The following is a 57,671-nucleotide window of genomic DNA, read 5'->3' as shown; positions in this document are numbered from 1 at the left end:
GATCCTTTATCATATATTTAAAAGATTTACCTAAGGGTAAATTTTTTTATTTAAACAATATATGAATAATTGCTCAATCATTGTTGACAAAAATCGAATTTAATTGTATACTATATATGAACAATTATTCAATTAATCATATATTAAATTATAACTAGGGAGGATTATTATGCCAGAAAAAGCAGAAAATAAGAAAAAGAAATTTGAACTAGAAGGTTTGACCTGTACTAATTGTGCAGGTAAGATTGAGAAAGAAGTTAATAATTTAGAGGATATAGAAAAGGTGAGTTTGAATTTTGCTACCAGCACGATTACTGTTGAAGGAGAGGGTGCTGATAATTCATTTGAAAATGAATTGCAAGAAATTGCAGATAGAATAGAACCTGGCTTAACTGTTAAGGAGTCTAGAAATAGACGAAAAAGAGCTAATCAAAAGTCTGATCACAACCATGTCCATGAACATAATCACGAGGAAGGTCGTGTAAATGATCACGAAGAGAGTCACGACCATGGGGTTGACGATGAAAATTCTTATCTTAAAAAACGATTCTGGCCGGGAACAATAATTTTTGCTCTGGCAATAATACTATTCGAACTACCATTTTTGGAAGTAGAATTGGGAAGTTTATCAATATATCTGGAATGGCTACTTTTTGGTTCCAGTTACCTGCTTATCGGTGGACCAGTATTAATGGCAGCTTTCAAAAATATAAAGCGAGGCCAGGTCTTTGATGAGAACTTCTTAATGAGTATAGCAACAATTGGAGCTTTTTCTATTCAGGAGTTTCCTGAAGGTGTAGCAGTAATGCTTTTCTACATGGTTGGTGAGATTTTTCAGGAAAGAGCAGTTGACCGTTCCAGACGCTCAATTAAAAAATTAATGGATATAAGACCTGATTATGCTAATTTAAAACTTGAAGATACAACAAAAGAGGTTGACCCTGAAGATGTTCAAATAGGTGATATAATAATTATAAAACCTGGTGAAAAAGTACCACTTGATGGAGAAGTGCTTGAAGGAAGTTCTATGGTGGATACTTCAGCACTTACCGGGGAATCTGTTCCGCGTAAAGTTGAAACTGGTGATGAAATTTTGAGTGGAACAATTAACAAAGATGGTTTATTAACAGTAGAAGTGACAAAAGAATATGGTCAGTCAACAGTATCTAAGATTTTGGAACTTGTGGAAAATGCCAGTGAAAAAAAAGCACCAACTGAGAAGTTTATTACTAAATTTGCCCGTTATTATACACCGGTTGTAGTCTATTCGGCTCTGGCTATTGCGGTCTTACCGCCACTATTTTTACAGGGAGCAGCCTTTGCAGACTGGTTTTATCGAGCTCTTATCTTTTTAGTTATTTCCTGTCCCTGTGCACTTGTAGTATCCATTCCGTTAGGATTTTTTGGAGGAATAGGTCGAGCATCGCGACAGGGCGTTCTGGTTAAAGGTGGTAATTATCTGGAAGCACTGAACAATGTTAGTCAAATAGTATTTGATAAAACTGGAACTTTAACTAAAGGAGAATTTGCTGTTAGTAAGGTGGAATCATATAATGGCTTTAATAATGAGCAGATTTTAACTATGGCTGCTTATGCTGAAAGTCATTCCACCCACCCGATAGCAAAGTCCATTGTCGAAGCGTTTGACCAGAAAATTGATAATCAAAGAATAAAAGATTATCAGGAAATTTCTGGACACGGGATTAAAGCTGTGGTTGATGACAAAGAAATTCTGGCAGGTAATATCAAATTAATGAATAAAAATAACATTGAATATCAGGAAGTTGATGCAGATGGAACAATTGTTTATCTAGCGATTGAAAATAAATACGCAGGTTATATAACAATTACGGATGAATTAAAAGAGGATTCGATAAAGGCAATTAAGGGTTTAAAAGAATTAGGTATTAAGCAGTTAACTATGTTAACTGGTGATCGGGAGGCAGTTGCCGGGAGAGTAGCCCAGCGGCTTGGCTTAGATAATTATTATTCTGAACTTCTACCGGATCAGAAGGTAGATGAAATTGAAGAATTACTTGGCAGACAGAAAGAAAATGATAAACTTATCTTTGTAGGAGATGGAATCAATGATGCACCTGTTCTGGCTCGCTCTGATATAGGTGTTGCTATGGGAGGACTTGGTTCAGATGCAGCTATTGAGGCGGCAGATGTTGTCTTAATGACAGATGAGCCTTCAAAATTAATTACTGCTATTAATACTGCCCGGAGAACAAGAAAAATTGTCTGGCAGAACATTATTCTGGCCTTAGGTGTAAAAGGTATAGTACTTATAATGGGTGCTGTGGGTTTAGCAACCATGTGGGGAGCAGTCTTTGCCGATGTAGGTGTGGCATTAATTGCTGTCTTTAATGCTATGAGAATTAGCCGTAATGTTTAATTAAGCAAGTAAAAAATCCCTCTGAAGCTTAAAAATAATTTCATCAGAAATATGTTTGGATAAAATCTTCAGGGGGAAATCATTTATAAGGCTGTGGGGGGATTATAATGAAATATTATGATATCTTTTCTTATCTATATGATCTACTAGCACCTGACTGGTATTATCACAAGCCGCGAAAATTTGCTATTGAAAAACTGGATTTTAAAAAAAACAGTAATATAATAGTTTTACCCTGTGGAACTGGACAAAGTTTTAAATATCTTAAAAATCAGTTGAAAAGTAATGGTTTAATAATTGGTATTGATTATTCTGAAGGAATGTTGACAAAAGCCAGAAAAAAAATTAGAAAAAAAGGTTGGGATAATATAATAACTTTACATGAAGATGCTGCTAGATTTAATAAATCTGATATTGCATCTATTTCAGAAGAAGAATTAAATATTGATGCTATCTATCTCGAATTGGGTTTATCAGCTATGCCTGAATGGCAAAAAGTTATTGATAAAAGTCTTTCGCTTGTAAGGGTTGGCGGTAAAATTGTTATTATGGATTGGTATATGGAAGAACCCAATTTATGGGGCCGTTTTATAGACTTAATTGGTAATGCTGATGTTACTAGACCAACCTGGGAGTATTTAAAAAGCAGAAAAGAAGTGAAAGATTTTAATTTAAATCACAGTTTTAAAAATGGCGGTGTCTTTGTTGCTTCAGGATATAAAGTTTAACCCCAATAATTGCTGCTGTATAATTTAGATTAAAGTAAATGCCTTCTATTAGAAATTAATCTATGTTAAAATAAATATAAGGTGCTAGTTTTGATTTGGGGGAGATGATTTAATGGCAAAAGACAAAAATTTTTGTGATATGTGTGAAGTGTTTGACCCGGATGAGCAGGTTGTAAATTTAATGAAAGACCGTAAACTTCAAAAAAATATTGTTTATCAGCTTTCAGAACTATTTAAGACCATAGGAGATCCAACACGGATAAATATTTTATATGCTTTAAAAGATAGGGAGTTATGTGTTTGTGATTTGTCTGAAATACTGGAAATGAGTTCTTCTGCAATATCTCATCAATTAAGAGTTCTTAGGAACAATAACCTAGTTAAATATCGAAAGGAAGGTAGGTCTGTTTATTACTCTCTGGATGATAATCATGTTTTATGTTTGTTTGGACAGGGTTTGAATCACGTTTTAGAGGATTAATATTTTTATCTTTAGATGTAGTTTATAAAAATTAAACTTACTGGATTTTTCAGAAACAATGCATTTTATTATTGAACTATAAATTTGGGTGCGATTATTCACCCTCAGAGAAACCTTCATTTTGTTCAGTTATTGATGGAGCTTTTCTGGGGGTTTTTGTATAATATTTTTTTCAGGAGTATCTAATAATTAGATATTATTTCGAGTTTTATGTAATATAATAAATTTAGGCTCAATTAGTAAGTTGTAATATCAGGGAGGTGCTGAAAATGAAAGCTAAGAAAAAAGTAGCTAAGAAAAAACCTGTGAAGAAAGAAATTGAAAAGAAAGAAGAAAAGAAATAATTTCTTTCAATCAGTCAAAGTTAAATTGTTTATATTTTCCCCTGTAGACTAATAGTTACAGGGTATTTTTTGTTGAGCTATTTGATTGGTGCAGTTGATAAGTGTTAAAAACCTCCGCACATATCTATAAGTGCGGATAACTTTAACGGATTGAACAGTTTACATGTTTAGCTTAACTATAAATTATTATAATGTAAGGTGTACTCGATATGAGTACACCTTGTTTAACATCGTAAAATTTAATATAGGTTTAGTCTGAAAAACTATTAAGAGAATCACTTTAAGACTATTTTTTTACCTATAACCTAAAATTTTCAACGAATATGATATTTTTTATATCGATTTTGTTGAAAATATTGATTTTTATCACTAATAGTTGTATAATTTAATCAATGGAGGTGATCAAATGAAGGAGCGAATGCTGCGTCTGCAGCAGGTACAACTGAATAACTTTAAGAATGTTAGGCAGGGGCTGATTGATTTTAACAGCTATAAAAGTGACGACCTTTTTTCCAAAACATCAGATGTGCTGGGAATATACGGCCAGAATGGTTCTGGAAAAACTGCTTTTATTGAGGCTTTATGGATACTGAAACTGGTATTGCTTGGAGAATCTCTGCCTGGAGATATTAAAGATTATATATACCAGGGTGAGAAAGAAGCTGCTATTAATTCTGTTTTTTCTATGTCTTTGGGAGAAGATAAATATCAACTCTTTTATGAAATGGTAATTGAAAGAAGAGAGAATGCTGCTCCAGTTATTATCAAGGAAGATCTATCATATAAGAAACTTGAAGAAGATGGCTGGACATATAAGAGGGGGATAATAACTCACAACCTTGATGAGAAGGAGCAGTTGTTAAGTCCCCAAAAGAATTACAATTTGCTTACAAAGAACAATAAAGATGCTAAAGTGGATCTTAAAGTGGCTAAGGAGCTTGCGAAAAAGGAACAAACATCCTTTATTTTTTCTAGTGAGATGGATCATATTTATAAGGGTAATAAAGCCTTTAACGAATATGCTGATATTATAATGGAGATTAAACAGTATGCTCGTATGAACCTGTTTGTGATCAGAAATTCTCGTTCAGGTATGATCAATGCAAATCTAATTATACCTTTCTGTTTTCAGCTTAGTGATTCAGAGAGAATAGAAGGTGGAGATCTGGCAATAGCTCTGTCTGAGCCGACAACAGTTCCTGAGCGGGTCCTCTCTACTGTTAAAAATGTTATCGAGAACTTAAACATCGTCTTAAAAGAGATAATTCCAGAGCTAACAATTAAAATTAAAGAGTATGGAGAAGAATTGGATGAGAATGGTGATCCAGTTATTAAAATAGAGCTGCTGGCAGAAAGAGGAGAGATTAAGATTCCTCTGAGATATGAATCAGATGGAATTAAAAAGATTATATCTATCTTGAGTGCAATGATTGCTATGTATAATAAGCCCGGTATTTGTCTGGCTGTTGATGAGCTTGATACTGGTATATTTGAATATCTTTTAGGTGAAATTCTGGAGATCATTCAGGATAGAGCTAAGGGACAGTTGGTCTTTACTTCTCATAACCTAAGACCGCTGGAGAAACTTAATAAAGAGTCACTGATTTTTACAACAACTAATCCCGAGAATCGATACATTAGATTTACCAATGTTAAGGAAACAAATAATTTAAGAAGCTTTTATTATCGTGGAATTAAGTTAGGTGGACAGGACGAGGAAGTTTATGAGAGAACAAATGAATACAAAATAGCCAGAGCTTTTAGGGCTGCTGGTAGAGTTGATGCTGATGACTAGAAAATTAATTCTATTCTTAGTAGAAGGTATAACGGAGGAAATATCTTTTGGTCTTATTTTTTCTGAGATATTTGAGGATAAAGAGATTGAATTTCAAATTGCTCGTGGAGATATAACTACCAGGAATGGAGTTAATTCTCGTAATGTGATAGAAGTAATCAATGAAGAAGTATTATCTTTTTTGGACAAAGAACATTATAATAAAGGGGATATTTTAGAAATTATTCATTTGCTGGACACTGACGGAGCATATATCAGTGAAGATTTGATCGAAAAGCATGATAGGGATAAGATTTACTATTATGGTGATAAGTTATGTACCAGACATCCTGAAAACACAAAGAAAAGAAATAATAAAAAAAGCAGCATCATGGATAGACTGAGTAGGCATTCTAAAATAAATGGTATTCCATATAATGCTTACTACCTATCCTGTAATTTAGAGCATGTACTTCACAATGATGCAAATGTTGATGATAATCAAAAAGTAGATAAAGCTGAAGAATTTAGTGATAGCTATTTTGAAAGGGAATTAGAGTTTTTAGATTTTATTAGAACTGAGAGTTTTGCTGTTGAAGGTTCATATAAGGAAAGTTGGGAGTTTTTTAAGCAGGGAAGTAACTCCTTAAATAGATATAGTAATTTACACTTTGTTTTTGAAGATCTTTAGCATTTCAAAACTGTTTTTTTCCTATTAGCAACTTCAAAAATTACACAAAATTTCTAGAGGGACCACGTCTTAATTATGAATTTCAAATCGACGTTCGACGCCCCACCCCCTAGAGCATAACTTAATACTTAAAGACACTGAGCTGTCTGGATAGTCTCTTAACTGAGGCTGTTCAGGCAGCTCTTTTTTTTATGCCTAAATTTAAGGAGGTGAAAAGCAGCAGGGTGGGGAGAAGAACGTATTAACTACAGAAAGGGAGATGAATCAGATGGCTTCTAAGACACTTGTTATCCTACTGCTTGGTGCTTTAGCCTGGCAGAGTTTGTTCAGTGGAGATATTCTGCTGGCTTTGTTCTTTATTCTTTTTGATCTTTTTCTAATATCTGAGTAACTGCTGTTTAAGTTGAAAGTAAAAACAAAACTAAAATACGGAGGTAATAACTATGTTTAAAAATGATAACAATGTTGAGACTGTTCTAAGATTGAGAGAGATGCTTGTGAGAGCAATGATGGCGGAAAACGATGTAATGCAGGAGCTGATCCTAAATAAGCTGAAAGAGCTTGGCCTAAAACGTAAAGGCGAGCTCAAATATGCTGAGGAAGTAATTGGATCTGATAAAGCTGACAATGCTTTCAAGAAGGTAGCTCAGATTACTGAGAATGGCGCTAAAAAGGCAGCGAGCCTGGCAACTGCTGGAACTAGGAATGTTGCTAGAGTAACCGGTGTGGCAGCTTCAAAGGTCGATAGAGCTGCCTTGAAGACGATAGAGAAGTCAGTCATCGCTGCCAATTTTACCAGGCTTAAAACAGAGAGTGTTTTCTCAGGACTTAAAGATGCGTTCATGGAAGGTTGGAATAATGCTTAACATTAATCTAAAGGGGCTGTCAGTGAGAGCTGATGGTCTCTTTTTTTATTTGGAGGTGAAAATTATGCAGATAAATGGTGTACCGAGTGATGAGTGGAGGATAAAAAGAGCTTTAGGACCCTATGCTGAGCCAATGGATGAGGATGAGCTGGAAAGAGCAACAAGACTGCTGAGGAAAAAGAAGAAAAGTGCTGCAACTTTAAGCAGTGATGATCAGGAATTTAAGATGCCCTTTTAAATGAATACTAAAAACATAAAGGAGATGAGAGTAATGGTAAATATTCAGAAGTTTAGTCTAAGGATTGTTAAGGAATCAGGTGGAAGGTATGACATTGATAAGTATGTGAGGAACCCATTTCAGGCAAGAGATCTCTTTGTTGAAGTGGTTGAACTGGACAGGAGAGCAGAGGAAGTCTTTGCTATCGCTACCCTTGACGTTAAGAACAAAGTAACGGGGGTATTTGAGGTTTCTACAGGTACATTGACCTCAAGTCTAGTTACTCCTAGAGAGGTCTTTAAACGGGCAATACTGCAGAATGCAGCGGGAATAGTTTTGGCTCACAATCATCCTTCTGGGGTGGCGGATGCAAGCAGTGATGATATCTCAATTACTAAAAAGCTGCAGAAGGCCGGTAAGATAATGGGGATCAATGTAGTTGATCACATAATCATCGGCAGCAGAGATAACTTTATCAGTATGCAGGAAGAGAATCTGATGAAAGATTGAATCAGCAAAAGTTAATAATAGTTAATCAACCTGGCCGGCGCCGGGCTTTTTTTATGTCTAAAACCAGAGAAAGGAGGTGATTAAGATGTATGTAAAGCACTGTCCTGTGTGTAAGAAGAAGTCTTACAGCTCTTGTAAAAAGAGTGAATGGAATTGTCCCTACTGTGACCATGATCTAAGTGATGAAGAAGCTCAAAGACCAAAAGAAGACTAAATATAATGGGAGGCCTGGATTAAATCTGGGTCTCCTTAAATTAAGAGGAGGAATAAAAATGAGTGCAAAGAGTAAAGTTGTTGATATTAACAGAAAGAAAAAAGAACTGATTACTTTTACTGAAGAGGAGTTAGAAACCCTGAGACGAACTGTTGCCGGAGATGCAAGCAGTGATGAATTTAAAATGTTCATCTATCTAGCTAAAAACTATGGACTTGATCCTTTCAATAAGGAAATATTTTTCTGGAAGAAAGATGGTAAGCCAACAATTATGACTTCCAGGGATGGTTATCTAAAGATAGCTGATAGGCATCCCCAGTATGATGGGCTGGTTTCAGATGTAGTTAGAGAAAATGATAAGTTTAGACGAAAAGAAACTGGAATTAATCATCAATATGGGACCAACCGCCGACAGATTGTCGGTAGTTACGCTTTAGTTTATAGAAAGGACAGAAGCTATCCCGTTTATGTCTTTGCTCCCTTTGAAGAATACAGGTCAGATACTAAGATCTGGAAGCAGTATCCTTCAGCTATGATTCTTAAAGTAGCTGAATCAATGGCTTTAAAGCGAGCTTTCAGTGTCTCTGGTCTTGTTTCCAGAGAAGAAATGGCTGTACAGCAGCAGAGTGATTATAACTTTGATGAGATTCCATTTAGCCAGGTACAGGGCAAGAAAAATAAAGGTAAGACTCAGAAAGATGAAACTTTAAAAAACGATCAAGTTAACTCTCTAACTGAAAGAGAACTTGCTATTAAAGAGATAGTTGGTGATGATCCTAAGCTGAAAGAGGATCTCTATAATTACCTTAGACATGTAAAAAGAGAAAAAGGTATAGACGGCAGCAAAAAGATATCGATCAACAGCTTGAGTAAAGATCAGTTTGAGCAGTTGAAGTCCATCTTAAATACATTTAGCAGGTTAAGTGCTCAGGAAAGGAAGGAGATTTCATGAATAAACTAACCGCAGCTTCTGTATTGATGGCAGTAATGTTTCTGACAGCTGCAATTTTAGCTCAGACAGGTTCAGATGATATTATTGATAGTTACAGCTGGAATGAGGTTTATGTGGTAAAGCGAGGTGATACCCTTTGGGAGATAGCAGAAGAGATTAACTCTGACCTTGACCCGCGGCTGATGGTAGCAGCCATTAAAAAGGTCAATGAGATTGAGACAATGATCAGAGTTAATCAGAAGATTGTGATTCCAGAAAAGTAGACTGAGAAAGGGTTAAAGCTTTCAGAAATCTTTTCTGGTTTAAAACTATGATTTAATAATATCACTGGAGCGACTAATCTTCAAAAATAATTCTGCAGTCTTCATTGTGAATAAAGATAAATCATGATGGAGGCTGCTTATATTCTAATCTAGCCTATATCCCTTTAAATGCTTGTTTTGAAGGTGTTTATCTGTTAATATACAAACAGTCAGATAAGGCAAAAATAAGCGTATATGGCTCTCTGAGACCTTTTAAGAGTGGCTATTCCAGTGTGTAATGCATGTGTAAGATAATTTAAATATAGTTGGTTATATCGCTCTTTTTCTACAAAATACGACAATAATAACTGCTTCAGCAATAAAGGAAAATTAAATAATTTCTTGAAGTATAAATAGTAATAGGTAAAATATTTTCTTGCTGGTGACAATACGGAGTCAGAGTAGTGAGCTACAATAAATTAAAGGGGATGAAAAATAATGAGAAGAAAACTTGGATTAAGTCTTGCTTTAATATTTGTGTTGGTTTTTACTATTTCAATTCAGGCTGCTGGACCAGAAGATCTATTTCTTGATTCTGAAGCTGCTCAAGAAGTTATAAAGGAGCATGCAACAGAAGACTGGGAAGATGATTTTGAAATGGTTAAATACCAGATTGATAACCAGACTGCAGCCTATAACTGGCTTATAAAAGTAGAGGATCATATTGACTTATTGAAACTGGCTAAAGAAAAATGGGATACCGATTATGAAATGATTAAGTACGAATACGAAAATCAGGTAGCTGCCTATAACTGGGTTCAATCTCAAGACGAACATCCAGAAATTATGGCTGCTGCCAAAGAAAAATGGGGCCTTGACTATGAAATGGTCAAGTATGAATATGAAAACCAGGTAGAAGCTTATGAAAGCATTAATTAAACTTTATAATATATTAATAAATGAGAACTTAACTATTCTAGGAGGAATTGTAAATGTCGAAGTTAACATTAGAAGAATTAGAATCACATCTCTGGGAATCAGCCAATATACTAAGAGGCAGTATTGATTCTGCAGATTATAAGAACTACATATTTGGACTATTATTTCTAAAAAGAATGAATGATGTATTTATGGAGAACAGAGAGCACATAATTGAAGAATACGGTGAAGAAGTAGTAGATGATCCAGACTTTTACACTGAGTCAAAGGTGTTTATTCCTGAAAGAGCTCGCTGGTCTGCAATTAAAGAACAGACTGAAGATATTGGAGCAGCTATCAATAAAGCCTTTGTAGTTTTAGAACAGGAAAACTCTGTTTTAGAAGGAGTTCTGACAACTGTTGATTTTAATGATAAGGATAGACTACCTGACAGTGTGTTAGAAAAGTTAATCCAGCATTATACTGATTTAAAATTGGGAAATGAGGACTTAGAGGATGCTGATCTTCTGGGTAGAGCTTATGAGTACTTAATCAGACAGTTTGCTGATGATGCCGGTAAAAAAGGTGGAGAGTTTTATACCCCTCGTGAGGTGGTTCAGCTTTTAGTAAGAATTTTAGATCCTCAGTCTGGAGATCGAGTCTATGACCCGGCCTGCGGCTCTGGTGGGATGCTTATTTATTCTGCTGAACATATTAGAAAAGAAGATCAGGATAGAATGGAGAACATTTCTCTTTTTGGTCAGGAAAGAAACTTAAATACCTGGTCTATTGCTAAGATGAATATGTTTTTACATGATCTTTATGATGCTCAGATTAAAAGAGGAGATACTTTTACAGAGCCACTGTTTTTAGAAGATGGTGGTAAGCTGCAGCAGTTTGATAGAGTAATAGCAAATCCAATGTGGAATCAGAGCTATGCTAAGGGTGATATTAAAGAGTCTCAGGCATATAATAGATTTAACTATGGTTTCCCACCTAAAAACTCTGCTGACTGGGCCTGGGTTCAGCATATGTTAGCAAGTGCTAATCGTGATGGCAAGGTTGGGGTAGTTTTAGATAATGGTGTGCTTTTCCGAAGCCGTTCTGAGGGTAAGATCAGAAAGAAAATCTTAAAAGAAGATTTAATTGAAGCTGTAATTGCGCTGCCATCTAATTTATTCTATAACACTTCTTCACCTGGTTGTATTTTAATGCTGAATAAGAATAAGCCTGCTGAGAGAAAAGACAAGGTTATTTTTATCTATGGTGAGGAAGATTATGAAGAAGGAAGCAACCAGAACTTCTTAAGAGAAAAAGACTTAGAAAAGATATTAAATGCCTATCACAACTTTGAAGATATAGAGAAATACTGTAGAGTTGCCGATATGGAAGAAATAAAGAGAAATGATTTTAACCTAAATGTACCTCGTTATGTTGACACCACAGAAGAGGAAGAACCGGTCGATGTAGCAGAAGTTTTAACTGAGCTTGATAAGCTGGAAAAAGAAAGAGATGAGATAGAATCAGAGATGATGGGCTATCTTAAGGAGCTTGGTTATAATGGTTAAAGAAGTTTATGTTAATGCCCAAAAGAAGAAAATTCCAGAAAATTGGTCTATTAAAACTATTGGAGATGTTTGTGAATATATGGCTGGATCAACATTTCCCAAAAATGAACAAGGAAATGAAAAAGGAGATATTCCCTTTTATAAAGTAAGTGATATGAATAAATTTAGAAAATATATGGGGGAAGCAAATAATTACATTTCTGAAAAAACAGCAAATGATTTAAATGTAAAAACATGTCCTTCAGGCACTGTAATCTTTCCCAAACTTGGTCAAGCCTTATTAACAAACAAGAGGCGTGTGTTAAGTAGAAATTCTGCTTTTGATAATAATGTAGCAGGTTTAATGGCTAATGAAGTAGATGCAGATTTTTTGTATTATTTTCTTCTATCTTTAAAGTTTGATGCTTTAAGTAATCCAGGCACTGTACCCTCTTTAACAAAAAAAGCAATTAATTCTATTGATGTAATTTACCCTTCTCTATCTGAACAAAAAACAATAGCGTCAATTCTTTCATCAGTAGATAAATCAATAGAAAATGCTGTTGAAGTTATAAAGGAAACAAAAGTATTGAAAAAAGGATTAATGCAGGAGCTGCTTACTAAGGGAATAGGAAATAGAGAGTTTAAGGAAGTAAGATTGGGAGTTAAAAAAATCAAAATTCCTATAAGTTGGAAGGTGAAAAAGTTAAAAGAGATTACAAAAAAGATAAGTGTAGGAATAGCAACAGGTGCTACTGACCATTATAGAGATAAAGGTGTTCCGTTAATTAGAAATACAAATATAAAAAAAGGTTATCTAGATGATACAGAATTGAAATATATTTCTCCTGATTTTGATAATAAAAATAAAAACAAAAGAATAAGATATAATGATGTGATAATTGTTAGAACTGGATATGCAGGTTTAGCATGCAAAGTTCCTGAGAAATATGATGGAGTGCAAACTTTTACAACTTTAATAGTAAGACCACTTCAAGCAGTTTTAGATTCAGATTATTTAGTTAAGAATATTAATTCTTATTTAGGGACAAGTCAAGTAGAAAGAATACAGGTTGGTGGAGGAAGAAGCAACCTTAATGTTGGGAATTTAAAAGATTATTATTTACCTGTTCCGCCTTTAGAAGAACAAAAGCAAATAGCATCAATCCTATCATCAGTTGATTCTAAGATTAAAAAGGAAGAAGAATACAAAGCAAAACTGGAGCGACTAAAAAAAGGTCTGATGCAGAAACTATTAACAGGAGAGATTAGAGTAAATACAGATATGGAGGTTTAGAAAATGACTGGAAATTGGGATGAGTATAATCAATCAGAAAAACCTGCTTTAGATTTGTTTAAAACTTTAGGCTATAAAGTCTATGATCAACTGGATAAAGATTTTGTGAAACTGCCTGTAAGAGAATCAGAACACCAAGTGATTTTAATTGAGGAGCTTAAGAGTGCACTCAAAAGAATCAATCCCTGGATCAATGAGAATAACTTGAATAAGGCAGTTAATGAGATCAGGCCCGCTCGCCTAAAAGCTAATTCTTTAATGGCAGCCAATGAGATGATCTATGATAAGCTAATTAATCACATAAGTTTGCAGCAGGATATAGGTCATGGCAAGAAAAACCAGACTGTTAAGTACATAGATTATGAGAATCTAGATAATAATTCTTTTATAGCAATCAACCAATTTCGAGTCAAAGGAAAAGATCCGATTAAACCTGACATAACTCTGTTTGTTAATGGTTTACCTCTGGCTGTAATAGAATGCAAAAATAATACTACCTGTAATGAACCAGAAGAAGAGGCAATAAATCAGCTGAGAAGATATCAAAATATAAGAAGTGATGATACTGAGGAAGGTGCAGAAGAACTATTTTACCCCAATCAACTGCTTGTTGCAGCCTGGGGTGATTCAGCATCTTCTGCTACAGTAGGAGCTCCAGCACAGGCATTTAAAGGCTGGAAGGATCCTTATCCTTATAATAAAGACTCTTTAAAAGAGTTGTTAGGTAAAGAGCCGACAGGACAGGATATACTTCTTTTCTCCCTTTTTAAGAAGAATAGGTTTTTAGATATTATCAGGAACTTTACTGTTTTTGAAGATAAGGGTAATGCTAAAGTTAAAATGGCCTGCCGCTATCAGCAGTACAGAGCTGTACAAAAAGCAGTGGAAAGAATAAAAAATGCTGAGAGTTTAGAGGACAGAAACGGAACTGTCTGGCATACTCAGGGCTCAGGTAAATCTTTAACCATGCTCTTTTTAGCTCTTAAGCTGAGAAGGATGAAAGAGATTGGTAACCCTACAATGTTGATTGTAACAGATAGGGTAGACCTTGATGAACAGATCAGTGGTACTTTCAAAAAATGTGGCTTTCCTAATCCAGAAAGAGCAGCCAGTGTAAAAGACTTAAAAGATCTTTTGTCATCAGAAGCAGGCAGAACTATTATGACTACTATCCATAAGTTTCAGGAATATGAAAACGAAAAATATCCTGTTTTAACTGAAAGAGAGAATGTATTTGTAATGGCTGATGAAGCCCACAGAACTCAGTTTAAAGATTTAGCCTCTAATATGAGGAGAGCTCTGCCAAATGCAGCTTATATAGGTTTTACTGGGACACCAATTGACAAAGAATCAAGAAGCACCTTAAGAACCTTCGGTGATTATATTGACACCTACACGATAGAAGAATCAGTTGCCGACAATGCTACTCTGCCAATTAAATACGAGAGTAGGCTGACTGAGTTACATGTAGAAGATAGAACTTTAGATGATGTCTTTGATCAAACCTTCCACAGATATTCAGATGAAGAGAAACAGAAGATAAAAGAAAAATACGCTACTGAAAATGATATAGCTGAAGCAAGTTCCAGAATTAAAACTATTGCTCTGGATATTATTAAACATTATACGGAAAAGATTGCCCCTTTTAAGGCTCAAATTGTGGCCGTAAGCAGACAGGCAGCAGTTAGGTATAAAGAGGCGATTGATGAGTTAGATGGTCCAGAAGCAGCTGTATTAATCTCTGGTGACCACAATGACGAGAGTTTACTTAAAAAATACAGTGTTGATAATGATCAGAAATCTAGAATAGTTGAAAGGTTTAAGAATCCTCTCTCTTCACTTAAAATAATCATCGTTTGTGATATGCTCCTAACTGGTTTTGATGCTCCAGTTGAGCAGGTTATGTATTTGGATAAGTCTCTGAAAGAACATAACTTGCTGCAGGCTATAGCCCGAGTTAACAGAGTTTATCCTGAGAAGAATTATGGTCTGGTAGTAGATTATTATGGAGTCTTTGATAACCTTAAAAAGGCACTGGCTATCTTTAATCCTTCTGATGTGGAAAATGCTGTAACTCCAATTGAAGATGAGAAGCCAAGACTGGAAGCTAATCATAGAGAGGTAATGAAATATTTTAGAAATACAGATATGAGTGACCTGGAAGCCTGTATTGAGCTCTTTGAAGACGAAGAGAAGAGAAATGACTTCAAAAATGACTTTAAGGACTTTGCTAAGAGTATGGATATCATTATGCCGCACCCAATAGCTGATCCTTACAGGAGTGATTTATATAAGCTAAGCAAAATCCATACAGCCGTTAGAAATAGGTATCGTGATGATAGTATTGATATCAAAGGTGTGGGAGAAAAGGTTAAAAAACTAATTGATGATCATATCAGAGCAAGCAGTGTCAGAGTCCTACATGAGCCAGTATCTATCCTTGATGAGAAAAAGTTTGAAGAAACTCTAGATGACTTAAAATCTGATAAGGCTAAAGCCAGTGAGATGGAGCATGCGATAAAGAAAGAAATCAACGTACAGATGGAAGAAAATCCTGTCTATTATAAAAAACTAAGTGAGCGACTGGAAGAAATTATCGAAAAGCGTAAAAACAATCAGATGAGTCTTTTAGAGCAGATTGGTGAGATGAAGGATATTATTAATGATATGAGAACAGTTCAGTCGAAAGCAGAAAAACTGGGGTTAAACAAGAAAGAGTTTGCCCTCTATGAACTTCTTTTAAATGAGAGAGATAAAGAAGAAAAGGGCAAAGTTGCAGAAGAGCCTGGTGAATATACAGCAGGTGAAGGGAGCAATGAGCCTTATGTAAACAAAACTGTCAAAGAAGTTACTCAGAATATCTTTAATGATTTAAGTGAGTACACTAAGATTGATCTCTGGCGGCAAAAGACTGAAGTTCTTCAGAAGATGCGAAAAACAACTAAGGTCCACTTGATCAAATATGATGAGTTTAAGCAGAAATATGAGAGTTTAACCAACAAGATAATTAAGCTCTCTCAGAACATATTTATGTTTTAATCGGAGGTAAGAATGCAGCAGATCAAACTGGGAAATAAACTAATAAATTATGAAATAATACGCACTAGACGCAAAACTATGGGGATCATTGTTGATCATGAGAGGAATTTAATAGTTAGATCTCCAAAAAATACAGCAGAAACTAAAATAGAAGAGGTACTAAAGAAAAAAACTAACTGGATTCTTTCCAAATTAAAGGAAATGGATAAGATTAAGCCGGCACCAAAAGAAAAAGAATTTATGACCGGGGAGAAACTTCCTTATTTAGGTCGAAGATATAGGCTGGAAGTTAATCCAGCAGAAATTTCAATAGTAGAAGTAAAGCTCTACCAGGGTAAGTTTATTATTGACTACCCAGTGGATATTGAAGATAAAGAAGAACAACGAAGAGAAAAAATTAGAGTTGCTTTAATTGACTGGTATCGTGAACATGCTAAAGAAAAGATTAATGAGAGAGTGGATAAGTATAAGATTAAGCTTGATGTTGAACCAAATAATGTAGTTGTAAAAAAACAGAAGAAACGTTGGGGCAGCTGCAGCAACAAAAATAACCTTAACTTTAACTGGAAGATCATCATGGCACCAATGTCTATTGTGGATTATTTGGTGGTACATGAGCTTACGCACCTGATACATGACAATCATTCTAGAGATTTCTGGGCAACAGTAGCTGCTGTTATACCTGATATTAAAGAGAAAAAAGAGTGGCTTAAAGTGAACGGTAAGAGGCTAGACTTTTAAAATAAAGTTTTTGTTATAACAGAATAGAATTGATATAATAGTATTAGTAGGTAGTTTACTCTAGCAGAGGAAGGAGTTAAAATATGGATAACAAAGATCTCAAGAAAAAATTAAAAGATTTAAAGCCGATTTTAGAAAAGAATTATAAGGTTAAAAGCATCGGTCTTTTCGGATCATTTGCAAGAAATGAAGCTAATGAAAATAGCGATGTAGATATTCTCGTCCAATTTTCTGAAGATATAGGCTGGGAATTTATAGATTTAAAGCGATTTTTGGAAGAAAGTTTAGAGCGAGACGTTGATTTAGTAACTGTAGAAGCTTTAAAATCAGAATTAAAAGAAGAGATATTAAGAGATGTGATATACCAATGAGAAGAGACCTATTATTTTTAAAAGATATCATTAAGGCAATGAATAAAATATTTAGTTATACTGAAAAGATGACAAAAGAAGATTTTAAAAAAGATGATAAGACTATTGATGCAGTTTTGAGAAATATAGAGATTATAGGGGAAGCAGCTAATAAATTATCCGAAAAAATATATGAAGAAAACAAAAATGTTCCCTGGGGACGGATGATTGGTTTAAGAAACATTGTTATTCATGAGTATTTTGGTGTTGATTTGAATATTATCTGGCAGATTGTTACAGTTAATTTACCAGAAACCAAACCGAAAATTGAGGAAATATTAAAAAAAATGTCATAACTTAATTTTTTAGGAGGTAGGGGGTAAACAAATTAAGATTTTAAATTGGAATTGTAATATGGCTTTTAGAAAGAAAAAAGAGCATGTTTTAGAGTTAGATCCTGATTTATTAATAATTCAAGAGTGTGAAAACCCAGCTAAACAGGGTACCTGGCAGGAATTTTCTAACTATATTTGGGTCGGAGATAACAACAATAAAGGGATAGGAGTATTTTCTAGAAATGATTTTAATGTAAAGTTAATAGAAGAAGTAAAGAAGGATATCAGTAGATATGTATTACCCGTTAAAGTTACAAGTAATGGACAGGAAATAATCGTATTAGCAGTATGGACAATGAATGATACTCTAGACAGGAAAAAACGCTATATTGCTCAGGTTTATACAGCATTAAAATATTATAATAATCTTTTAATGAACACACTATTGTATTAGGTGATTTTAATTGGAATCATATATGGGATATCTCACCAGATGGGCCCCTTTACGGAAATTTAGCAGATACTAGAAGAATTCTAAATAATAATAAAATATTTAGCCTCTATCATAAATTAAAAAAGGAAAAATTAGGAAAAGAACTAGCTTCAACTTTTTATATGTATAAAAAAAGAGACAGGGGATATCATATTGATTACATCTTTGCCCATAAAGATATGATAAATGATATTTTAGACTTTTGGGTTGGGGAATATGAAAAATGGATTGAGTATAGTGATCACATGCCTTTGTTTTTTGAAACTTCAAATTAATCAATTCACCACAATAGTTAATAAGGTGAGTTGACATTTGTGGTCTTTATTGCTGTTATAGCAACCTTAGCGGCGGTGAAGGCCCAATATTTTGCTTATGAACTCACTTCAATAGATGTCTATTCTGTGTTAAATGAGCTTTTATGTATCTTAAACAAATTAGAAAGGGGATTAAACTAATGAAAAAAGTTGAGCCGATCAGAGACAAGGAATTGATTGAGGAGATTAAACGCTTATTGTTGATGGATAATTACAGGAATTATCTACTTTTTGTGCTCGGAATTAATACTGGCCTTAGAATTGGAGACATGCTGCAACTAAAAGTTTCTGATGTAAGGAATAAGACACATATCCAGATCAAAGAACAGAAGACTCAAAAGTCAAAGAAGTTCTTTATTAATGGTGTTTTGCGAGATGCTTTAGATCAATACATTAAAAACATGGCTGATCATGAGTACCTCTTTCAGAGTAGGAACGGGACCAACAAACCGATAACTAGAAGTCAGGCATATAGAGTGCTAAGTTCTGTAGGTAAAGAAGTTGGTCTGGAATCCATTGGCTGCCATTCTACCCGTAAAACCTTCGGTTACCACCATTATCAGCAGTACAAAGATGTAGCAATGCTGCAGAAACTTTTTAACCATTCTGCTCCGAGTATTACTCTAGATTATATAGGGGTAAATCAGGATTTGATGGATGAATCAATGAAAGACTTCGAACTGTAAGTTAGAAAAGCGATAGTGCTCTAAGCTCTTATGTAGAAAGGGCTGAGGAGGGTTGAGAATAGCAGTTTGGAGCCTTGTGTTTATGCTGGGTATTCTTTATGTAGAACGGTTAGAAACAGCTTTAAATAGCCTTTGTGTGCTCCCAGTAGTATATTGGTTGTTAAGCTTTTTTTCTACTGCAGATATGTGCTATAATAGAGTTAGTAATACGCATCTGAGTATAATAAGTCCAGTAGGAGGATAATGACATGCCTAGAAAAATGGAGATAGAATATCCTGACACTTTGCCTGATTTACTTCAAGAAAGTCCTGAAGAATTTGAACGAGAAGCTAAATTGGCAATGGCGGTCAAACTATTTGAACTTAAACGAATATCTTCGGGTATGGCTGCAGAAATGGTTGGGATGGATCGAGCCGCATTTCTGTTAGAGTTGCACAGATATGGTGTAGAAATGATAAACATGGATCCAGAAGAATTAGCTTCTGATGTTGAGAATGCCTAAAACTCATTAATTCCTTCATTACTGGCAAATTTCTTGAAGGAGGTGATTATAGTGGGGAAGAAGGAAAAGAAATCTGATTGTCGTTTCATCTTAAAAAAGAAGAAAAAAATTAGTGAAATGAAACAAGTTAGTATTTATGTAACTCAGGATCAAGATGATAAAGCTAATGAACTAAGTGAGAGATCTGGTCAAAGTAAATCATACATTTATAGAGAAGCATTTTATGAATATTATGATCGTGTTGAAGTAAGAGATTAATTTTTTAAGATACATCATCTTATGGTATAAGTTTGGGTAGCATATCGATTACAATATTATCGATTCCTATAAAGATAATAAGATGAATCAGCATGATGATAAGATTTATAAATTATATTTGAGACAAAATATTAAAATTAGGAGCTGATAACCGTGACAAAGCAATTTGAAGTCGGCGCAAGTTACCAGGCAAAGAATTATAGAGACAGTGGCTATAACTTTCCTAAAGGAGAGTATCACCTTAAAATTATCCAGGAAGGATTTCCTGAAAAGCCAGTTAATGATGAAGAAGAACTAGTCATTGCTGAAGAACAGTGGCTGGAAGGCTTAGAGGGAACTGATTAATACAAGACTGATCTGGAAGGTAATTGGTACTATTTTGAGTTTCCTTTAAATGATGAGGGTGTAGAATGCATGTGGATACCTGAATCAGTGGTATTTGATGTATTTGAATAAAAGTTAAGTATAGCAAGAAATGGACCTTTTCTTTCTCTGGGCGGCTGGACCACTTTTATATAAGTTTTAGACATAGATCTCCCTGTGATTATGACCTGGCATTTAAAGTCCTGCGGCGCGCATCCAGGTGTTATCTAATAGGGAGTAAGAGTAAAATATTTAGTTGTCAATGTTCAAGCAGGAGAGACCCTATGCTGCAACAGTAGCCGGCATATATTCCTGATCATTGTAGAAAAGTTCATGCTTGGCCTGATAGTATATATCTTTGGTTATAATGTCACTATTAAGTTTCTCTGCTATTTCTAGAATCTTATCCAGTAACTGGCCTGCTCTTTGTTCTATCATTGAGTAGAGATTAGAATCTTCCATAACTCTTCTTTTTATGTTGGAGCAGAATCTTCCATAACTCTTCTTTTTATGTTGGAGCAGAATCTTCCATAACTCTTCTTTTTATGTTGGAGCTTTTTGAATACTCTCCCTTACCTTCGATTAACCCACTTTCCCAGTCTACCCCAACAGAATTACTAAACACATATTGGTCCACCTGTCGTTGTAATTCAGGAGTAATTACCTCCAGTGGCTGTTTTAGTAAGTCATTACTTCTCAAAAGTATTTTTCTATTTTTAGTTCTAGAATCTTTTCTAGTTTCACTAATTTCTTCGCAGAGATAATTTGACAACTTAGTCGCTTTTGCCTTTAAATTATCTTTTTTACTGATGTGTAGGCCAGGTCTACTAATCGAATTAAGAGAGCTAATATGAGCTATTCCGTGACCCCACTTATCCTGAAGTTTAGATTGCTCCAGGTACTTTAGATTAGACAGCATGTGAAAGTGTGGTCTACCATTTTCCTGGAATTCTAACACTGCTATGTATTTGAAGTCACCTTCATAGGCTTCTGATAAATTCTTCAGATTCTCAATGAATTTACTGAAAGCAGAGTAGGCATTTTCAATATTATGCGGAGACTTACCAGACAGAAGAGAGTTGATTCTTGAAGCTAGTTTTCTTTTAATAGCTTGATTATGAGTACTGATACTTTTAAATGTTCTTTCTTCCTTTTCAAAAGACTCTTCTATTTTGGCGATCATAGATGAAGCCTGTTCGATTAAGATGTTTATAATTTTTTTACGTAGCTTCTTTTCTTCCTCACTGTTATTTAAGTATCTTCTATCTTTCTCCTTTTTATATTTCAGGTTGGTCTTACCTTTAAGAAGCTGCAATTCACTTTCACTCAACTGATCAGCAAGGTAGAGTTCATTTTTATCTTTATCGCTTCTTTTTGAAGAAAATAGGCTGTAGAAGTCTACATCTCCCATAGTTACTGTGGTAAAAGTATTCATGTCTTCAATATTAGCAATGGTCAATTTCCAGGTCTTCTTTTTCAGTTGATTGATATTAGAAGCTATTCTTTCTTCTGGAGATGGAGTATAGGTGCTTTTACTTCTTGATGATGTGTTATCATTTATCCTGGGCTTCCATTTGTTTTCCTTTTCTCCGCCCCTGTATATTTCATCTTTATAACTTATTTCATCGAGAATATTACCGTATAGATCTAGCTTTCTCGAGTACCATACTCCTTTAATATCCCTTTCGATAGAGTTTAATGTTGCTACATTTCTGCCTTCCGCCTTATCCTCATTCTTTTTCATGGTAGTTCTGAGATTTTGAGCTGTCACTGTCATTGTTATTACCTCCGTTATTGCTTTCCTGTTTCTTTCTGCTCTGGAATATATCTTCTTTAAGCAAACTAAGTATTTGAATGTTACTGAGTTTAGATTTCTTTAACTTTAAGATTTCGTCTACTTTCACTGTTTTAGAAGCCTCCTTAATCCGATCACAGGATTTCGTAAGTACTTAAGTAGTTATTTAAAAGAACTTAATAGCAGGTCTTTTTTTATGGCTGAAGGCAGAGAACCTTGCTTGGGATCCTCTACCTTCATCCCCCCATTTTAAAAAGTGCTTCTATATATATAATACCGATTAAAAGGCCGTTTTTGACAGTGAAATTCAAATTTTGATAATAAAATTACTCAAGCTCACTAAAAGAGCATATGTTCATTTAGAATGAAAGTTAAAATATTAGTAAACAAAAAAAGACCCAGGCCCGTTAAGACCTGGATCTGTTGGAGGATTTTCAGATTACTACTTCGCTATTTAGAATGTGATAATTTCGGGGGAGAGGAGACTCTTCTTTCTCCCCCTACTATTATAATTAAACGATTACCTGTTCTTCCAAATCTAGATCTTCTTCAGATCCGTAAAACCAAGCAAGGAACTCTGCTCTTGAGACTGTCCATTTACCTCCCATCTTTCTTGCAGGAATTTCTCCTGCTTCCAGCATCATATAAATTTTAGAATCAGATAGAGGCAAAAGCTCTTTTAAGTCGCTTACACCTAAAGAAAAAGGTATCTGCTCAAAGTCAAAGTCGATTTGTTCTTTTACGGCATTCTTAAAATAAATTATCAGATCTGTTTTAGTATCTTTCATCTTAAATCCTCCTAAAATATTAGTGTGTGCAAATATTGAACAACAATCAATTGCTGTTTATTTGCTTTATTACAACAATATTATAGCATGAAGCCTTCTTTTTGTAAAGTATAATCCTAAAATAATTAAAAAAGTGTTTGTAATAATCCTAAAAATATGTTACAATCTATTTGGAGGTGAGAGAAAGTGAAAAAAGATAAAGTGAAATTAATGAATTTAGTAAGTAGAGCAATTGGTGATAAATCAGTCACGAAGTTTGCTAAAGAAGCAGACATACACAGATCTTATTTATCTAAACTCAAAAACGGGTCGCTTGAGTTTGATCCAAAGCCAGATATTTTAGAAAAAATAGCCGAGAATAATGATAAAGTTCGTTATATTGAATTAATGGTAGCCGCAGGTTATCTGGATGAGAAGTATCTTTTAGTTATGGATAATGATGACGAGGAGCAAGATGAGGAAAAAAAAGACACTCAAGGAGCAAAAGGGTTACTTTCAACTTATCTTGAGCAGGTAGAAAAGAAGAACCCTAGAGAAATGGTTACAAGTTACAATTATAATAATGAAGCTTTTTGGGATGAGAAGCAAGAATGTGTTAAAGAAGACTATTTCACTTTTCCAGAAGGCTATGTTACAGATTCCTCTTATGCTTTAAAGATGACAAACAATAAATTTAAGGATTGGGGAATTATAAGAGATGATTACATTCTAATTAGACCCATAAATGATGAGCCTGAGAATGGCTCTACAATATTAGTGATTATCAGAAAAGGTGGTGATTGCAACAGAACAATTAAAAGATACTACATTATTAATAAAGATAAGGTGAGATTAGAACCAGATGTTGAGAACTATGGCGAAATTGATAAATCAGAAATTGAGGTTAAAGGATTAGTAATATACGCAGCAAGACAATATATCAAATAATAGGAGGAATATTTATGTCTAGCATTAAGAAATTGAAATCTGGAAATTGGCAATCACAAGTATATCTGGGGAAGGATCCAGAAACAGGAAAGGCAATAAGAGAATATAAGACATTTACCCGTAAGAGAGATGCAAAAAAATGGGCTAGAAAAATGGAATTGCAGGCTGATCAGGGAATCGTAGTACAGACAAACATGACAGTAAAGGATTTGTTACTGAAGTGGTTTGAGGAGTATGCAGTGGTTCAGACAGAAAAGACTACTCATGATAGATATGAGATCATACTCAAAACTCACTTAATTCCCGCCCTGGGACATATTAATTTAAAAGAACTGAGTCCGGCTCACATTCGAGTATATTTGCAGAAGAAGCGGAAAGACGGGAGAAAAGACGGCAAAGAAGGTGGGTTATCAGAAGCAACACTATTAAAGCACTATAAGAAGCTGAAGCAAGCTTTAAGCTTTGCGGTTAGAAATAGATACATTGCAGCTAACCCTGCTGATCCTGTTGAATCACCAAAAATTGATCGGAGAAGGAATAATACCATTGTTACTTTAACGAAAGAAGAAATAAGTAAACTGTTAGATGTTGCTAAAGAGGATGATCCGCTATTACATGACTTTATCTATCTTGCAGTCCATACAGGGATGAGAAAAAGTGAGCTTTTAGGCCTGGAATGGGATAATGTTGACTTTGAGAATAAGAAGATTCGGGTGAGACAGGCTCTGGTAGGTGAAAAGGGTAATGGCTCTGTTCTAAGAGAAAGTACTAAAACGGCTAATAGTAACAGGAATATCGATATTACTGACGAAATAGTAGAAGTACTGAAGAAAAGAAAAGAGAAACAAAAGGAGTTCAAAGAATTCCTGGGAGATAATTATCACGATGAGTATAATCTGGTGTTCTGTAAAGAAGATGGTGAAAAATATTATCCAGACAGATATAATGTTAGATATGCTGAATTAAGAGATAAAGCTGGATTAGATAAAGAAAAAACACTCCATACACTTCGCCATACACATGCTTCGATTCTGCTGCAGCTAAATGAACATCCTAAGATTGTTCAGGAGAGATTGGGTCATGCCTCAATCACTCAAACAATGGATACTTATTCTCATTTAATTCCGACTTTACAGGCTGAAGCTGCTGAAAAAGCTTCTAAATTTCTGGATGCTTGATTGCGGTGGATAGAAAGTACTGCGGTGAAATCACGGTGGGAAGCTTAATGAGAATAGATACTGAAAAAGAAAAACTGCTATAATCGCTGTTATAGCAGGAATGATATATGGTGCCCCCGGTAGGAGTCGAACCTACGCTCAAGGCTTCGGAGGCCTTTGCTCTATCCACTGAGCTACGGGGGCATTACCTAAATTATTTTAACAGACAGACTACTTAATGTCAATAAGCTGCAAATTTTTATTGGAAAAAGAAATTATTTAACAGTATTAAATTCCTTTAGATGCTATAATTTTATATATAAAAAATAAAGGGGAATAAAATATGAATTATATTTGTGATTTTAATGAGTGACCATCACCATCAACATGATCATTCAGCAGTGGGAAATATTAAATTTGCCTTTTTCTTAAATTTAAGCTTTTCAATAATTGAAATCATTGGTGGTCTTTTAACTAACAGTATGGCAATTTTATCTGATGCCCTACATGATCTTGGTGATTCCATTTCTCTGGCAGTTTCCTGGTATCTTGAGAACTTTTCGCAGCAGGGAGCAGACGAAGATTTTAGTTATGGATATGCTCGTTTTTCACTTCTGGGAGCATTAATTAACAGTCTGGTTTTAATTCTGGGTTCATTTTTTATTCTTTCAGAGGTAATACCAAGACTTTTTAATCCTCAGACAGTTCATCCAGAAGGGATGTTGTTTCTAGCAATCATTGGGATAACAGTTAATGGAATTTCAGTTTTAAAACTAAGAGGGGGCAGTTCCTTAAATAAAGAAGTGGTAAGCTGGCATTTGATGGAAGACCTGCTGGGATGGACAGCAGTTTTAATTGTTAGTATAATTTTGATTTTTAAAAGTATACCAATTTTAGACCCGCTCCTATCTTTATTAATCAATATCTACATTTTATATAATGTTATCTCCAAACTGAAAAGAGTTTTAAATATTTTTCTGCAGGGGGTTCCAGGTGGAATTGATATAAAAAAACTGCAGCAGAAGCTTGTTGAGCAAACTGAGGCGCTTGCTGTTCACCATACTCATGTCTGGACACTGGAGGGAGAAAAGAACTTTCTCAGCACACATCTTATTATTCCGGATCAATTTTCAAAAGAAGATATAATAAAGCTTAAATCTCAGGTTAAAAATTTGATGGCTGCTGAAAAAATTGATCATGTAACAGTAGAAATTGAATATAAGAATGAGAATTGTGAGGATAAAAATTGTGATGCTTAAGCTGTCCAAATTCTTGACACAAATCTTTTAATGTGGTAAAGTAATTAAAAATAGAATATTGTCTTATCAAGAGTGGTGGAGGGATCTGGCCCTGCGAAACCCGGCAACCAGCAGTTATACTGCCCGGTGCTAAATCCAGCAGGTTCAGCCTGAAAGATAAGTAGTTGTGAAACCCACTTCTACTTAGGAAGTGGATTTTTTCTTTTAATGTTATTTTTTAAACATTAAGTTTCAACAAATTTTAATATTAGAGCAGAGAGTAATTAGAGCAGAGACAATAAGTAAATAATTTTAAAAGCAGCAGAGCAGCTTAAGGAGGATAAGATTAGCAATGAAGATTAAAAATATTTTTGACGAAAAAGAAGTGGTGTTTTCTCTGGAGGTATTTCCACCGCGACCGGATGTGCCGATTGAAAATATCTATCAAACTTTAGAAGAACTAAAAGATATTGATCCTGATTATATAAGTGTAACTTATGGTGCTGGGGGAGGAGTCCGCAAAAATAGAACCTGTGAACTTTCTTCGATTATCAAAGAAAAATACGATGTAGAAGCGCTGGCCCACTTAACCTGTATCAATTCTGATCAGGATACTCTAAATAAAATACTGGCCAGGCTGGAGGCGAAAGATATTAACAATATTCTAGCACTGAGGGGAGATAAACCTGTAGATGGTGAGCCACTCGGAGACTATGATTATGCCTATCAGCTGGTTGAGCATATCAAAAAGCATAATGATTTTGGAGTTGCAGCTGCCTGTTATCCAGAAGGCCATTTAGAAACAGAGAGTCTGGACCAGGATATTGAATATTTAAAACAGAAGGTTGAATATGGAGTCGATTATTTAATTTCACAGATGTTTTTTGACAATTCTCTTTTCTATAAATTTCGCAATAAGGTAGAAAAAAAGGGGATTGAGGTACCGATTGAAGCTGGAATCATGCCGGTTATTAATAAAAAACAAGTAGGAAGAATTATTGAGTTATCAGATGCCTATTTTCCACAAAAATTTAAGAAGATTTTAGATAAATATGAAGATAATCCGGAAGCTTTAAGAGATGCTGGAATTGCTTATGCAGTCGAGCAGATAGTAGATTTAATTTCCAGTGAAGTAGATGGAATTCATCTTTATACAATGAACAATCCTTATGTGGCCCGCAGAATTAAAGAGGCTGTTGGTTCTTTGATTACCCATATAAACGGCAAAAAGGTTGATTAAAATGGAATTTGAAATTGACAGAAATGAAGTTTTAAGATATTTACAGACTGCAAAAGACTTAGAAGATGAGAATATAAACCGTCTTCTTGACGAATCAATTGCAGAAATAAAGAAGCTGATCAATTTCCGCTATCTTTATCAAAAATTTCCTATTCAGCATACTGCAGAAGGGGTAAAAATTAAAAATACAACCTTAACTTTAAAGGGGAGAAGTATCAAAAAACACCTTCAGAAATCAGAAGAAATTTACCTAATGGCGGCTACACTCGGTGCTCAGGTTGATAAAAAAATTTCTTATTATGAAAAAATATCAGTCACCAAATCAATGATTTTTGATGCCTGTGCCACCACGGCTATTGAAGAAGGCTGTGATCAGGTGGAAGCAGAGATTAAAGAAAAAGTACTGGCGGCAGGAAATGAAGCTATCACTTTCCGCTACAGCCCGGGTTATGGTGATCTTGGGATAGATATCCAAAAAGAATTTTTACGAATTATAAAGGCCCCAAAAAAGATTGGTTTAACTGCTTCTAAATATAATATGCTGCTGCCGACAAAATCTGTAACTGCAATTATTGGAGTTCTGGAGGAAAAAGAGACTGCAGCAGAGAATTTAACTAATCAGGAGCAGGAAGTTGTAAATCAGGATGATAGAGATCTAGAATTTGAAGCAAGGCACTGCAAAAACTGTCTTCTATACGAAGACTGTGAGCTGAGAAGAAGGGGGATTTACTGTGGAGCTAAAGGATAGACTGGGAAAAGAAGTTATTATTTTTGATGGCGCAATGGGAACAGTACTACAGCAGCGGGGGTTAAAAGCTGGAGATGTTCCGGAAAAATTAAATATAGAAAAAAGTAAAGAAATTATAGATATTCATAAAAGTTATCTTAAAGCCGGAGCTGAAATTTTAACTACCAATACCTTTGGAGCCAATGCCCTAAAAATGGAGGAGATTGATTATTCAGTTGAGGAAGTAATTGCAGCAGGAGTTGAGAATGCAAAAGCAGCGGTAATGGAATCCGGGCTTGAGGCAGCAGTTGCTCTTGACATGGGTCCTCTGGGAGAACTTTTAGAACCGATGGGCAGTTTAACTTTTGACGAAGCTTATAATCTTTACCAGCAGCAGGTGCTGGTGGGAGTTGAGTATGGAGCAGATTTAATACATATAGAAACAATAGCTGATCTTTACGAAGCAAGGGCGGCTGTGCTGGCGGCTAAGGAGAATTCTAATCTGCCTGTATTCTGCACCCTGACCTTTGAAGAAGACGGCCGCACCTTTACCGGGGGCAGCATCCGCTCTATGATTTCAGTTTTAGAAGGTCTGGGGGTAGACGGGCTTGGTCTCAACTGTTCTCTGGGGCCGGAAAAGCTGGAGCCGCTGGTGGAGGAAGTTTTAAAATATTCTGAGACACCGGTTATTCTGCAGGCAAATGCCGGCTTACCGGTAGTTGAAGACGGAGAAACCGTTTTTAAAATTACGCCTGAGGAATATTTTAAGCCAATTTCACGTTTATACGAAAAGGGACTGGCGGTTATTGGAGGCTGCTGTGGAACTAATGAAGATTTTATTTCTCTGATTGCAGAGAACTTAAAGAATAAAAAAGTCAAAAATCGGACTGTGACTAGTGAAAGTCTTGTCTGTTCACCTTCTCAATATCTTAAACTGGATGGGATAAATGTTGTGGGAGAAAGAATAAACCCGACAGGTAAAGCAGCATTTAAGCAGGCTTTAAGAAATGGAGATTTGGATCATATACTCAAAGTGGCAGTTGAAGAAGTCGATGCTGGGGCAGATATACTCGATGTAAATCTCGGGCTGCCTGATATTGATGAAAAAGAAATGATGGTTAAAGTGATTAAAGAGCTGCAGGGTATTTTAGATATCCCTCTTCAGATTGATTCCAGTGATCCTGAGGTAATAGAAGATGCTTTAAGATATTATAATGGAACAGCGATTGTTAATTCAGTTAATGGAGAAATGAAGGTTCTGGAAAACACCCTGCCTGCTGTTAAAAAATATGGAGCAGCAGTGATTGGGCTGACCATGGATGATAACGGGATTCCGGATACTGCTGCTGGACGTTATAAAATTGCAGAAAGAATTGTTAAAAAGGGAGCTGAATACGGAATCAGTAGAGATAAGATTATTATTGACTGTCTTACTCTGACTGCTTCTGCCCAGCAGGAAGGAGTTAAAGAAACTCTTAAAGCTTTAAAAATGGTTAGAGAAAAACTTGGAGTAAAAACTACCCTTGGGGTTTCCAATGTTTCTTTTGGTTTGCCGGCTCGTCCGGTTTTAAACAGAACTTTTTTGAGTATGGCCCTCTATCAGGGTTTAAATCTGCCGATTATTGATCCTAATGATCAGGAAATGATGGCAGCAGTTAAGGCTGCTGCTGTATTAAATAATCTTGATCAGGGAGCAGCTCAATATATTGAATATATGGCTGAAAATGAGAGTGATAATGATTCGAAAGCAGCTGCTGAAAACAGCGGAGAAAATAATTCTAAGGCTGATTTAAAAACAGTAATAGTAAAAGGCTTAAAAACTGAAGCCGGCCGCTTAACAGAAGAAATACTGCAGGAAAAGGATGCCCTGGAAATAGTAAATGATTATTTAATTCCGGCTTTAGATACTGTAGGAGAGCGCTACGAAAAGGGAGAAATATTTTTACCTCAGCTGGTTCAGTCAGCTGAAACAGTTAAAGAAGCTTTTGCTGTTTTAAAAGCAGAAATGGCCCGCACCGGAGGTAGAGATATCTCTAAAGGGAAGATTGTAATGGCTACGGTTAAAGGTGATGTTCACGATATTGGTAAAAATATTGTCAAAACAGTACTTGAAAACTACGGTTATCAGATAATTGATCTGGGACGGAATGTAAATATCAAAGAAGTAGTTAAAGCTGTTAAGGAAAATGAAATTAAACTTCTTGGTTTAAGTGCTCTGATGACAACTACTGTAAAAAATATGGAGAAGACAATTAAGGCTGTGCGAGAAGCAGCACCAGCGACTAAAATTATGGTGGGGGGAGCAGTTTTAACAGCAGATTATGCAGAAATGATAGAAGCTGATTATTATGCTAGAGATGCAAAAGAAGCGGTAGAAATTGCTAAAAAAATATTTAAAGAATAAATCAATTGAACAAATTGCTGTAAAATCAACTAAAAAAATGCCTCCAGCCATTAAAGCTGGAGGCACTATTTTTTTATTTTATTTCTTCAATATTTTTCTGTTCAGCTGCCAGCTCAGCATAATGAACAGCATGCTGTTTTAATTCAATTATTTTTTCCTTAGTGATAGTTCTTATTATTTTAGCAGGTACACCTAAGACCAGACTTCCAGGTGGGATCTCAGCATTTTCCGGAACCACTGCCCCTGCCCCTACTATTGAGCCTTCACCTATTTGAGCTCCAGTTAAAATTGTAGCATTCATTCCAATCAGTGATTTGTTTCCAATTTTACAGGCATGAATTACCGCATTGTGGCCGATAGTCACATAATCACCAATTTCAACTCCCTGATTTTGCTCAACATGAAGTGTGGAATTTTCCTGAACATTAGAGTATTTTCCTATTTTGATTTTTGCCAGGTCAGCTCTAACAACAGTATTATACCAGATACTGCTGTGTTCGGATAATTCTACATTACCAATAACTCTGCTCCCAGGAGCAATAAAAACATTTTCAGCAACTGTGGGACTTTTCTTTTTTAATTTATAAAGCATATTTATAACCTCCAGTCGTTTAGCTCTAATTAATTATTTCTATTTAAAGCTTGAAACTCCTCTTTTAGAGGGTTATTTAACTTGCAAGCGCTCTTAAAATAATTTATAATTAAAGATGTATGAAATTAGAGGTGAAAAATATGCCAAAAAAAAGAGTGGCTATCTTTGGGGGAACTTTTGATCCACCGCACATAGGTCATTTTATTTTAGCAGAGCAGATTATTAATCGTTTTGAACTTGATAAAATAATATTTATGCCCGCAGGTAGACCACCACATAAAAAAGATAAAGAAATTTCACCAGATTATATTAGATTTGAAATGTTAAAATTAGCTGTAAATAAAAATGAAAAATTCAGTCTTTCTGACTGGGAATTAAAAAATGATGGTTTTTCATATACTGCCAAAACTCTGGCTCAATTTGTACCAAAGCTGGAGGCAGGAAAAGTTTTTTTTATAATTGGTGCTGATTCTCTGGCAGAGATTTTCAAGTGGAAAGAGCCTGATTATTTATTGTCAGAAGGTAAATTTATTGTTTTTAATCGACCGGGTTATGATCTTAAAGAAATTTTAAGTCAGCAGAGATATCAGCCATATCTAAAGAATGTTTTAACATATCAGGGCTTGAATATAGAAGTTTCCTCTTCCTTTATTAGAAGGGAATATAAAAAAGGAAATTCTATTCGTTATTTAACTCTGGATAAGATTGAAAAGTACATAGAAAAAAATAATCTCTACAGGTGATTGAATGACATTAAATAAGGAAAATTTAGCTTCAAACCTTGACTTAGAAAAAATAAAAGATTTACTTGGTGATGAAAGATATCAGCATACAAAGTTGGTGCTTAAGTCTGCCTTAAAACTGGCTGATCAGTTGGGCCTGGATTTGAAAAAGGTTGAGACTGCTGCTTTACTGCATGATATTGCTAAAAGCAAAAGTAGTGTTGAATTAAAAGAAATACTAAAAAATTCCAAATGGGAACCTGATCAGTTGGAGGCAGAGATTTTGCCGGTGCTGCATGCACCTGCAGGTGCTGTGCTGGCTGAAGAAATTTTTGGAGTAAATGATCCTGAAATTCTAGAGGCAATCAGGTTTCACACTCTGGGACATCCGGAGATGGGAAAAATTGCTCAGGTAATTTATGCTGCTGATTTTATTTCTGAAGATAGGGACTTTGTCGGTTTAGATGAGATCAGATCAAAAATTGAAATGAATTTTTATTTAGGACTTTATTTAATAACAACTCATATAATGAAATATCAACTTGAGAGAAATAATTTTATTCATCCATATTCGAATGATTTTCGAAATAAATTATTAAAAGAGAAGTGATTAATAAATGGTAGAAAAATTAACTGACTGGAAATATATAGCTTTAATAATATTTCTAGTTATTATCGGTGTTGCTATTCCTTTTTTGTGGAATGACGAATTAAGTCAGATTTCATCCAGTGGACCTTTTAAAGAAAATAAAGTTAACATTCTGGCTGTAGGTTATGACTCTGATATTAATGGAGCTTCCAGAGCAGATACAATAATTTTAATCAGCCTTGATGTAGAGACTAATGAGGCAGGACTGGTTTTTCTGCCCCGAGACACTTATATAAATTCTAATAAAAGAAATTTCACTAAATTAAATTCTTCTCATGTCTATGGGGGGATTAAATTAACTCAGGAAACTGTAAAAGAGATGTTGAATATTGATATAGATTATTATCTGGAAACAGACTTTAGAGGTTTTGAAAAAATAATTGACCGCCTGGGAGGAGTAGAGATTAATGTTTCTCGACATTTAAATTATGTTGATAAAGCAGGAGGACTCTACATTGATATCCCGGCAGGTCAGCAGACATTAAATGGGGAAGAAGCTTTAGAATATGTTCGTTATCGTGATGCAAGGGGAGATATTGGAAGAATTGAAAGACAGCAGAAGTTTATAGATGCTGTTTTAGCAAAAGTTCTTTCTCCAGCAATAATTACTAAAGTTCCTGGAATAATGAAAGAAGTTAATGAAGCAGTTAATACCAATATTCCGATTCAGGATATAACTCCATTTTTGAATACAGCTAAAAAGATTAATTTAAACCAGATTGAATCAAAAATGCTGCCCGGTAAAGCAGAATATATTAATGGAATTAGTTACTGGGTACCTGATATGCAGGAAGCCGAAATTATGGTTGATAATTTGATCAGAAATAAATCTTATATTAAGAACAAAGAATATAATTTAAAAGTTCTTAATGGTGTTGGGGAGTCAGGAGCAGCTTCAAATACAGCCGGGCTGTTAGAGAAATATGGATTTAATATTTCAACTATTGGTAATGCAGATAAATATGATTATGATAGTTCTGTTGTTAAATATTATAGTGAAGAAGATGCAGAAACTGCTGCTAAGGTTGCAGAATTACTTGGTGGTAAGACCGAATTTATAGAGGAAGCAGAAGAAGAGTCAAATAAAAAATTAGAAATTATAGTGGGAGCAGGCTATGAGAAGTCTGTTTAAGGAGGAATTTATTAAATGTCAGATTTAAGTATTAAGGATATTGCTCTAATCGCTGCTGATGCAGCTGATGATAAAAAAGCAGAAGATATAGAGGTTCTAAATGTTCAGGGTTTAACTGTAATTGCAGATTATTTTGTGATCTGCAGTGGTAATTCTGATCAACAGGTCAGAGCTATAGCCCGAGCAGTTGATGAGAAATTATCTGAAAAAGGAATTGAACCCAAAAGAATGGCAGGAATGGATGATGCCAAATGGGTTTTAATTGATTATGCAGATGTAATTGTTCATGTTTTTCAAAAAAGAGAAAGAGAATATTATGACCTTGAGCGTCTCTGGTCAGATGCAGAAAAAATTCTGCGTCAGAGTGATGGAGAAGAAGAGTAGTTTGATCGGAGTTTAATTTAATTTTGATTATATAGAAAAAATTTTAACTTAATGAGGAGAGTGAAGATCTTTGCAGGACTATTATCCGTTTCAAGAAGTAGAGAAAAAGTGGCTTAAAAACTGGGAAGACTCAAATTTACATAAAACTGGAGATGATCCAGATAAGGAAAATTATTATGTTTTAGAAATGTTCCCTTATCCATCTGGTAATTTACATATGGGTCATGTAAGGGTTTATTCTATTGGTGATGTTATTGCCCGCTATAAGCGAATGAAGGGCTATAATGTGCTTCATCCTATGGGCTGGGATGCTTTTGGACTGCCTGCAGAAAATGCAGCAATTAAGCATGGAAATATTCATCCGAAGGAATGGACCTGGGATAATATTGCTCATATGAAAGAACAGATGAAGGCTATGGGTTTAAGTTATGACTGGGATCGAGAGGTAACTACAGCAGCAGAGGATTATTATAAGTGGACTCAGTGGTTTTTTACTCAGATGTTTAATGATGATTTAGCTTACCGAAAAGAATCTACTGTTAACTGGTGCCCCAGCTGTGAAACAGTACTGGCAAATGAGCAGGTGGTAAATGAAGCCTGTGAGCGCTGTGGTACAGAGGTGGATAAAAGAGACTTAGAGCAGTGGTTTTTAAAGATTACTGATTATGCAGAAAAACTCTTAGATGATCATGAACTTTTAGATGGCTGGCCAGAAAAGGTAAAAACAATGCAGAAAAACTGGATTGGCCGTAGTGAAGGTACAAGAGTTACTTTTGAACTGCCTGAACTTGATAAAGAATTAGAGGTGTTTACAACCAGACCTGATACCTTATTTGGAGCTACTTATATGGTCCTTGCTCCCGAGCACCCTTATGTAAAAGAATTATCAGAGGGTACCGACAAAGAAGAAGAGGTTGAAGCCTTCGTTAAAAAGGCTAAAAAACAGAAAGAACAGGAGAGGACTTCAGCTGATTCTGAAAAACTTGGTCTCTTTACAGGTGCCTATGCAGTAAACCCTGTAAATGGCGAAGAAATTCCTATTTATATAGCAAACTATGTTTTGATGAGTTATGGAACCGGTGCAATAATGGCTGTTCCAGCTCATGACCAGCGTGACTTTGATTTTGCCCGTAAATATGGTATTGAAATTAAAGCAGTTATCCAGCCTGAGGATCAAAAAGAAGAACTGGTTGGTTCTGAGATGGATGAGGCTTATGCTGGCCCAGGACATTTAATTAATTCTGGTAAATATAATGGTTTAAGTGTAGAAGAAGCCTTTGATAAAATGGCAGAAGATTTTTCAGAGGCGGGTTTTGTGGAAGTTGAAACTAATTACAGGCTGCGTGACTGGTTAATTTCTCGTCAGCGCTACTGGGGAGCTCCAATTCCTATTGTTTACTGTGAGGAATGTGGCCCGGTTGCAGTACCTGAGGAAGATCTACCGGTTAAACTGCCCCATGATGTGGAATTTTCTCCAACTGGAGAATCACCACTTAAAAAAGTAGATAGTTTTGTTAACACCACCTGTCCGGAGTGTGGGGCTCCTGCAAAGCGCGAAACTGATACTATGGATACCTTTGTTGATTCCTCCTGGTATTTTATGCGCTATGCAGATCCAAAAAATGATAAACTTCCATTCAGCAAGGAAAATGTAGATCAGTGGTTCCCTGTTGACCAGTATATAGGTGGAATTGAGCATGCAATTTTACATTTATTATATGCTCGTTTCTTTACCAAAGTTGTCCATGATATGGATTTAACTGATCATGTTGAGCCTTTTACAAACTGGCTGGCTCAGGGTATGGTGCTTAAAGATGGTGCTAAAATGTCTAAATCCAAAGGAAATGTTGTTGATCCTAAGGATATTTTAGCAGAATACGGTGCAGACACTGCCCGCTTATTTATCCTTTTTGCTTCACCACCTGAAAAAGATTTAGAGTGGAGTGATAAGGGAGTTGAGGGTGCTGACCGCTTCTTAAATCGTGTCTGGCGCTTTGTTACTGAAAATCTTGAACTGATTAAGAATTCTAACACTGAACTTAATCCAGATAACCTGGATAAAGAAGCCAAAACACTTTACCGCACAATGCATGCCAGTATCAAAAAAGTGACAGAAGATGTGGGTCAGAGATTGAACTTCAATACAGCAATCAGTGCGATTATGGAATTAACTAATGAGGTTTATTCTTATCTAAATGATCGCAGTCAGGAAGATACAGATACTGCTCTAATAGAAGAGGTTGCAGAAAACATTGTACTTTTACTGGCACCATTTGCTCCCTTTATTACTGAAGAATTATGGGAATACTTAGGTAAAGAAGGAAATGTACACAGAGCAGAGTGGCCTTCCTTTAATGAGGAAGCTCTTAAAAAAGATGAAATTACAATTGTAATTCAGGTTAATGGTAAGGTTAGAGATAAGATTAATGTTGCTGCAGATGCTGACGAAGATGAGGTAAAAGAAAAGGCTATGCAGGCAGAAAATATAAAGTCCTATCTTGAAGATGGTAATTTAGTTAAGACAATCTATATTCCTAAAAAGTTAGTGAACCTGGTTGTAAAATAATGTACATGCACCGGGTACCACCCGTATTATGTCGAAATAAACCGAAAATAGAATAGACAATAAATTAATTCTCGATAGTTTTTAAATTGCTGTCGAGAATTTTTTTATAGTATAATATTAAGTTATAGAGCAATTAATAATCGTTGTTAATAAAGGAAAGATAAAAGTTTTATTTCAGTAAATATGTTGACTTTGAAAATCGTTTTCAGTATAATAAAGTTAAGTAAAGTAATTTGCTTATAATAATAATTTTATTATAAATGAAATTTAAAAGACTAATCAGAGCAGCAGGAGGTAATAATTAATGACATTAGTTGACATGAAAAATGGTCATAAATTTATTATAGATAAAATTGATGATAAACAAACTCGTTTACAGGCACTTCGCTTTGGTATCAGTGAAGGATCTGAAATTGAGTGTGCTGGCTCAATGCCAGGTGGACCTGTTATTTTAAAGAAAAATCTACAGGAAATTGCAATTGGCAGAAGAACTGCCGAAAAAATTAGCGTTAAGAAAAAAGGAATGGTTTAATTGAACGACTGCAGTCAAATTGAAATTGACCAGGAACTGCAGGCTGATAAAAAAATTGTGCTGGCTGGAAATCCTAATGTTGGGAAATCTATTTTTTTCAATTACCTGACAGGAATTTATGTCAGTGTTTCAAATTATCCCGGGACTACCCTTGATATCAGCAGTGGCAAAATGGGTGATGCTGTTGTTTTTGATACTCCAGGAGTTTATGGAGTTGGTTCCATAAATGATGAGGAGAGAGTAGCCAGGGATTTTATTATGTCTGCAGATATCATAATTAATGTTGTTGATGCCAGTCACTTAGAGCGAGATTTATTTTTAACTCAGCAGCTGCTGGATATGGATAAAACAATGATTGTTGCTCTTAATATGATGGACGAAGTAGAAAAAAATAATATTTCAATAGATATTGATGCTTTAGAGGCAGAGCTTGGGGTTCCTGTTATTCCAACGACTGCTGCCAAGAATAGAGGTTTAGACAAGGTCAAACACGCTGTTGATAAAGCTAGAAAAGGAAATAGTATTTTTAATAATGGTCAGGCTGAAAATCATGCTCAGGCCTTTAAAAATATCAAAGAAGAATTTAGAGAGTTAAATAAAAAAACGGCAAATACTGCCGATACTCTAATGCTTTTAGAAGAAGATGAGAATATTCGCTGCCAGTATGATAGTCTGGCTTCAATTTCAGATTATAGAGAGGAAATATATACAGCGCGCCGTCAGCGGGTTGATCAAATTACAGCTGAGGTTCTAAGTTATGATCAGGAAAGTGGTCAGTTAGCCCGTAAAATCGGAGCCTATATGTTAAAACCAGTGACAGCTGTTCCCCTGCTTTTAGTTTTACTTTATTTAATTTATCAATTTATAGGTGTTTTTGTTGCTCAAACTGTAGTTGGAATTACAGAAGAAATGATTTTTGTTGAAACATATGAACCATTTATGCGGGGGATAATCAGCAGTACCATTGGTTTAGATAATTTTATTGGTGAGCTTTTAGCCGGAGAATACGGTATTTTAACTATGGCAGTAACTTATATTTTTGGACTGCTTCTGCCACTTGTGGCCGGATTTTATTTTCTACTTTCAATTTTAGAAGATTCGGGTTATCTACCCAGGATTGCAGTTTTAATGGATCGAATGCTGCAGAAAATAGGTTTAAATGGTAGGGCAATTATTCCGATGCTGCTGGGCTTTGGCTGTGTTACTATGGCTACTATTACAACCCGCCTGCTGGGTACAAAAAGAGAAAGAATTATTGCAATTTTTCTTTTGGGACTGGCAATTCCCTGTTCAGCTCAGCTGGGTGTTATTGCAGGTTTAATAGCTCAACTTGATCTTTTTTATGTAATTGTTTATGTGCTGGCAATTTTTGCGGTTTATGTTCTGGCCGGTACTTTTTTAAATAAGGTTCTACCTGGAGAATCAAGTGACTTATTGATTGATTTACCACCAATTAGACTACCTGATTTAAAAAATGTTTTGAGTAAAACTTATCAGCAGACAGTAGCTTTTGTTAAAGAAGCAGGTCCGATTTTTGTGCTTGGGGCAGCTTTAATTACAGTTATGGAAGCTACAGGCCTGCTGGCTTTAATCACCAGGGCAGCGGAACCGGTAACTGTTAACTGGCTGGGTCTGCCTGCTGAAGCAGCAACTGCATTTGTGATGGGAATAATTCGCCGTGACTTTGGAGCAGCAGGTTTAACTGCTATTGCCTTAAGTCCAGCTCAGATAACTGTTGCTTTAATCACCTTAACTCTTTTTGTTCCCTGTATTGCAGCAATGATGATTATGGTTAAAGAGAGAAACTTTAAAGAAGCAGTCTATATCTGGTTTGGAAGCTGGATTACTGCCTTTATAACAGGTGGTCTGGTTAACCTTTTAATTTTTTAAAAGCTGGTCTTAAAAAGTTGATTTAAACTTTTAAGGAGGTTAGGATGGATAATTGTGATCTAAACTTAAAGCCCAAAAATGATGAAGCTAAGAAAATTGTCTGTTCAAACTGCGGTTATCAGATGAAAGAATTTAAATCAATTAAATGTCCCCGCTGTAACAGCTATTTATTTAAAAAGTGCAGTGAATGTAATAAATGCTCTTTATTTTAGATCTGGTTTTTGTTAAAATATAGCTGGGTTAAGTGAAAAAAATCAACCTGGAGTTTAGATGATTAGATTAAAGTAAAATAATTAATTGAAGAAAGAGTGGTTTTTAATGAAAGAAAGAGCAAGAGTGATAAAAAAGAAAAATGGTCAGAGCCTTGTTCAAATTATAAGAACTTCTGCCTGTAGTCACTGTGACGAAAAATGTATGCTGGCAGATGACTCACATGAGGTAGAGGAGATGGAAGTTTTAGTTAATGATCCTATTGGAGCAGAAGTGGGTAGTATGGTCGAACTCGAAATGGGAGCCAGACCTATTTTGTTTTCTGCTTTTGTAGTTTATCTACTTCCATTAGTCGCTATTATAGCCGGTTATTTTGCCGGCAGCAGTTGGTTTAGTTCTTTTATCAGTAGTGCAGAAATAGCCGGAATTATTGGCTCTGGACTTGGCTTTTTATTATCATTTGCTTTACTGAGAATTTTTGATAAAAAAGCAGGTTCAAAAAGTTATTTTCACCCGGAAATAACAAGAGTTGTAACCCATAACGGATTTTATTATGATAATTAATTAGATATAAACTGAAGGTGATCAGGTGGCAGCAGATAATAAAGCATTAATTAACGAAGATAGTTCAACCAAAAAAGTAATATTTAAGCTTGCCTGGCCGGTAATTGCCGAACAGTCTCTGGCAACAATCACTCATATTGTTGACATGATGATGGTCGGTAGGCTGGGAGCTTCTGCTGTGGCTGCAATTGGTTTAACCATGCAGCCTGTATTTTTTTCGACAGCTTTAGCTTCAGCCCTCGGAGTGGGAACTACAGCTTTGGTTTCTAGATTTGTAGGTTCAGATGAGAACAAAAAAGCAGCTTCAGTCCTGCAGCAGTCAGTACTGCTGTCCATTATTTTTTCAGTGGTTTTTGCTGCTATTTTTTATATTTTTGCTCCTGTTTTATTGACTTTAATGGGAGGAGAGGCAGAGGTTATCAGACTCGGTTCTGGTTATCTTAGAGTTATGACCCCTGGTTTTGTTTTTATGGTTCTGGCTTTTATAGTTACTGCGGCATTAAGAGGCGCTGGAGAAACCAAAACACCAATGAAGGTTAATATCCTGGTAAATATCTTAAATATTTTAGGTAATTATCTTTTTATTTTTGGTAATTTTGGTTTTCCCAGACTGGGAGTAAATGGAGCCGCTCTGGCAACAACTCTTGCCAGATCAACCGGAGGAATTATTTTACTGGCCTTAACTTTTTCTGATTTTAGTGTTTTAAAAATGAAATTAAAAGGATTTTTTAGTTTTGATCTTGAACTAACAAAAAGAGTTTTACGGATTGGTTTACCGACAGCAATGGAAGAATCAGTAAGAAGACTGGCTCAGCTTTTATTTGTCAGAGTTATCGCATCTCTGGGTACTACTTCTTTTGCTGCTCATCAGATTTCTTTAAATGCGGAATCAATTTCTTATATGCCTGGTTTTGGAATTGCAGTTGCAGCAACAACCATAGTTGGCCAAAATCTGGGAGCAAAAAATCCAACTGGAGCTGAAAAAGGAACATTCGAAGCCTGGAAAATAGGTTCAATGATTATGGGCTTTATGGCAGTAGTTTTTTTAATTTTACCGGAACAATTAATTAGATTATATACAGCAGACCCGGAAATAATTTCAAAAGCTGCTTTGAATTTAAGAATTATTGCTCTGGCACAAATTCCAATGGGAACTCACTTTATTTTTTCCGGTGCTCTGAGGGGAGCCGGAGATACAAAAGCAGTTTTTTACTCTACAGCTATCTCAACCTGGATTTTCCGTCTGCTTTTAGGATATGTCCTAGTTCATCCTCTGGGCCTTGGTCTGCTTGGCGCCTGGACAGCAATGGTGATCGACTGGACTGTTAGAGGAAGCTATGTATTTTATAGATTTAAAAAAGGAAATTGGAAATTAATTGATGTTTAGATGTTATCAGAATATTTTTACTTTTTTAAAAAACTTGCATTTTTAGCAGCTCGGCTATATAATAATAAAAAATAAGTTTTATGATAAAATAACAAATCCAGTGAATGAGAGAGTAAAAATAATTTTGTTTTAAAGCAAGGTGGAGTAGCTGAAAGTCCGCCAACAAAATATTTTGAAGCGCACTCAGGAGGAGCTCTACTGAAGCTAATAGGTAGAGACGTATGACGCGTTAAGTTTTAGAGTGGTCAGTTTACTGGCAACTAGAGTGGCAACACGGGTAATTCCTCGTCTCTTTTAAATAAGAGTGCGGGGTTTTTTTAGTTTATATAAGTTTTTTGAGCATTAGAGCAGTTTTTTTAAGATTAAATTTTAGTAATTTAAATTATTAAAGTAAATGAAGTTAGTCAGCAGGGAAGAATATTTTGAGGCCAGCGAGAATTCAAGGAGGAGATAATTATGGCTTATAATTTAAAGGGAAGAAATTTATTAACACTTAAAGACTTTTCAAAAGAAGAAATCAACTATTTAATAACTTTATCTGAGGACTTAAAATCTAAAAAGCGGGCGGGAATCAGTGGGAATAGTCTGGCAGGAAAAAATATTGCCTTGATTTTTGAAAAACCTTCTACTAGAACCAGATGTGCTTTTGCGGTTGCGGCAAAAGATGAAGGTGGAATGCCCGAATATCTTGGCAAAAATGATATTCAGCTTGGAAAAAAAGAAACGGTAGCCGATACAGCCAGAGTTTTAGGAAGAATGTTTGATGGAATTGAGTTTAGAGGTTATGAACACGAAACAGTTGAAATTTTAGGAGAATATGCAGGAGTTCCCGTCTGGAATGGGTTAACCGATCTTTATCATCCAACTCAAATCTTAGCCGACTTTTTAACTCTTAAAGAAAACTTTGGTAAATTAGAAGGGCTAAATCTTGTTTATACAGGTGATGGACGCAATAACATGGCAAACTCTCTGATGGTAGGTTCAGCAATCATGGGTGTTAATTATACTATAGCTGCTCCTAAAGAACTGTGGCCGGAGCCAGAACTGGTAGAAGAATGCAGAGAGTTAGCAGCTGAGTCGGGAGCCAAAATAGAATTAACAGCTGATATAAAAACAGGAGTTAAGGGAGCAGATGCAATCTATACAGATGTCTGGGTTTCAATGGGAGAAGAATCAGAATTTGAAAAAAGAATTGAACTTTTAACTCCCTATCAGGTTAATATGAAGATGATTGAACTGACAGAAAACCCCAATGTAATATTTTTACACTGTCTTCCTGCCTATCATAATACAGAAACTGAAAATGGCAAGAAAATATTTGAAGAATACGGGTTGGAAGAAATGGAAGTCACAGATGAGGTTTTTGAAAGTAAATACTCTAAAGTTTTTGATCAGGCTGAAAATAGGATGCATACCATTAAAGCTGTCATGACAGCTACATTATAGGGGTGATTTAATTGATGACAGCAGTAAGTAAAAAAAGCAATTATAAATGCAGAGAGGGCGTTTTAGCTGATGCAGAAGCAATTCATATTTTAATGCAGCGGGCTTTTGCAGACTACGCAAAGAAAAAAAATAAAGAAAATGATGGAGAAAAGGTTATTAATTCTGCTTTAAGAGAAGAACTGGAAGCTGTAAAAGCAGATTTAAATAATAATATTGTTCTGGTTCTTACTAATGGTGATGAGATAATTGCCTCACTCAGACTGGAAGAAATTAGTGAGAAAAGATATCTGCTCAAGCGTTTTGCAGTTTCACCTGTCTATCAGAATCAGGGGCTGGGAACGATGCTTTTTCAGCAGGCAGTGGACAAATTAAAGGAGTTAAATGCACATTATCTTCAGCTGTATTCTTCTTTAGAAAATGAAAAATTAATCTGCTTTTATCAGGGGCTTGGTTTTAACTGTCTGGAAACAGATCACAGCAAAGGTTATGAGCGTGGGCTCTGGGTAAAAACAATTAAATAAAATTTGTCGAAATTCCCTCGACAAACTTCATTTTAAATAATTAAGTATTATTTAAGAATGGAGAAGCTAGAAACCCACTCTGTTTGCGAGCAGAGTGGGTTTCCTGTTTTTTAATTATTTAAAGGGATTAGCCTATTTTGAAAGAATTATTATAAATAGTAATCACAAATTTTGGGGGTATTTATATGCAGAAAAAAGAGCTTTTAAAATCTATCCCGGCTGTTAATGATTTTTTGGCTGCTCCGGAGGCAGAAGAAATAATAGATGAATATAGCAGAGATAAATTTTTACAATTATTGAGAAAAGAACTGGATAATATCCGCAGTGAAATTCTTAGTTCGGATTTTGAAGTGGATAATTTTAATTTAAATCATCTAAATGTCAAATATATAATAAACAACATTGAAAAAAAATTAAAAATAAAATCTGAAGCAGGGTTAAAAAAAGTTATTAATGCTTCCGGGGTAATAGTTCATACCAATCTCGGCAGATCAAATTTAGCAGCAGAAGCTTTAAAAAAAGTTTTGGAAATTGCAGAAAATTATTCGACACTGGAATTTGATCTAGAAAAAGGTGAAAGAGGATATAGATATAATAAGGTTAAAGAGCTGTTGAAAGACTTAACTGGTGCCGAATCAGCTGTAGTTGTTAATAATAATGCAGCAGCGGTAATGCTTGTTTTAACAGCTCTGGTACAGAGGAAGGAAGTAATAATTGCGCGGGGAGAAATGGTTGAAATTGGAGGGTCCTTTAGAATTCCTGAGGTAATGGAAAATAGTGGGGCTCTTTTACAAGAAGTTGGCTCAACCAACAGAGTTTATAGTGCAGATTACGTAAATGACATTAACGAAAACACCGGGGCTCTAATCAAGGTACATACAAGTAATTACAGGGTGCAGGGTTTTACTCATACTGTCAGCTCAAAGGAATTAGCAGAAACAGCTCACAGTCACCAGCTTCCACTGATAGAAGATCTGGGCAGTGGAATTTTATTCGACTTAAGTGACTATGGACTTCCCTATGAACCAACTGTAAAAGAAAAAATTGAAGCCGGGATAGATGTGCTGACCTTTAGTGGTGATAAGCTGCTTGGTGGGCCACAGGCTGGAATTATTGCCGGTAAGGAGCAGTATATCAGTCAAATTGAAACTCACCCTTTGATGCGGGCACTGCGTGTTGACAAAATGACTCTGGCTGCCCTGGAAGAAACGCTCAAGCTTTATTATGACTTTGAGAAGGCAGTAAAAAGAATTCCAACTTTAAATTTAATAACAGAAAGCAGTGAAGTGGTAAAGAAAAGAGCTTTAAAATTAGAGTCTAAAATCAATAAAAAAGATGCTTTCAAAGTTGAATTGATAAAAACAGCAGCTAAAATTGGTGGTGGAGCATACCCTTTAAATAAATTTGACAGTTACGGACTCAAGCTCAGCTTAGAACAGAAAAGTACAGAAGCATTTATTTCAGAGCTGAGAAAGTTTGAAACTCCAGTAATTGCAAGAATTCAGGCTGATAAAGCTATTTTTGATTTAAAAACAGTAAAAGATGAAGAAATTGAGCTGCTGGCAGACTCAATAAATCAAGTACTGGCGGAGGTGTTTTAATTGGATAATAATATAATCGTGGGTACGGCAGGTCATATTGATCACGGAAAAACAACTCTGATTAAAGCTCTAACTGGAGAAGATACTGACCGCCTGCTTGAAGAAAAAGAAAGAGGAATTTCTATTGAACTTGGTTTTACTCATCTGCAGAATGAGGAAACAGATTTACTGAATTTAAATCTTGGCATAGTTGATGTTCCGGGGCACCAAAAGTTTGTTAATAAAATGCTTGCAGCGGCCGGTGGTATTGACCTGGCTTTAATTGTAGTAGCAGCTGATGAAGGGGTGATGCCTCAGACAAAAGAACATCTTTCTATTTTAGAACTGATGGGAGCTGAAAAAGCTATAATTGTTATCAGCAAAAAAGATCTGGTAGACTATGAGTGGCTGGAGCTGGTGAAACTTGATATCCTGGATCAGTTTGAAAACACCTTTGCAGAAAATGCTGAAATGATTACTGTATCTGCAGTTAATGGTGAAGGAATTGCAGAGTTAAAAACAAAAATTATTGAACTGGCTTCTAATACTAAAGTGAGCTCAAATTCTGAAATACCCTACTATCCGATTGATAGAGTTTTTTCTTTAAAAGGGCAGGGAACAGTTGTTACAGGAACTCTCTTTAAAGGAGAGCTTTTTGAAGGTCAGGAATTAGAATTATATCCTTCAGCAAAAAAATTAAAAATTAAAAGTATGGAAAGTCATCAAAAAAAATTAAAAAAGGTTAGTTCTGGCAGCAGAGTTGGAATTAATCTCAATTATCCTGATAAAAATGAAATTAAGCGGGGTGATGTTATCTCAACGGCTGATTCTTTGATCAGCACTAATTTTTTGGAAGCCAAACTTAAAGTTCTTAACTCAATAAATTTTAAAATTGAAAATGGGGATAGAATTCATTTTCACACCGGGACTACAGAAGTGATGGGAACTATTAACCTTTATGGGGAGCAGGTAGCTTTTCCAGGAGATGAAATCTTTATTAAAATAAAACTTGATCATAAAATATCACCTTATTATAGACAGAAATTTGTGATCAGACGTTTTTCTCCACTTGATACTATAGGTGGCGGTGAGATTTTGGAAATTGATCCACCCCCAAGAAGAAAAATTAATCCAGAAAAATTAATTGCTCATCTTAATTTATTAGAAGAAGCAGATCTTAAAACTGCTCTGGAATTATTTATAAAAAATAAGACTGGATCAGCGGCTGAACTTATTCAATTAAAGAAAAAGACTGCCCTAAAAATCGAAAAAATCTTAGAATTACTTTCAGATTTAAAAGAGGAAAATAAGATTTTTGAACTTAAAAATGACAGCAGTTTTATCCACACAGATAATTTCAAGAAAGTAGAAAAAGATATAAAAGAAATTGTAAATGATTATCATCAGCAGCACAGACTTGAAGCTGGAATTACCAGGGAAGAAATTCGCTCGCGTTTGGATTTTGATTTAACTAAAAAGGAGTTGGATCAAGTATTAGAAATATTGACTACCGGGAAGCTTCTTCAGGAAAAAGATTCTTTAATTACTGCTTCAAATTTTAGAGTTCAGCTGACAGAAAAAGAAAAAAAACAAAAACAATTTATTTTGGACAAAATTAACAGCAATTATTTTTCTCCTCCCACCAGAAAAGAACTGTTAGCAGAGAATGAAAATTTGGAAGCTGTAATAAATTATCTTGAAGATAATTCTGAAATAGTACGTCTGGATCAGGAACTGTATTTTGATAAAGATATTTTTTCAAAACTGCAAAAATTATTAAGAAAATATTTTAGAGAAAATGAAAGTATTGAGCTGGCAGAGTTTAGAGATTTAATTAACAGCAGCCGCCGTTATGCTCTAGTACTCTTAGAAAAATGTGACCAACTTCAGCTTACTCTTCGCAGAGGGGATCTCCGCTATCCTGGTAAAAATTTATAGCTGATAGAAAATCCTGCTGAAATTGCAGCTCTCTTTTAAGATAACTGCTTGAATAACTGGAAATATCATGTTAAAATTATAGAAGAAAATATCTGGGAGTGGCTGTGTCCATGGTGGACATCGTAGACTTCAAATCTAATGGCAGGCAGGCGGACCTGTCTGTGGTGGGTTCGATTCCCACACATTCCCGCCAGTTGACTGCAGTCGGGGGACTGTAGTTTATTTTTATTTAAGCATAATTTTTTCTATTATTTTTATATATTACTAAATATAGGCAAAGAGGGGATTTGGATGTATGGACTGGTGCTCGAAGGCGGGGGAGCTAAAGGTGCCTATCATATTGGTGCTCTAAAAGCTCTAAAAGAATTAAATATTGAAATTGAAGCAGTTGCCGGCACCTCTATTGGTGCAATAAATGGTGCTATGTTCGTTCAGGATAAGTTAGATATTGCCTATGATTACTGGTATAATATATCCACTTCTAAAGTTTTGGATATAGAAGATAAATATTTATCTGAGTTTTTAAATTTAAGTATTAACCAAAATAATTTGTCATATTTCATCAGCAAAGCCAGAGAGGTATTTCAAAATAGAGGTCTGGACAATTCATTTTTACGGAATATTTTAGAGGAAAATATAGATGAAGCAAGCTTAAGAAAATCAAAAATTGACTTTGCGATAGTTACCCTTTCTTTGAGTGATTTAAAACCTCTTGAATTATTTTTGGAGGATATTCCTGAAGGTAAGGTTGTTGATTATATAATGGCCAGTTCTTATCTGCCTGCATTTAAAATGCAGCGGATTGATGGTAAAATTCTATTAGATGGTGGCTTTTACGAAAATCTACCAATAAAGACTCTTCAAAACAAGGGCTATAAAAAATTAATTGCAATTAGAACTTATGGTCTGGGAGATATAGAAAAAAAGACTGATGAAGATAAAGAATTGATATTTATTAATCCCAGTCAGGAACTTGGAAGAATGTTAAACTTTGATCAGCAAAATGCTCGTAAAAATATTAAGATGGGTTATTATGATACCTTAAGATATTTTAAAGAATTAGCTGGAGACAAGTATTATTTAAATATTAAAGAAAATGAAAGTTATTTTATTGATTATTTATTGAGCCTTGATAGAGAAATTATTAAGAAACTTTTAAAGCAGTTATCACTGGCAGAGGAGCCCTATCTTCGTTCATTTTTTGAAAATTTAATTCCTAAGCTGGTAAATTTACTGGAAATTGATTATCAGTCCAGTTATACGGTTATTGTAATCAGATTATTGGAGGAACTGGCTGCTTCTTTAAATATAGATAGATATAAAATATACAGCTTTGAAGAATTATTAAAATCTGTCCGGGCAAACTATCAGAAACAGGATAAAAGTCTTGCCAAAAAACTGCCAGCTTTTATTAAAACCAGTAATTTGCTGCCCGGGCAGTTAAAAAAAGATTTACTGATAGATATTGCAGAGAAGTTATTTATTCAAACAGGGGGAAGCAATTCTAATGAATAAAGAAAATGAAGAAAAAATAATAAAAGCTGAGGCTGAAATGATCAGGGAATTAAGAAAAAGAATTTATGGTAAAAGTGATGCAGGACCAGATTATCCTTATTCTGAGCAGAGCTGTATTTTTTGTGGGGCTGAATCAGAACTAAAGGAATATAAAAATTCTTATATCTGCAGAAAATGCCTGGCTGATATTAAAAATTAGGCTGAATATTAAATTTTATTTAGAAATTATTTTTGGGAAAAGTAGAAAGAAAACAAATAAAACCTATAAAGGAGTTAACTGAATGAGTTCACTTTTAATTGGAATAGCAGGAGGAACTGCTTCTGGAAAAACTACACTTGCCAGAATTTTAAAAGATTCTTTTCAGGATAAAGTAACGATTTTAAAACATGATTATTATTACTATGACCGCAGTCACTTTAAGGTTGCTGATCATAAAATAAACTTTGATCATCCTGATTCTTTTGAAACTGATCTGCTGGTAAAACAGCTGCGCGAATTAAAGTCTGGCAGGTCAATAGAAAGACCGGTTTATTCTTATAAAACAAATGAGAGATTGGAACAAAAAAAGGAAGTTAAACCGGCACCAATAATTATTGTAGAGGGAATTTTGATCTTTCATTATGAAGAATTAAAAGATCTTTTTGATTTAAAAATATATGTAGACACAGATGCTGATATCAGATTGCTGAGAAGAATCAGTAGGGATATCAAGGAAAGAGATAGGACATTTGAATCTGTTAAAAATCAGTATTTGAGAACTGTAAAACCAATGCATCAAAAGTTTGTAGAACCAAGCAAATATCAGGCTGATATTATTATTCCTCATGGTGGTTTAAATGAAATAGCCAATGACTTGATAATCAAAAAAATAAAAGATCATCTAAGCAAGATTTAATCCATAGCAGCTGCAGCTGCTATATTTTTTTAATAAAAATGTAAAAAAATTACAGGAAATCTAAATTTTATCTAGAATAAGAATTTAGGAGGTGTAAATATGTACAGAAATAAAAAACTAATCTTTGTTTTCTTAGCAGCCTTATTATTGGTATTTGGGTATTATATTCAGGAGGGAGAGAAAGTTACTGAGCTGGATTCAAAAAACAATTTGCAGGTTTTAGAAACAGGAAGTTTTCCGCAAAATGCTTCTGCTGAGCCAGCAGATAAAAGCATAGTAGTTCATCTTGCGGGAGCTGTTAAAAATGCTGGAGTTTATAAATTAGATAAAAATGACAGACTTGTTGATTTGATTAAAGCTGCCGGTGGACTCACAGAAAACGCTGATTTAACCAAGTTAAATTTAGCTGAAAAATTATTTGATGGACAAAAATTAATAGTAGCAGATAAATCGAAAAATAATGATTTTGAAAAAATTGGTAATTCAAACATTGAAAGTACTGAAGAAATAGTGATTGGCAATTATTCGAACTCTAAACATAGTTCATTAATTAATATCAATCAGGCCAGTCAGAGTCAGCTAGAAGAGCTGAGTGGAATTGGACCCTCTAAAGCAGCAGCAATTATAAAATATAGAGATGAAAATAGTTACTTTTCCAGCAAAGAAGACTTATTAAAAATAAGTGGTATTGGAGAAAAAACACTGGAAAATATCAGAAATGAGATTGTTTTACAGTGAAAATTCAGAGAAGACCAGCCTTATACCTAGCCTTGTCTTTAATCACTGGAATTTTAGGCAGTTATTATTTGCTTAATTATAATCAGCTTAAAATTTTAAAATTGATAATTTTAGCTGAGATAATTTATTTATCATATTTTACAGTTTTCAATTTTAAAAAAAGCAAGAAATCAGTTTATATCTGGCTCACAATCTTTTTTCTTATCCTGGGGAGTATTCTTTATGCTTATCAGGAATACAAATATTACAGCAGTTATTCCTGTATTAATTTTGCAGAAAATGGTTTATGTCAGGTGCTGGCTGAAATCAAATTTGATCTGGGGGATCTGGAAGGAGATCAGGTTTTACTTAAGCTCCACTCTATAAACGGAAAAAAGATTAAATATGGAAAAGTAATTGTGGCTTCTAAGCAGTTAAAAACTTTTAATGATGGTGATTTAGTAAGTTTAGAAATGGATTTAAGCAAACCTGCCTCAGCTTTAAATCCGGGAGGATTTTCCCATCTTGAATATTTAAAAAAGAAAGGTGTATATTTACAGGGGTGGAAGCCCCATAAGATCATTTTAATTAAAGAAAATGAATCTTTAATGAATCCAATCATTAAATTCAAAAAAACTCTTTTAGATAATATAAATCAGCTGTTTTCTGAGGATAAAGCTGCTTTTATTAAAGCAATTTTACTGGGGGAAAGAGAATATCTAAGTTATGAGCAGCAGTCACTACTCAGAAATGCAGGTGCCAGTCATCTTCTTGCTATCTCGGGTCTGCATATGGGAATTTTAATTTTAAGTTTTTCCTTTGTTTTATTTAAAATCTGTGCTAATAAAAAAACAGCTCTCTGTCTGCTCAGCTTTTTAACTTTTCTTTATATAATTCTGGTTGGGGCAGCGGTTTCAATCATTAGAGCAGCCTTATTAGCCTTATTATTTCTATGGTCAGATCAGTTTGAGAGAGAAGGAGATTTTTTAAATATTATTTCCTTAACACTGATTATTAATCTTATCTTAGACCCTCTAACCTTATTTACCGTTTCACTGCAGCTGTCCTATCTTCTTGTACTTGCATTATTTTATCTTACTCCGTTATTTAATAAATTTTTTCCAGTTTATTTCGCTGTTTCTTTTTCGGCTCAAATAGCTTCTCTGCCCATAACTGGCTATTATTTTAATGAATATTCATTTATTGCTTTAATTACAAATCTCTGGGCTATCCCTTTAATTACAGTTTTGCTGCCCTTTATATTAATTTTGATTTTACTTTCTTTATTAAGTTTAAATTTCATCCTGCCAGCGGCTTTATTAGCTGAACTGGGTCTGGAAATTTTATTTAAAGGACTGAAATTAATGGTTTCAATTCAGGGGGATACTCTGGTTATTGCCCAGCCAGAATTATTTATGGTTATTTTATACTATCTACTTTTATTTAGTTTACCCTATATTTATCAAAAAAGATATATTTATCTTAAAGCTAAAAATTTTAAAATCTGGCAGTGGATTGTTCCCGGTTTACTAATTTTAATAATCAGCTCATTTTTTTTGAGTCCAGTCTCTAAAAATTTAGAAATTGATTATCTGGCTGTTGGTCAGGGTGATGGAATTTTTATTCAATTCCCAAATGGAGAAAATATGCTGATTGATACAGGTCCACCAGGGAGTGAAGGCAGGAATGTTGAATACAGCATTATATCCTATCTAAACTATCTAGGAATTAAAACAATCGATTATTTAATGATCAGTCATTTTGATGCAGATCATGCCGGTGGAATCCCCCATCTGCTTCAGCGAAAAGAGATTAAAACAATTTTAATTCCTCCCTATAAAGAACCAACAGCTCTGCATATTCAGCTGGCAGCAGGCAGTAAAAAAGAAAGTCAAATTAATTTTTTGACCGCTGGGATGGTTTTTGAAATTTCTGGCTGCCAGGTTAAAGTGCTGAATCCTGAATTAAATAAGTTAAGTGAAGATAGAAACGAAAACTCATTAGTTTTTTTATTAAAACATCAAAATAGCAATTTCTTGTTTACCGGTGATTTATCTGCAGCAGGAGAAGAAATGATAGTCAAAAACTATAATTTACCTAAAATAGACATTCTTAAAGCTGGTCATCACGGCAGCAAAACTTCGAGCAGTAAATTCCTATTGGAGGAGATTAAACCGAAGCTGGCAGTAATCTCTGTTGGTAGAAATAATTTTGGCCACCCTTCTAAAGAAGTTATCAATAGATTTGATAATTTAAATATAAAATATCTGCGGACAGATCAGAGAGGAATGATTAAGGTGATTTCTGATGGTCAGAAAATTTATCTCGATACTTTTAGATAAAAAATCAGGCTGATTAAAACTAATTGACTGGAGAGGCTGCCTAAAATATGTTAAACTATATTAACAGACTAACTAGTTTATAATTATTGAGGTGGAAGTAAATGGATTTAGAAGGATTTATAAAAAATGAGCAGAAAGCAAAAAAATTATATTATATTTATGCAGAAAACTCATATTTAAGAAATAAATTTAAAGAAAAATTTATAGATAAATTTGTACCCGAAGCTATAAGGGATTTTAATCTTTCTTATGTTAACCCTGGTGATGATTATTTAAAAAGACTATCTAATGCTGTTCAGACTCCACCAATGGGAGCAGAAAAGAGATTTGTTATTTCTCATTTTAGTGAGGATGACTCTCTAAAAAAGGAAGAAAAACAGAGGTTGCTGAAAATCTTTCAAAATTTAAATCAGAGCACCACCCTTATATTTTTAACAGCAAATAAGGTAGATAAAAGAAAAAAATTCTATCTGACTTTAAAAAAAATTGCTGAATATCAGGAATTTGAAACTCCCCGCTATCGTGATCTGGACAGGTGGATTAAAGAGCGCTTTAAAAAGTATAATAAAAAAATTGACAGCCAGAGTGTAAAAATGCTGGAAAACATGTTCAGCAATAAGCTGGAAATATTAAACAGTGAGATAGAAAAGATTGTCACTCGCTATCCGGATAAAGAGAAGATTTCTTACTATGATTTAAAAAATATAATTAGCAGAGAAAAATTTTTAGAAGATGAAGAAATATTTAATTTTTTAGATCTGATAGGGGACAAAAAAACTGACCAGGCTCTTTTGACTTTAAAAGAAATGCTGAATAAGGGAGTTTATCCACTTTATTTACTAACAATGCTCAAAAATCAAATTGAGCTTTTAATGCAGGTTAAATTTTACAGTCAATATACTCATGATAATCGCAAAATAGCTAAGAAGATAAATAAACATCCCTACCCTGTAAAAAAAGCAATGCAGCGGAGCAGAAATTTCACTCAAAAAGAGCTGGAAAATATATTAGAAGAGATCCTGAGAGCTAATTATCACTTTTTAACAGGTTATTATCCAGATCAGAACACTGCTTTAGAAATGATTATCATCAAATCAATTGCATATTAAAATCTAGATAAAAAAATCCAGCCTCCTAAAATCGATAGGGGCTGGATTTTTTTAGACAAACAAAAAACTCATCCAGCTGGATGAGTTTAATAATTTAAAAGATAGCTATCTTTTAGATAAATTTTAATTTTTAATTACATATTATTATACATCTTTGTGAGGCGGGATTTTTTGCGGGCTGCGTTGTTCTTATGAATAATATTTCTTGTTACAGCCTTATCGATGACCTTTTTAGTCTCTTTTAACTGTTCTGCAGCAGCTTCTTTGTCCCCTGCTTCAACTGCTTTTTCCATATCCTTAATCACATTTTTTAATCTATCTTTCCATTCGCGATTTTGAGCAGTTTTCTTTTCTGTTGTCTTAACTCTTTTCTTAGCAGATTTAATAATAGGCATCTAACTTCACCCCCTCTTAAAAGTAAGTATTTATACTCTCAGACTTAATTTGCAACATTTCAATTTTAACATGTTGTTTCCTAAAATGCAAGAGTTAAATTCAAAAAAAGCCATGAACAGAAAGAGTTTAAAAATTTTGAACACAACTGGCTGTTCAAAAAGAGAATTGATTAATCAGCTTAAGTATAATATAATTAAAGTGCTGTGGATATTAATTTTTGTCCAGCAAAATGATTTATTAAAAGGAGGAAGTCTTTTTGCAGACCGATAAAATTAGAAACTTCTGCATAATAGCTCATATTGATCACGGGAAATCGACTCTTGCTGATCGTATGTTAGAATATACAGGAACTATTACAGATCGTAAAATGCAGGAACAGGTATTAGATAAAATGGATTTAGAAAGAGAAAGAGGAATTACAATTAAGGCTCAGGCGGTGACTATTGAACATCAGGGCTATGAACTTAATTTGATTGATACACCGGGCCATGTTGATTTTGCTTATGAGGTATCAAGAAGCCTTGCCGCCTGTGAAGGAGCTCTTTTAGTAATTGATGCTGCTCAGGGAGTAGAAGCTCAGACAATGGCTAATATTTATCTGGCCTTAGAGCATGATTTAGAGATTATTCCAGTTATTAATAAAATTGATTTACCATCAGCTAACCCTCAGCGGGTCAAAGAACAGCTTTTGGATATTGGTATTGATCCGGATGAAGCTATCTTAGCCAGTGCTAAAGAAGGGACAAATATTGATCAGATACTGGAAGCAATTATTGAGCGGGTTCCAGCTCCTTATAATGGAGAAAACCAGCCTTTAAAAGCTTTAGTCTTTGATACACTCTATGACTCCTATCAGGGGGTAATTGCCTATGTTAGAGTTATGGAAGGCTCAGTAAAAAAAGGTGATAAAATTTTATTGATGTCCAATCAGAAAAGTTATGAGGTTGATGAGGTTGGATTTTTTAGTCCTGCCATGCAGAAAAAAGACGAGTTAAGCTCTGGAGAAGTTGGTTATATTATCTCCGGGATTAAAGATGTTAGAAACTGCCGGGTGGGAGACACAATCACTTTAAAAAATAACCCTGCTGCTAAAGCACTTCCTGGTTATCAGAAGGTTCAGCCGATGGTATTTAGTGGTCTTTATCCGACTGATAATGCCGATTATGAGGTTTTAAAAGAAGCTTTAGAAAAACTGCAGTTAAATGACGCTTCTTTCACCTTCGAACCAGAAACATCTGAAGCTTTAGGATTTGGCTTTCGCTGTGGATTTTTAGGGCTGCTGCACATGGAGGTTATTCAGGAAAGACTGGAGAGAGAATATGATCTTGATCTGGTGATTACTGCTCCCAGTGTGGAATATCAGATTATTAAAAAGAATGGGGAAGAGCTGAGAATAGAAAATCCAGCTGCTTTTCCAGAACAGAGTGAAATTGATAAGATAAAAGAACCTTTTGTGACTGCTGAAATTCACCTGCCGGAAGAATATGTTGGTCAGGCAATGGAGCTCTGTCAGGATAATCGCGGTGAATTTAAAGATATGCAGTATATAGATCAGGACCGGGTTACCTTAAAATATGAAATGCCCCTGAGTGAAATTATAACTGACTTTTTCAATCAGTTAAAATCAAAAACCAGAGGTTATGCAACCTTAGATTATGAATTAGAAGGCTATAAAGAGTCTAAGCTAGTTAAACTTGACATTCTTATTAATAAAGAAGTTGTTGATGCACTTTCTACAATTGTCCATGATGAAAACTCATATCAGCAGGGAAATGCCCTTGTAAGAAGATTAAAAGAAGTTATTCCCCGCCATATGTTTAAAGTTCCAATTCAGGCTGCAGTCGGTGGGAAAATTATTGCTCGAGTAAATATTCCAGCGATGCGGAAAAATGTACTGCAGAAATGTTATGGTGGAGATGTCAGCCGTAAAAGGAAATTATTAGAAAAGCAAAAAGAAGGTAAAAAGCGGATGAAACAGGTTGGAAGTGTAGAGATTCCTCAGGAAGCATTTATGACAGTTTTAGAAAGGGATGAAAATGCCTAATTTAAATTTTAGTTTAGCCAATGCTTTATATATTCACCTTCCTTTCTGCAGCAGCAAATGTCCTTACTGTGATTTTTATTCAGTTAAATACTCCAAACAGAGGGTGGACCTTTACTGGTTCGCCCTTTTTATGGAATTAGAAGAATTATCTCAAAAAGTTAATAATAATTTACTGCAGACAATATATATTGGAGGAGGAACTCCTTCATTAATAGAACCTTTTTATATCAGAGAACTGATAAAAAAAATTAAGAAAAATTTTAAGCTTATTCCGACTGCTGAAATTACAGTGGAGGTTAATCCTGCTTCAATTAATGAAGATAAGATTATTGGCTTAAAGAGAGCCGGGGTTAATAGATTGAGCGTTGGAATTCAAAGTTTTAATGACCAGCATTTAGATTTTTTGGGACGAAAAAGCAGTTCAGAGAAGAACAAAAAAATTTTAACTTTGATAGATCAATATTTTGGTAATTACAGTGCTGATCTGATTTTTGCTCTGCCGGAACAGAGCTTAAATGAATTTGCTGATGATTTAGAGACCATGCTTAGTTTTAAACCACCTCATATTTCATTATATAATCTTGAGATCCACGAAAACACACCTTTTTATAAGCGTTATCACAGTGGTGAACTAAAGTTACCCTCGGAGGAGCTGGATGCAGAGATGTATGAGCTGGCTGTAGATAACTTAAAAGCTGCTGATTATCAGCACTATGAAATTTCTAATTTTTCTCAGAGAGGTTATAGGGCCAGACACAACTATCTTTACTGGTTATTTGAACCTTATTTAGCTCTTGGACCAGGAGCAGCAGCTTTCGACGGCAGCTGCAGATCCCAGAATATTGCTGATCTCAATCAATATTTAGATCATTATAATCCCCAAAAAAGAAGTTTTAAAGAATTGATAAGTGATGGAGCAGCAGATAATTCAAATCTGTTTCCCCCTAATATTGAATCAAAAATTAGGACTTTAAACTGTCTTGAGCCAAAAGAAAAGATGGCCGAATATTCTTTTCTGGCCTTAAGAACGGCCCAGGGATTATTTTATCATAAATTTTATAGTCAATTTAAAGTTGGAGTTAAAAAAGTTTTTAAAGAGGAGATTGAAGAATTGAAATCAAAGCAGCTAATAAAGGAAGGAAATGAGAGAATTTATTTAACAGAGCGGGGAAAAGAATTAGCAAACGAAGTTTTCTTAAAATTTCTGCTTGATTAATTCCAATTAAAATTTGACAAAAAAAAATCAATATGTTATTTTATTATTAGCTGTTAGCACTCTCCTTAATTGAGTGCTAAAAAAAGAGGTGAGAAATGATGGTTGAAGAATTAGATCCGAGAAAAAAGCAAATACTGCAGGCCATCATTCAGGAACACATAATTTCTGCATCTCCGATTGGCTCAAAGACACTTGCAAAAAAATATAATCTGGATGTAAGTCCTGCAACTATCAGAAACGAAATGGCTGATCTAGAAGATTTAGGTTATTTAGAACAGCCTCATACATCTGCTGGTCGAGTGCCTTCTGATAAAGGTTATCGCTATTATGTTGATCAGCTTGTCAGCAGAGAAAAAAATGAAGTTCCTGGGGTAATAGAAAATATAGAGAATTTATATCAGGATCTTCAGGATGTACAGGATATAATTTCTGGTATGGCAAAAATGCTTTCCAATATGACTCATTATACTGCTATGGTTAGTGAGCCCAAAAGTCAGGTCAGTCGTTTAAAAAAGGTTGAGATAATGCAGCTGGCAGATAACTCCCTACTTTTAGTTTTAGTAACTGATACAGGGATGGTTAACAATAAGATTATTAACCTTGATCAGAGTTTATCTGCACGCAAAATTTCTTATCTTAATAGATTTTTAAGCGAAAAGCTGGAAAATAAACTACTTGCTAATTTAGATACTAATTATCTAAAAGAAGTTGAAAAAGAACTGATGGCAAGACTTGATTTGTCTGTTGACCTATTTAAACAGTTTTATAATGAGTTTGAAGGTGCAT

The 57,671-nt window shown here is 34.8% G+C and carries 61 protein-coding genes, 2 tRNA genes, 1 riboswitch and 1 other annotated feature (2 of these 65 cut by a window edge); of the genes, 56 read left to right on the top strand and 7 right to left on the bottom strand.

Translation table 11 applies throughout. The features are described from left to right. The 26 genes from C8C76_RS03620 to C8C76_RS03510 all read left to right on the top strand — a co-directional run. Positions 1-21: the 3' portion of a M23 family metallopeptidase gene (locus C8C76_RS03620; RefSeq protein WP_108138733.1), read on the top strand. Its footprint begins 1,110 nt before the window's first position; 21 of the gene's 1,131 nt are visible here — the last part of the coding sequence; its start codon lies off the left edge, out of view; its stop codon occupies positions 19-21. Positions 22-169: 148 nt separating this feature from the next. Further along, positions 170-2,398, top strand: a complete 2,229-nt coding sequence (locus C8C76_RS03615) for a heavy metal translocating P-type ATPase (RefSeq protein ID WP_108138731.1) — start codon at positions 170-172, stop codon at positions 2,396-2,398. Positions 2,399-2,505: 107 nt separating this feature from the next. Then, positions 2,506-3,126: a class I SAM-dependent methyltransferase gene (locus tag C8C76_RS03610; RefSeq protein ID WP_108138729.1), complete on the top strand. Its 621-nt coding sequence runs from the start codon at positions 2,506-2,508 to the stop codon at positions 3,124-3,126. 112 nt (positions 3,127-3,238) lie between these two features. Then, positions 3,239-3,607: an ArsR/SmtB family transcription factor gene (locus C8C76_RS03605; RefSeq protein WP_073158292.1), complete on the top strand. Its 369-nt coding sequence runs from the start codon at positions 3,239-3,241 to the stop codon at positions 3,605-3,607. A gap of 750 nt (positions 3,608-4,357) precedes the next feature. Beyond that, positions 4,358-5,746, top strand: a complete 1,389-nt coding sequence (locus C8C76_RS03600) for an AAA family ATPase (RefSeq protein ID WP_108138727.1) — start codon at positions 4,358-4,360, stop codon at positions 5,744-5,746. Next, positions 5,739-6,416, top strand: a complete 678-nt coding sequence (locus C8C76_RS03595; RefSeq protein ID WP_146161851.1) for a hypothetical protein — start codon at positions 5,739-5,741, stop codon at positions 6,414-6,416. The genes C8C76_RS03600 and C8C76_RS03595 overlap by 8 nt, the downstream gene beginning before the upstream one ends. A 268-nt stretch (positions 6,417-6,684) precedes the next feature. Continuing rightward, complete coding sequence (locus C8C76_RS15320) at positions 6,685-6,807, top strand: hypothetical protein (RefSeq protein ID WP_256335482.1); 123 nt, start codon at positions 6,685-6,687, stop codon at positions 6,805-6,807. A 52-nt stretch (positions 6,808-6,859) separates the two neighbouring features. After that, positions 6,860-7,282: a hypothetical protein gene (locus C8C76_RS03590; RefSeq protein WP_108138723.1), complete on the top strand. Its 423-nt coding sequence runs from the start codon at positions 6,860-6,862 to the stop codon at positions 7,280-7,282. A 64-nt stretch (positions 7,283-7,346) separates the two neighbouring features. After that, complete coding sequence (locus C8C76_RS15065) at positions 7,347-7,520, top strand: hypothetical protein (protein WP_181248139.1); 174 nt, start codon at positions 7,347-7,349, stop codon at positions 7,518-7,520. A gap of 33 nt (positions 7,521-7,553) precedes the next feature. Then, on the top strand, positions 7,554-8,009 hold the full coding sequence (locus C8C76_RS03580) for a JAB domain-containing protein (RefSeq protein WP_089722898.1): 456 nt from the start codon (positions 7,554-7,556) through the stop codon (positions 8,007-8,009). A gap of 85 nt (positions 8,010-8,094) precedes the next feature. Further along, positions 8,095-8,223: a hypothetical protein gene (locus C8C76_RS15315; RefSeq protein ID WP_258222413.1), complete on the top strand. Its 129-nt coding sequence runs from the start codon at positions 8,095-8,097 to the stop codon at positions 8,221-8,223. Positions 8,224-8,281: 58 nt separating this feature from the next. Continuing rightward, a complete protein-coding gene (gene bet / locus C8C76_RS03575) occupies positions 8,282-9,175 on the top strand; it encodes a phage recombination protein Bet (RefSeq protein WP_181248138.1) in 894 nt (297 codons plus the stop codon). Next, a complete protein-coding gene (locus tag C8C76_RS03570) occupies positions 9,172-9,438 on the top strand; it encodes a LysM peptidoglycan-binding domain-containing protein (protein WP_108138717.1) in 267 nt (88 codons plus the stop codon). Before bet ends, C8C76_RS03570 begins: the two co-directional genes overlap by 4 nt. A 477-nt stretch (positions 9,439-9,915) precedes the next feature. Continuing rightward, the gene (locus tag C8C76_RS03565; protein WP_108138715.1) at positions 9,916-10,356 is read left to right on the top strand and encodes a hypothetical protein; all 441 of its coding nucleotides are present in this window, start codon (positions 9,916-9,918) and stop codon (positions 10,354-10,356) included. Between the two features lie 53 nt (positions 10,357-10,409). Further along, positions 10,410-11,903, top strand: a complete 1,494-nt coding sequence (locus C8C76_RS03560; protein ID WP_108138713.1) for a type I restriction-modification system subunit M — start codon at positions 10,410-10,412, stop codon at positions 11,901-11,903. Continuing rightward, positions 11,896-13,179, top strand: a complete 1,284-nt coding sequence (locus C8C76_RS03555; RefSeq protein ID WP_108138711.1) for a restriction endonuclease subunit S — start codon at positions 11,896-11,898, stop codon at positions 13,177-13,179. The genes C8C76_RS03560 and C8C76_RS03555 overlap by 8 nt, the downstream gene beginning before the upstream one ends. A 3-nt stretch (positions 13,180-13,182) precedes the next feature. Beyond that, on the top strand, positions 13,183-16,218 hold the full coding sequence (locus C8C76_RS03550) for a type I restriction endonuclease subunit R (RefSeq protein ID WP_108138709.1): 3,036 nt from the start codon (positions 13,183-13,185) through the stop codon (positions 16,216-16,218). Positions 16,219-16,230: 12 nt separating this feature from the next. Further along, positions 16,231-16,959: a M48 family metallopeptidase gene (locus C8C76_RS03545; protein ID WP_108138707.1), complete on the top strand. Its 729-nt coding sequence runs from the start codon at positions 16,231-16,233 to the stop codon at positions 16,957-16,959. 83 nt (positions 16,960-17,042) lie between these two features. Then, complete coding sequence (locus C8C76_RS03540; RefSeq protein ID WP_108138705.1) at positions 17,043-17,330, top strand: nucleotidyltransferase family protein; 288 nt, start codon at positions 17,043-17,045, stop codon at positions 17,328-17,330. Further along, entirely contained in the window at positions 17,327-17,665 is a 339-nt protein-coding gene (locus tag C8C76_RS03535) for a HepT-like ribonuclease domain-containing protein (RefSeq protein ID WP_108138703.1), read from the top strand. The genes C8C76_RS03540 and C8C76_RS03535 overlap by 4 nt, the downstream gene beginning before the upstream one ends. A 58-nt stretch (positions 17,666-17,723) precedes the next feature. Continuing rightward, positions 17,724-18,098 carry a hypothetical protein gene (locus C8C76_RS03530; protein ID WP_108138701.1) on the top strand — a complete coding sequence of 125 codons (375 nt, stop codon included), beginning with the start codon at positions 17,724-17,726 and terminating at the stop codon, positions 18,096-18,098. After that, positions 18,089-18,412 (top strand): hypothetical protein, encoded by a 324-nt coding sequence (locus C8C76_RS15475; RefSeq protein ID WP_375135239.1) that lies wholly within the window; start codon positions 18,089-18,091, stop codon positions 18,410-18,412. The genes C8C76_RS03530 and C8C76_RS15475 overlap by 10 nt, the downstream gene beginning before the upstream one ends. 179 nt (positions 18,413-18,591) lie before the next feature. Next, a complete protein-coding gene (locus tag C8C76_RS03525) occupies positions 18,592-19,137 on the top strand; it encodes a site-specific integrase (RefSeq protein ID WP_089716841.1) in 546 nt (181 codons plus the stop codon). A 248-nt stretch (positions 19,138-19,385) separates the two neighbouring features. Beyond that, positions 19,386-19,640 (top strand): UPF0175 family protein, encoded by a 255-nt coding sequence (locus C8C76_RS03520; RefSeq protein ID WP_076544530.1) that lies wholly within the window; start codon positions 19,386-19,388, stop codon positions 19,638-19,640. A 51-nt stretch (positions 19,641-19,691) separates the two neighbouring features. Continuing rightward, positions 19,692-19,898, top strand: coding sequence for a ribbon-helix-helix domain-containing protein (locus C8C76_RS03515; RefSeq protein ID WP_089716842.1), 207 nt, complete (start codon positions 19,692-19,694; stop codon positions 19,896-19,898). Positions 19,899-20,051: 153 nt separating this feature from the next. Then, positions 20,052-20,243, top strand: a complete 192-nt coding sequence (locus tag C8C76_RS03510; protein ID WP_108138699.1) for a hypothetical protein — start codon at positions 20,052-20,054, stop codon at positions 20,241-20,243. A 300-nt stretch (positions 20,244-20,543) separates the two neighbouring features. On the opposite strand, the gene C8C76_RS03505 is transcribed toward C8C76_RS03510, so the two are convergent. The 4 genes from C8C76_RS03505 to C8C76_RS03495 all read right to left on the bottom strand — a co-directional run bounded on the left by C8C76_RS03505 (position 20,544) and on the right by C8C76_RS03495 (position 22,844). Next, on the bottom strand, positions 20,544-20,723 hold the full coding sequence (locus C8C76_RS03505; RefSeq protein ID WP_108138697.1) for a hypothetical protein: 180 nt from the start codon (positions 20,721-20,723) through the stop codon (positions 20,544-20,546). 46 nt (positions 20,724-20,769) lie between these two features. Beyond that, the gene (locus C8C76_RS03500) at positions 20,770-22,038 is read right to left on the bottom strand and encodes a rolling circle replication-associated protein (RefSeq protein WP_108138695.1); all 1,269 of its coding nucleotides are present in this window, start codon (positions 22,036-22,038) and stop codon (positions 20,770-20,772) included. Next, complete coding sequence (locus tag C8C76_RS15060) at positions 21,992-22,165, bottom strand: hypothetical protein (protein ID WP_181248137.1); 174 nt, start codon at positions 22,163-22,165, stop codon at positions 21,992-21,994. Before C8C76_RS15060 ends, C8C76_RS03500 begins: the two co-directional genes overlap by 47 nt. 403 nt (positions 22,166-22,568) lie before the next feature. Beyond that, positions 22,569-22,844, bottom strand: a complete 276-nt coding sequence (locus tag C8C76_RS03495; RefSeq protein ID WP_089862116.1) for a helix-turn-helix domain-containing protein — start codon at positions 22,842-22,844, stop codon at positions 22,569-22,571. A 186-nt stretch (positions 22,845-23,030) separates the two neighbouring features. Here C8C76_RS03495 and C8C76_RS03490 point away from each other — a divergent pair, with 186 nt between their 5' ends. Together C8C76_RS03490 and C8C76_RS03485 are read left to right on the top strand one after the other, a co-directional pair. Then, on the top strand, positions 23,031-23,771 hold the full coding sequence (locus C8C76_RS03490; protein ID WP_108138693.1) for a LexA family transcriptional regulator: 741 nt from the start codon (positions 23,031-23,033) through the stop codon (positions 23,769-23,771). A 14-nt stretch (positions 23,772-23,785) separates the two neighbouring features. Then, entirely contained in the window at positions 23,786-24,949 is a 1,164-nt protein-coding gene (locus C8C76_RS03485) for a tyrosine-type recombinase/integrase (RefSeq protein WP_108138691.1), read from the top strand. A 108-nt stretch (positions 24,950-25,057) separates the two neighbouring features. Here C8C76_RS03485 and C8C76_RS03480 read toward each other — a convergent pair. Continuing rightward, positions 25,058-25,132, bottom strand: a tRNA-Arg gene (locus tag C8C76_RS03480). A 161-nt stretch (positions 25,133-25,293) separates the two neighbouring features. On the opposite strand from C8C76_RS03480, the gene C8C76_RS03475 reads away from it, so the two are divergent. From C8C76_RS03475 to C8C76_RS03460, 4 genes are all read left to right on the top strand, one after another. Continuing rightward, entirely contained in the window at positions 25,294-26,187 is an 894-nt protein-coding gene (locus tag C8C76_RS03475) for a cation diffusion facilitator family transporter (RefSeq protein ID WP_108138689.1), read from the top strand. A 60-nt stretch (positions 26,188-26,247) separates the two neighbouring features. After that, positions 26,248-26,350: riboswitch (SAM riboswitch) on the top strand. 168 nt (positions 26,351-26,518) lie between these two features. Beyond that, a complete protein-coding gene (gene metF, locus C8C76_RS03470; protein WP_108138687.1) occupies positions 26,519-27,406 on the top strand; it encodes a methylenetetrahydrofolate reductase [NAD(P)H] in 888 nt (295 codons plus the stop codon). Position 27,407: 1 nt separating this feature from the next. Next, entirely contained in the window at positions 27,408-28,154 is a 747-nt protein-coding gene (locus C8C76_RS03465) for a Vitamin B12 dependent methionine synthase activation subunit (protein ID WP_108138685.1), read from the top strand. Beyond that, positions 28,138-30,537: a homocysteine S-methyltransferase family protein gene (locus tag C8C76_RS03460; protein WP_108138683.1), complete on the top strand. Its 2,400-nt coding sequence runs from the start codon at positions 28,138-28,140 to the stop codon at positions 30,535-30,537. The genes C8C76_RS03465 and C8C76_RS03460 overlap by 17 nt, the downstream gene beginning before the upstream one ends. Before the next feature lie 73 nt (positions 30,538-30,610). Here C8C76_RS03460 and C8C76_RS03455 read toward each other — a convergent pair whose 3' ends face one another. Continuing rightward, entirely contained in the window at positions 30,611-31,129 is a 519-nt protein-coding gene (locus tag C8C76_RS03455; protein WP_108138681.1) for a gamma carbonic anhydrase family protein, read from the bottom strand. Between the two features lie 140 nt (positions 31,130-31,269). On the opposite strand from C8C76_RS03455, the gene nadD reads away from it, so the two are divergent. From nadD to holA, 21 genes are all read left to right on the top strand, one after another. Continuing rightward, complete coding sequence (gene nadD / locus C8C76_RS03450; RefSeq protein ID WP_108138679.1) at positions 31,270-31,872, top strand: nicotinate-nucleotide adenylyltransferase; 603 nt, start codon at positions 31,270-31,272, stop codon at positions 31,870-31,872. 4 nt (positions 31,873-31,876) lie between these two features. After that, complete coding sequence (gene yqeK / locus C8C76_RS03445; protein ID WP_108138677.1) at positions 31,877-32,461, top strand: bis(5'-nucleosyl)-tetraphosphatase (symmetrical) YqeK; 585 nt, start codon at positions 31,877-31,879, stop codon at positions 32,459-32,461. Between the two features lie 7 nt (positions 32,462-32,468). Continuing rightward, the gene (locus C8C76_RS03440; RefSeq protein WP_108138675.1) at positions 32,469-33,632 is read left to right on the top strand and encodes an LCP family protein; all 1,164 of its coding nucleotides are present in this window, start codon (positions 32,469-32,471) and stop codon (positions 33,630-33,632) included. Positions 33,633-33,647: 15 nt separating this feature from the next. Next, entirely contained in the window at positions 33,648-34,016 is a 369-nt protein-coding gene (rsfS, locus tag C8C76_RS03435) for a ribosome silencing factor (RefSeq protein ID WP_108138673.1), read from the top strand. Between the two features lie 70 nt (positions 34,017-34,086). After that, the gene (leuS, locus tag C8C76_RS03430) at positions 34,087-36,582 is read left to right on the top strand and encodes a leucine--tRNA ligase (RefSeq protein ID WP_108138671.1); all 2,496 of its coding nucleotides are present in this window, start codon (positions 34,087-34,089) and stop codon (positions 36,580-36,582) included. Between the two features lie 304 nt (positions 36,583-36,886). Continuing rightward, on the top strand, positions 36,887-37,114 hold the full coding sequence (locus tag C8C76_RS03425; RefSeq protein ID WP_108138669.1) for a FeoA family protein: 228 nt from the start codon (positions 36,887-36,889) through the stop codon (positions 37,112-37,114). Continuing rightward, the gene (gene feoB / locus C8C76_RS03420) at positions 37,115-39,004 is read left to right on the top strand and encodes a ferrous iron transport protein B (RefSeq protein WP_108138667.1); all 1,890 of its coding nucleotides are present in this window, start codon (positions 37,115-37,117) and stop codon (positions 39,002-39,004) included. It begins immediately after the preceding gene. Positions 39,005-39,048: 44 nt separating this feature from the next. Continuing rightward, a complete protein-coding gene (locus C8C76_RS15055; RefSeq protein WP_181248136.1) occupies positions 39,049-39,216 on the top strand; it encodes a hypothetical protein in 168 nt (55 codons plus the stop codon). Positions 39,217-39,322: 106 nt separating this feature from the next. Continuing rightward, positions 39,323-39,778, top strand: coding sequence for a SoxR reducing system RseC family protein (locus tag C8C76_RS03415; RefSeq protein ID WP_108138665.1), 456 nt, complete (start codon positions 39,323-39,325; stop codon positions 39,776-39,778). A 25-nt stretch (positions 39,779-39,803) separates the two neighbouring features. Beyond that, positions 39,804-41,165 (top strand): MATE family efflux transporter, encoded by a 1,362-nt coding sequence (locus C8C76_RS03410; protein WP_108138663.1) that lies wholly within the window; start codon positions 39,804-39,806, stop codon positions 41,163-41,165. Positions 41,166-41,256: 91 nt separating this feature from the next. Further along, positions 41,257-41,461 (top strand) — a binding site (T-box leader). 160 nt (positions 41,462-41,621) lie between these two features. Continuing rightward, on the top strand, positions 41,622-42,611 hold the full coding sequence (argF, locus tag C8C76_RS03405) for an ornithine carbamoyltransferase (protein WP_108138662.1): 990 nt from the start codon (positions 41,622-41,624) through the stop codon (positions 42,609-42,611). Positions 42,612-42,625: 14 nt separating this feature from the next. Then, positions 42,626-43,132: a GNAT family N-acetyltransferase gene (locus tag C8C76_RS03400; protein WP_258222414.1), complete on the top strand. Its 507-nt coding sequence runs from the start codon at positions 42,626-42,628 to the stop codon at positions 43,130-43,132. Between the two features lie 185 nt (positions 43,133-43,317). Next, entirely contained in the window at positions 43,318-44,733 is a 1,416-nt protein-coding gene (gene selA / locus C8C76_RS03395; RefSeq protein ID WP_108138658.1) for an L-seryl-tRNA(Sec) selenium transferase, read from the top strand. Then, entirely contained in the window at positions 44,734-46,650 is a 1,917-nt protein-coding gene (gene selB, locus C8C76_RS03390; protein WP_108138656.1) for a selenocysteine-specific translation elongation factor, read from the top strand. It begins immediately after the preceding gene. A gap of 94 nt (positions 46,651-46,744) precedes the next feature. Continuing rightward, positions 46,745-46,843: transfer RNA gene (locus C8C76_RS15050), tRNA-Sec, on the top strand. 98 nt (positions 46,844-46,941) lie between these two features. After that, positions 46,942-48,165, top strand: coding sequence for a patatin-like phospholipase family protein (locus C8C76_RS03385; RefSeq protein WP_108138654.1), 1,224 nt, complete (start codon positions 46,942-46,944; stop codon positions 48,163-48,165). Then, the gene (locus C8C76_RS03380) at positions 48,158-48,364 is read left to right on the top strand and encodes a hypothetical protein (RefSeq protein WP_108138652.1); all 207 of its coding nucleotides are present in this window, start codon (positions 48,158-48,160) and stop codon (positions 48,362-48,364) included. The genes C8C76_RS03385 and C8C76_RS03380 overlap by 8 nt, the downstream gene beginning before the upstream one ends. An 82-nt stretch (positions 48,365-48,446) precedes the next feature. Further along, entirely contained in the window at positions 48,447-49,061 is a 615-nt protein-coding gene (udk, locus tag C8C76_RS03375) for a uridine kinase (protein ID WP_108138650.1), read from the top strand. A 99-nt stretch (positions 49,062-49,160) separates the two neighbouring features. After that, entirely contained in the window at positions 49,161-49,799 is a 639-nt protein-coding gene (locus C8C76_RS15310; protein ID WP_108138648.1) for a helix-hairpin-helix domain-containing protein, read from the top strand. 68 nt (positions 49,800-49,867) lie between these two features. Further along, positions 49,868-52,120, top strand: coding sequence for a DNA internalization-related competence protein ComEC/Rec2 (locus tag C8C76_RS03365; protein ID WP_258222412.1), 2,253 nt, complete (start codon positions 49,868-49,870; stop codon positions 52,118-52,120). A 101-nt stretch (positions 52,121-52,221) separates the two neighbouring features. Then, on the top strand, positions 52,222-53,229 hold the full coding sequence (gene holA, locus C8C76_RS03360; RefSeq protein WP_108138644.1) for a DNA polymerase III subunit delta: 1,008 nt from the start codon (positions 52,222-52,224) through the stop codon (positions 53,227-53,229). A gap of 134 nt (positions 53,230-53,363) precedes the next feature. On the opposite strand, the gene rpsT is transcribed toward holA, so the two are convergent. Continuing rightward, positions 53,364-53,624: a 30S ribosomal protein S20 gene (gene rpsT / locus C8C76_RS03355; protein WP_108138642.1), complete on the bottom strand. Its 261-nt coding sequence runs from the start codon at positions 53,622-53,624 to the stop codon at positions 53,364-53,366. 257 nt (positions 53,625-53,881) lie between these two features. Here rpsT and lepA point away from each other — a divergent pair, with 257 nt between their 5' ends. The 3 genes from lepA to hrcA form a co-directional block, all read left to right on the top strand. Further along, positions 53,882-55,669 (top strand): translation elongation factor 4, encoded by a 1,788-nt coding sequence (gene lepA / locus C8C76_RS03345; RefSeq protein WP_108138638.1) that lies wholly within the window; start codon positions 53,882-53,884, stop codon positions 55,667-55,669. After that, positions 55,662-56,885, top strand: coding sequence for a radical SAM family heme chaperone HemW (gene hemW, locus C8C76_RS03340; RefSeq protein ID WP_108138750.1), 1,224 nt, complete (start codon positions 55,662-55,664; stop codon positions 56,883-56,885). Before lepA ends, hemW begins: the two co-directional genes overlap by 8 nt. A 95-nt stretch (positions 56,886-56,980) precedes the next feature. Beyond that, positions 56,981-57,671: the 5' portion of a heat-inducible transcriptional repressor HrcA gene (gene hrcA, locus C8C76_RS03335; RefSeq protein ID WP_258222411.1), read on the top strand. It continues 359 nt past the right edge of the window; 691 of the gene's 1,050 nt are visible here — the first part of the coding sequence; its start codon is at positions 56,981-56,983; the stop codon falls past the right edge of the window.

Origin of the sequence: Halanaerobium saccharolyticum (assembly GCF_003053565.1) — a bacterium.
In the GTDB taxonomy this organism is placed as follows: Bacteria; Bacillota; Halanaerobiia; order Halanaerobiales; family Halanaerobiaceae; genus Halanaerobium; species Halanaerobium saccharolyticum_B.
The sequence above is the reverse complement of the archived record's forward strand: the minus strand, read 5'-3'. Positions and strand labels throughout refer to the sequence as shown.

Coding starts and splice junctions, on each gene's coding strand:
- C8C76_RS03615 (WP_108138731.1), top strand. CDS start 170: ATGCCAGAAAAAGCAGAAAATAAGAAAAAGAAATTTGAACTAGAAGGT.
- C8C76_RS03610 (WP_108138729.1), top strand. CDS start 2,506: ATGAAATATTATGATATCTTTTCTTATCTATATGATCTACTAGCACCT.
- C8C76_RS03605 (WP_073158292.1), top strand. CDS start 3,239: ATGGCAAAAGACAAAAATTTTTGTGATATGTGTGAAGTGTTTGACCCG.
- C8C76_RS03600 (WP_108138727.1), top strand. CDS start 4,358: ATGAAGGAGCGAATGCTGCGTCTGCAGCAGGTACAACTGAATAACTTT.
- C8C76_RS03595 (WP_146161851.1), top strand. CDS start 5,739: ATGACTAGAAAATTAATTCTATTCTTAGTAGAAGGTATAACGGAGGAA.
- C8C76_RS15320 (WP_256335482.1), top strand. CDS start 6,685: ATGGCTTCTAAGACACTTGTTATCCTACTGCTTGGTGCTTTAGCCTGG.
- C8C76_RS03590 (WP_108138723.1), top strand. CDS start 6,860: ATGTTTAAAAATGATAACAATGTTGAGACTGTTCTAAGATTGAGAGAG.
- C8C76_RS15065 (WP_181248139.1), top strand. CDS start 7,347: ATGCAGATAAATGGTGTACCGAGTGATGAGTGGAGGATAAAAAGAGCT.
- C8C76_RS03580 (WP_089722898.1), top strand. CDS start 7,554: ATGGTAAATATTCAGAAGTTTAGTCTAAGGATTGTTAAGGAATCAGGT.
- C8C76_RS15315 (WP_258222413.1), top strand. CDS start 8,095: ATGTATGTAAAGCACTGTCCTGTGTGTAAGAAGAAGTCTTACAGCTCT.
- bet (WP_181248138.1), top strand. CDS start 8,282: ATGAGTGCAAAGAGTAAAGTTGTTGATATTAACAGAAAGAAAAAAGAA.
- C8C76_RS03570 (WP_108138717.1), top strand. CDS start 9,172: ATGAATAAACTAACCGCAGCTTCTGTATTGATGGCAGTAATGTTTCTG.
- C8C76_RS03565 (WP_108138715.1), top strand. CDS start 9,916: ATGAGAAGAAAACTTGGATTAAGTCTTGCTTTAATATTTGTGTTGGTT.
- C8C76_RS03560 (WP_108138713.1), top strand. CDS start 10,410: ATGTCGAAGTTAACATTAGAAGAATTAGAATCACATCTCTGGGAATCA.
- C8C76_RS03555 (WP_108138711.1), top strand. CDS start 11,896: ATGGTTAAAGAAGTTTATGTTAATGCCCAAAAGAAGAAAATTCCAGAA.
- C8C76_RS03550 (WP_108138709.1), top strand. CDS start 13,183: ATGACTGGAAATTGGGATGAGTATAATCAATCAGAAAAACCTGCTTTA.
- C8C76_RS03545 (WP_108138707.1), top strand. CDS start 16,231: ATGCAGCAGATCAAACTGGGAAATAAACTAATAAATTATGAAATAATA.
- C8C76_RS03540 (WP_108138705.1), top strand. CDS start 17,043: ATGGATAACAAAGATCTCAAGAAAAAATTAAAAGATTTAAAGCCGATT.
- C8C76_RS03535 (WP_108138703.1), top strand. CDS start 17,327: ATGAGAAGAGACCTATTATTTTTAAAAGATATCATTAAGGCAATGAAT.
- C8C76_RS03530 (WP_108138701.1), top strand. CDS start 17,724: ATGGCTTTTAGAAAGAAAAAAGAGCATGTTTTAGAGTTAGATCCTGAT.
- C8C76_RS03525 (WP_089716841.1), top strand. CDS start 18,592: ATGAAAAAAGTTGAGCCGATCAGAGACAAGGAATTGATTGAGGAGATT.
- C8C76_RS03520 (WP_076544530.1), top strand. CDS start 19,386: ATGCCTAGAAAAATGGAGATAGAATATCCTGACACTTTGCCTGATTTA.
- C8C76_RS03505 (WP_108138697.1), bottom strand. CDS start 20,723: ATGGAAGATTCTAATCTCTACTCAATGATAGAACAAAGAGCAGGCCAG.
- C8C76_RS03500 (WP_108138695.1), bottom strand. CDS start 22,038: ATGACAGTGACAGCTCAAAATCTCAGAACTACCATGAAAAAGAATGAG.
- C8C76_RS03495 (WP_089862116.1), bottom strand. CDS start 22,844: ATGAAAGATACTAAAACAGATCTGATAATTTATTTTAAGAATGCCGTA.
- C8C76_RS03485 (WP_108138691.1), top strand. CDS start 23,786: ATGTCTAGCATTAAGAAATTGAAATCTGGAAATTGGCAATCACAAGTA.
- C8C76_RS03475 (WP_108138689.1), top strand. CDS start 25,294: ATGAGTGACCATCACCATCAACATGATCATTCAGCAGTGGGAAATATT.
- metF (WP_108138687.1), top strand. CDS start 26,519: ATGAAGATTAAAAATATTTTTGACGAAAAAGAAGTGGTGTTTTCTCTG.
- C8C76_RS03465 (WP_108138685.1), top strand. CDS start 27,408: ATGGAATTTGAAATTGACAGAAATGAAGTTTTAAGATATTTACAGACT.
- C8C76_RS03455 (WP_108138681.1), bottom strand. CDS start 31,129: ATGCTTTATAAATTAAAAAAGAAAAGTCCCACAGTTGCTGAAAATGTT.
- nadD (WP_108138679.1), top strand. CDS start 31,270: ATGCCAAAAAAAAGAGTGGCTATCTTTGGGGGAACTTTTGATCCACCG.
- yqeK (WP_108138677.1), top strand. CDS start 31,877: ATGACATTAAATAAGGAAAATTTAGCTTCAAACCTTGACTTAGAAAAA.
- C8C76_RS03440 (WP_108138675.1), top strand. CDS start 32,469: ATGGTAGAAAAATTAACTGACTGGAAATATATAGCTTTAATAATATTT.
- rsfS (WP_108138673.1), top strand. CDS start 33,648: ATGTCAGATTTAAGTATTAAGGATATTGCTCTAATCGCTGCTGATGCA.
- C8C76_RS03425 (WP_108138669.1), top strand. CDS start 36,887: ATGACATTAGTTGACATGAAAAATGGTCATAAATTTATTATAGATAAA.
- C8C76_RS15055 (WP_181248136.1), top strand. CDS start 39,049: ATGGATAATTGTGATCTAAACTTAAAGCCCAAAAATGATGAAGCTAAG.
- C8C76_RS03415 (WP_108138665.1), top strand. CDS start 39,323: ATGAAAGAAAGAGCAAGAGTGATAAAAAAGAAAAATGGTCAGAGCCTT.
- argF (WP_108138662.1), top strand. CDS start 41,622: ATGGCTTATAATTTAAAGGGAAGAAATTTATTAACACTTAAAGACTTT.
- C8C76_RS03400 (WP_258222414.1), top strand. CDS start 42,626: ATGACAGCAGTAAGTAAAAAAAGCAATTATAAATGCAGAGAGGGCGTT.
- selA (WP_108138658.1), top strand. CDS start 43,318: ATGCAGAAAAAAGAGCTTTTAAAATCTATCCCGGCTGTTAATGATTTT.
- C8C76_RS03385 (WP_108138654.1), top strand. CDS start 46,942: ATGTATGGACTGGTGCTCGAAGGCGGGGGAGCTAAAGGTGCCTATCAT.
- C8C76_RS03380 (WP_108138652.1), top strand. CDS start 48,158: ATGAATAAAGAAAATGAAGAAAAAATAATAAAAGCTGAGGCTGAAATG.
- udk (WP_108138650.1), top strand. CDS start 48,447: ATGAGTTCACTTTTAATTGGAATAGCAGGAGGAACTGCTTCTGGAAAA.
- C8C76_RS15310 (WP_108138648.1), top strand. CDS start 49,161: ATGTACAGAAATAAAAAACTAATCTTTGTTTTCTTAGCAGCCTTATTA.
- holA (WP_108138644.1), top strand. CDS start 52,222: ATGGATTTAGAAGGATTTATAAAAAATGAGCAGAAAGCAAAAAAATTA.
- rpsT (WP_108138642.1), bottom strand. CDS start 53,624: ATGCCTATTATTAAATCTGCTAAGAAAAGAGTTAAGACAACAGAAAAG.
- hemW (WP_108138750.1), top strand. CDS start 55,662: ATGCCTAATTTAAATTTTAGTTTAGCCAATGCTTTATATATTCACCTT.